The sequence below is a fragment of the Ruegeria sp. C8 genome (assembly GCF_056537565.1).
On record NZ_JBQFRV010000002.1, the window covers coordinates 224175 to 280225 of the forward strand.

General features: G+C 59.2%; 54 protein-coding genes, 1 tRNA gene and 1 riboswitch (2 of these 56 cut by a window edge). Of the genes, 33 read left to right on the plus strand and 22 right to left on the minus strand.

What is annotated here, in order from left to right; translation table 11 throughout:
• Positions 1–208, minus strand: the start of a protein-coding gene (locus tag ACR0KL_RS04750; RefSeq protein WP_170677583.1) for a glutathione S-transferase N-terminal domain-containing protein. Its footprint begins 482 nt before the window's first position; 208 of the gene's 690 nt are visible here — the first part of the coding sequence; the start codon lies at positions 206–208; the stop codon falls past the left edge of the window.
• Between the two features lie 23 nt (positions 209–231).
• Positions 232–1167 carry a DUF726 domain-containing protein gene (locus ACR0KL_RS04755; protein WP_480776680.1) on the minus strand — a complete coding sequence of 312 codons (936 nt, stop codon included), beginning with the start codon at positions 1165–1167 and terminating at the stop codon, positions 232–234.
• 133 nt (positions 1168–1300) lie between these two features.
• Positions 1301–1377, plus strand: a riboswitch (SAM riboswitch).
• 65 nt (positions 1378–1442) lie between these two features.
• On the opposite strand from ACR0KL_RS04755, the gene metZ reads away from it, so the two are divergent.
• Both metZ and folE2 read left to right on the plus strand, forming a co-directional pair.
• Positions 1443–2636 (plus strand): O-succinylhomoserine sulfhydrylase, encoded by a 1194-nt coding sequence (metZ, locus tag ACR0KL_RS04760; protein WP_170677587.1) that lies wholly within the window; start codon positions 1443–1445, stop codon positions 2634–2636.
• Between the two features lie 218 nt (positions 2637–2854).
• Complete coding sequence (gene folE2, locus ACR0KL_RS04765) at positions 2855–3958, plus strand: GTP cyclohydrolase FolE2 (protein WP_170677589.1); 1104 nt, start codon at positions 2855–2857, stop codon at positions 3956–3958.
• A gap of 35 nt (positions 3959–3993) precedes the next feature.
• On the opposite strand, the gene ACR0KL_RS04770 is transcribed toward folE2, so the two are convergent.
• Positions 3994–5064, minus strand: a complete 1071-nt coding sequence (locus tag ACR0KL_RS04770; protein WP_170677592.1) for a hypothetical protein — start codon at positions 5062–5064, stop codon at positions 3994–3996.
• On the opposite strand from ACR0KL_RS04770, the gene ACR0KL_RS04775 reads away from it, so the two are divergent.
• Both ACR0KL_RS04775 and ACR0KL_RS04780 read left to right on the plus strand, forming a co-directional pair.
• Entirely contained in the window at positions 5063–6511 is a 1449-nt protein-coding gene (locus tag ACR0KL_RS04775; protein ID WP_170376382.1) for a TrkH family potassium uptake protein, read from the plus strand. The two genes, ACR0KL_RS04770 and ACR0KL_RS04775, sit on opposite strands and share 2 nt — an antisense overlap.
• Positions 6511–8085, plus strand: a complete 1575-nt coding sequence (locus ACR0KL_RS04780; RefSeq protein ID WP_480776681.1) for a 5-guanidino-2-oxopentanoate decarboxylase — start codon at positions 6511–6513, stop codon at positions 8083–8085. The genes ACR0KL_RS04775 and ACR0KL_RS04780 overlap by 1 nt, the downstream gene beginning before the upstream one ends.
• Positions 8086–8145: 60 nt before the next feature.
• Here the strand turns inward: ACR0KL_RS04780 and ACR0KL_RS04785 are convergent, their stop codons facing one another.
• Positions 8146–9885 carry a serine protease gene (locus ACR0KL_RS04785; RefSeq protein ID WP_480776682.1) on the minus strand — a complete coding sequence of 580 codons (1740 nt, stop codon included), beginning with the start codon at positions 9883–9885 and terminating at the stop codon, positions 8146–8148.
• A gap of 205 nt (positions 9886–10090) precedes the next feature.
• Here ACR0KL_RS04785 and ACR0KL_RS04790 point away from each other — a divergent pair, with 205 nt between their 5' ends.
• Entirely contained in the window at positions 10091–11020 is a 930-nt protein-coding gene (locus ACR0KL_RS04790) for a glycine--tRNA ligase subunit alpha (RefSeq protein WP_170376388.1), read from the plus strand.
• Between the two features lie 8 nt (positions 11021–11028).
• On the opposite strand, the gene ACR0KL_RS04795 is transcribed toward ACR0KL_RS04790, so the two are convergent.
• A complete protein-coding gene (locus tag ACR0KL_RS04795; RefSeq protein ID WP_170677598.1) occupies positions 11029–11661 on the minus strand; it encodes a MarC family protein in 633 nt (210 codons plus the stop codon).
• 79 nt (positions 11662–11740) lie between these two features.
• Here ACR0KL_RS04795 and ACR0KL_RS04800 point away from each other — a divergent pair, with 79 nt between their 5' ends.
• From ACR0KL_RS04800 to glmM, 8 genes are all read left to right on the plus strand, one after another.
• On the plus strand, positions 11741–12262 hold the full coding sequence (locus tag ACR0KL_RS04800) for a DUF6446 family protein (RefSeq protein WP_170677600.1): 522 nt from the start codon (positions 11741–11743) through the stop codon (positions 12260–12262).
• Between the two features lie 10 nt (positions 12263–12272).
• A complete protein-coding gene (gene gltS, locus ACR0KL_RS04805) occupies positions 12273–13484 on the plus strand; it encodes a sodium/glutamate symporter (protein WP_480776683.1) in 1212 nt (403 codons plus the stop codon).
• A 9-nt stretch (positions 13485–13493) separates the two neighbouring features.
• Positions 13494–15713, plus strand: coding sequence for a glycine--tRNA ligase subunit beta (gene glyS / locus ACR0KL_RS04810; RefSeq protein ID WP_480776684.1), 2220 nt, complete (start codon positions 13494–13496; stop codon positions 15711–15713).
• Between the two features lie 68 nt (positions 15714–15781).
• Positions 15782–18343: a pyruvate, phosphate dikinase gene (locus ACR0KL_RS04815; RefSeq protein WP_170677606.1), complete on the plus strand. Its 2562-nt coding sequence runs from the start codon at positions 15782–15784 to the stop codon at positions 18341–18343.
• A 186-nt stretch (positions 18344–18529) separates the two neighbouring features.
• Entirely contained in the window at positions 18530–19171 is a 642-nt protein-coding gene (locus ACR0KL_RS04820; RefSeq protein ID WP_170677608.1) for a cell wall hydrolase, read from the plus strand.
• Positions 19172–19335: 164 nt separating this feature from the next.
• Positions 19336–20256, plus strand: coding sequence for a dihydroneopterin aldolase (locus ACR0KL_RS04825; protein WP_170470064.1), 921 nt, complete (start codon positions 19336–19338; stop codon positions 20254–20256).
• Complete coding sequence (gene folP, locus ACR0KL_RS04830; RefSeq protein ID WP_170677610.1) at positions 20253–21251, plus strand: dihydropteroate synthase; 999 nt, start codon at positions 20253–20255, stop codon at positions 21249–21251. Before ACR0KL_RS04825 ends, folP begins: the two co-directional genes overlap by 4 nt.
• A gap of 34 nt (positions 21252–21285) precedes the next feature.
• Positions 21286–22629, plus strand: a complete 1344-nt coding sequence (gene glmM, locus ACR0KL_RS04835) for a phosphoglucosamine mutase (RefSeq protein ID WP_170677612.1) — start codon at positions 21286–21288, stop codon at positions 22627–22629.
• Here the strand turns inward: glmM and ACR0KL_RS04840 are convergent.
• Positions 22626–23528: a DMT family transporter gene (locus tag ACR0KL_RS04840; RefSeq protein ID WP_480776685.1), complete on the minus strand. Its 903-nt coding sequence runs from the start codon at positions 23526–23528 to the stop codon at positions 22626–22628. The genes glmM and ACR0KL_RS04840 overlap by 4 nt on opposite strands.
• A 123-nt stretch (positions 23529–23651) precedes the next feature.
• A complete protein-coding gene (gene ilvC, locus ACR0KL_RS04845) occupies positions 23652–24674 on the minus strand; it encodes a ketol-acid reductoisomerase (RefSeq protein WP_170677616.1) in 1023 nt (340 codons plus the stop codon).
• 131 nt (positions 24675–24805) lie between these two features.
• On the opposite strand from ilvC, the gene ACR0KL_RS04850 reads away from it, so the two are divergent.
• Together ACR0KL_RS04850 and ACR0KL_RS04855 are read left to right on the plus strand one after the other, a co-directional pair.
• Complete coding sequence (locus ACR0KL_RS04850) at positions 24806–25261, plus strand: Lrp/AsnC family transcriptional regulator (RefSeq protein ID WP_170677618.1); 456 nt, start codon at positions 24806–24808, stop codon at positions 25259–25261.
• Positions 25258–25716: an Lrp/AsnC family transcriptional regulator gene (locus ACR0KL_RS04855; protein ID WP_170677619.1), complete on the plus strand. Its 459-nt coding sequence runs from the start codon at positions 25258–25260 to the stop codon at positions 25714–25716. The genes ACR0KL_RS04850 and ACR0KL_RS04855 overlap by 4 nt, the downstream gene beginning before the upstream one ends.
• Positions 25717–25722: 6 nt before the next feature.
• Here the strand turns inward: ACR0KL_RS04855 and ACR0KL_RS04860 are convergent, their stop codons facing one another.
• Entirely contained in the window at positions 25723–26424 is a 702-nt protein-coding gene (locus ACR0KL_RS04860) for a GntR family transcriptional regulator (RefSeq protein ID WP_170642218.1), read from the minus strand.
• A 231-nt stretch (positions 26425–26655) separates the two neighbouring features.
• Between ACR0KL_RS04860 and ACR0KL_RS04865 the strand changes: the two genes are divergently transcribed.
• Positions 26656–27783, plus strand: a complete 1128-nt coding sequence (locus tag ACR0KL_RS04865) for an aminotransferase class V-fold PLP-dependent enzyme (protein ID WP_170677621.1) — start codon at positions 26656–26658, stop codon at positions 27781–27783.
• Positions 27784–27794: 11 nt separating this feature from the next.
• On the opposite strand, the gene ACR0KL_RS04870 is transcribed toward ACR0KL_RS04865, so the two are convergent.
• The 3 genes from ACR0KL_RS04870 to ACR0KL_RS04880 all read right to left on the minus strand — a co-directional run bounded on the left by ACR0KL_RS04870 (position 27795) and on the right by ACR0KL_RS04880 (position 30044).
• Complete coding sequence (locus tag ACR0KL_RS04870) at positions 27795–28991, minus strand: UbiH/UbiF family hydroxylase (protein WP_480776686.1); 1197 nt, start codon at positions 28989–28991, stop codon at positions 27795–27797.
• 73 nt (positions 28992–29064) lie between these two features.
• Positions 29065–29313 (minus strand): hypothetical protein, encoded by a 249-nt coding sequence (locus ACR0KL_RS04875; RefSeq protein ID WP_170470040.1) that lies wholly within the window; start codon positions 29311–29313, stop codon positions 29065–29067.
• Positions 29314–29399: 86 nt separating this feature from the next.
• Positions 29400–30044, minus strand: a complete 645-nt coding sequence (locus tag ACR0KL_RS04880; RefSeq protein ID WP_170677625.1) for a pyrimidine 5'-nucleotidase — start codon at positions 30042–30044, stop codon at positions 29400–29402.
• Between the two features lie 100 nt (positions 30045–30144).
• Between ACR0KL_RS04880 and ACR0KL_RS04885 the strand changes: the two genes are divergently transcribed.
• On the plus strand, positions 30145–30792 hold the full coding sequence (locus tag ACR0KL_RS04885; protein WP_170470033.1) for a GntR family transcriptional regulator: 648 nt from the start codon (positions 30145–30147) through the stop codon (positions 30790–30792).
• Between the two features lie 95 nt (positions 30793–30887).
• On the opposite strand, the gene ACR0KL_RS04890 is transcribed toward ACR0KL_RS04885, so the two are convergent.
• Positions 30888–32771 (minus strand): glycosyltransferase, encoded by a 1884-nt coding sequence (locus ACR0KL_RS04890; protein WP_170677627.1) that lies wholly within the window; start codon positions 32769–32771, stop codon positions 30888–30890.
• A gap of 95 nt (positions 32772–32866) precedes the next feature.
• Positions 32867–34033 (minus strand): glutamine-hydrolyzing carbamoyl-phosphate synthase small subunit, encoded by a 1167-nt coding sequence (gene carA / locus ACR0KL_RS04895; protein WP_170677629.1) that lies wholly within the window; start codon positions 34031–34033, stop codon positions 32867–32869.
• Between the two features lie 182 nt (positions 34034–34215).
• Here carA and ACR0KL_RS04900 point away from each other — a divergent pair, with 182 nt between their 5' ends.
• Positions 34216–34701 (plus strand): GatB/YqeY domain-containing protein, encoded by a 486-nt coding sequence (locus tag ACR0KL_RS04900; protein WP_170457931.1) that lies wholly within the window; start codon positions 34216–34218, stop codon positions 34699–34701.
• A gap of 12 nt (positions 34702–34713) precedes the next feature.
• Here the strand turns inward: ACR0KL_RS04900 and ACR0KL_RS04905 are convergent, their stop codons facing one another.
• The 3 genes from ACR0KL_RS04905 to ctaD all read right to left on the minus strand — a co-directional run bounded on the left by ACR0KL_RS04905 (position 34714) and on the right by ctaD (position 37653).
• Positions 34714–35205 (minus strand): DUF2244 domain-containing protein, encoded by a 492-nt coding sequence (locus ACR0KL_RS04905; protein ID WP_170470021.1) that lies wholly within the window; start codon positions 35203–35205, stop codon positions 34714–34716.
• 44 nt (positions 35206–35249) lie between these two features.
• A complete protein-coding gene (locus tag ACR0KL_RS04910; RefSeq protein ID WP_170677631.1) occupies positions 35250–35849 on the minus strand; it encodes a DsbA family protein in 600 nt (199 codons plus the stop codon).
• Between the two features lie 145 nt (positions 35850–35994).
• Positions 35995–37653, minus strand: coding sequence for a cytochrome c oxidase subunit I (gene ctaD, locus ACR0KL_RS04915; RefSeq protein ID WP_170470015.1), 1659 nt, complete (start codon positions 37651–37653; stop codon positions 35995–35997).
• A 307-nt stretch (positions 37654–37960) separates the two neighbouring features.
• Here ctaD and ACR0KL_RS04920 point away from each other — a divergent pair, with 307 nt between their 5' ends.
• A complete protein-coding gene (locus ACR0KL_RS04920) occupies positions 37961–38377 on the plus strand; it encodes an HIT family protein (protein ID WP_170677633.1) in 417 nt (138 codons plus the stop codon).
• A 680-nt stretch (positions 38378–39057) separates the two neighbouring features.
• Here the strand turns inward: ACR0KL_RS04920 and ACR0KL_RS04925 are convergent.
• Positions 39058–39144: transfer RNA gene (locus ACR0KL_RS04925), tRNA-Leu, on the minus strand.
• A gap of 130 nt (positions 39145–39274) precedes the next feature.
• On the opposite strand from ACR0KL_RS04925, the gene ACR0KL_RS04930 reads away from it, so the two are divergent.
• Together ACR0KL_RS04930 and lipB are read left to right on the plus strand one after the other, a co-directional pair.
• Positions 39275–39934, plus strand: a complete 660-nt coding sequence (locus ACR0KL_RS04930) for a DsbA family oxidoreductase (RefSeq protein WP_170677635.1) — start codon at positions 39275–39277, stop codon at positions 39932–39934.
• A 39-nt stretch (positions 39935–39973) separates the two neighbouring features.
• Positions 39974–40630, plus strand: a complete 657-nt coding sequence (lipB, locus tag ACR0KL_RS04935; protein WP_170677637.1) for a lipoyl(octanoyl) transferase LipB — start codon at positions 39974–39976, stop codon at positions 40628–40630.
• Here lipB and ACR0KL_RS04940 read toward each other — a convergent pair.
• Positions 40627–40935: a DUF6476 family protein gene (locus ACR0KL_RS04940; RefSeq protein ID WP_170487624.1), complete on the minus strand. Its 309-nt coding sequence runs from the start codon at positions 40933–40935 to the stop codon at positions 40627–40629. The two genes, lipB and ACR0KL_RS04940, sit on opposite strands and share 4 nt — an antisense overlap.
• On the opposite strand from ACR0KL_RS04940, the gene ACR0KL_RS04945 reads away from it, so the two are divergent.
• The 5 genes from ACR0KL_RS04945 (at position 40934) to ACR0KL_RS04965 (ending at position 45384) form a co-directional block, all read left to right on the plus strand.
• Positions 40934–41968 carry an RluA family pseudouridine synthase gene (locus tag ACR0KL_RS04945; RefSeq protein WP_170469990.1) on the plus strand — a complete coding sequence of 345 codons (1035 nt, stop codon included), beginning with the start codon at positions 40934–40936 and terminating at the stop codon, positions 41966–41968. The two genes, ACR0KL_RS04940 and ACR0KL_RS04945, sit on opposite strands and share 2 nt — an antisense overlap.
• Positions 41969–42113: 145 nt before the next feature.
• Complete coding sequence (gene rpoH, locus ACR0KL_RS04950) at positions 42114–43010, plus strand: RNA polymerase sigma factor RpoH (protein ID WP_170376464.1); 897 nt, start codon at positions 42114–42116, stop codon at positions 43008–43010.
• 170 nt (positions 43011–43180) lie between these two features.
• A complete protein-coding gene (locus ACR0KL_RS04955) occupies positions 43181–44155 on the plus strand; it encodes a Gfo/Idh/MocA family protein (protein ID WP_480776687.1) in 975 nt (324 codons plus the stop codon).
• 59 nt (positions 44156–44214) lie between these two features.
• Positions 44215–44484 carry a DksA/TraR family C4-type zinc finger protein gene (locus tag ACR0KL_RS04960; RefSeq protein ID WP_170376470.1) on the plus strand — a complete coding sequence of 90 codons (270 nt, stop codon included), beginning with the start codon at positions 44215–44217 and terminating at the stop codon, positions 44482–44484.
• Between the two features lie 12 nt (positions 44485–44496).
• A complete protein-coding gene (locus ACR0KL_RS04965; RefSeq protein WP_480776688.1) occupies positions 44497–45384 on the plus strand; it encodes a DMT family transporter in 888 nt (295 codons plus the stop codon).
• Here ACR0KL_RS04965 and ACR0KL_RS04970 read toward each other — a convergent pair whose 3' ends face one another.
• From ACR0KL_RS04970 to ACR0KL_RS04980, 3 genes are all read right to left on the minus strand, one after another.
• Positions 45385–47205 carry a M3 family oligoendopeptidase gene (locus ACR0KL_RS04970; protein ID WP_480776689.1) on the minus strand — a complete coding sequence of 607 codons (1821 nt, stop codon included), beginning with the start codon at positions 47203–47205 and terminating at the stop codon, positions 45385–45387.
• A gap of 92 nt (positions 47206–47297) precedes the next feature.
• Positions 47298–48245, minus strand: coding sequence for an alpha/beta hydrolase (locus ACR0KL_RS04975; protein WP_170677645.1), 948 nt, complete (start codon positions 48243–48245; stop codon positions 47298–47300).
• The gene (locus ACR0KL_RS04980) at positions 48245–48535 is read right to left on the minus strand and encodes an SCP2 sterol-binding domain-containing protein (RefSeq protein ID WP_170677647.1); all 291 of its coding nucleotides are present in this window, start codon (positions 48533–48535) and stop codon (positions 48245–48247) included. The genes ACR0KL_RS04975 and ACR0KL_RS04980 overlap by 1 nt, the downstream gene beginning before the upstream one ends.
• Positions 48536–48565: 30 nt before the next feature.
• Between ACR0KL_RS04980 and ACR0KL_RS04985 the strand changes: the two genes are divergently transcribed.
• The 6 genes from ACR0KL_RS04985 (at position 48566) to ACR0KL_RS05010 (ending at position 54463) form a co-directional block, all read left to right on the plus strand.
• Positions 48566–49174 (plus strand): tetratricopeptide repeat protein, encoded by a 609-nt coding sequence (locus tag ACR0KL_RS04985; RefSeq protein ID WP_170376486.1) that lies wholly within the window; start codon positions 48566–48568, stop codon positions 49172–49174.
• 23 nt (positions 49175–49197) lie between these two features.
• The gene (locus ACR0KL_RS04990) at positions 49198–52008 is read left to right on the plus strand and encodes a helicase-related protein (RefSeq protein ID WP_170677649.1); all 2811 of its coding nucleotides are present in this window, start codon (positions 49198–49200) and stop codon (positions 52006–52008) included.
• Between the two features lie 6 nt (positions 52009–52014).
• Positions 52015–52389 (plus strand): RNA-binding S4 domain-containing protein, encoded by a 375-nt coding sequence (locus tag ACR0KL_RS04995; RefSeq protein WP_170469962.1) that lies wholly within the window; start codon positions 52015–52017, stop codon positions 52387–52389.
• 53 nt (positions 52390–52442) lie between these two features.
• Positions 52443–52781 carry a ferredoxin FdxA gene (gene fdxA / locus ACR0KL_RS05000; RefSeq protein WP_170469959.1) on the plus strand — a complete coding sequence of 113 codons (339 nt, stop codon included), beginning with the start codon at positions 52443–52445 and terminating at the stop codon, positions 52779–52781.
• A 286-nt stretch (positions 52782–53067) separates the two neighbouring features.
• On the plus strand, positions 53068–53583 hold the full coding sequence (locus tag ACR0KL_RS05005) for a CarD family transcriptional regulator (RefSeq protein ID WP_170376497.1): 516 nt from the start codon (positions 53068–53070) through the stop codon (positions 53581–53583).
• A gap of 118 nt (positions 53584–53701) precedes the next feature.
• Positions 53702–54463 carry a potassium channel family protein gene (locus ACR0KL_RS05010; protein WP_170469956.1) on the plus strand — a complete coding sequence of 254 codons (762 nt, stop codon included), beginning with the start codon at positions 53702–53704 and terminating at the stop codon, positions 54461–54463.
• On the opposite strand, the gene cobS is transcribed toward ACR0KL_RS05010, so the two are convergent.
• Positions 54460–55224, minus strand: a complete 765-nt coding sequence (gene cobS, locus ACR0KL_RS05015; RefSeq protein WP_170677651.1) for an adenosylcobinamide-GDP ribazoletransferase — start codon at positions 55222–55224, stop codon at positions 54460–54462. The genes ACR0KL_RS05010 and cobS overlap by 4 nt on opposite strands.
• 78 nt (positions 55225–55302) lie before the next feature.
• Here cobS and cobT point away from each other — a divergent pair, with 78 nt between their 5' ends.
• Positions 55303–56051, plus strand: partial view of a nicotinate-nucleotide--dimethylbenzimidazole phosphoribosyltransferase gene (gene cobT / locus ACR0KL_RS05020; RefSeq protein WP_480776690.1) — the 5' portion only. The gene runs 262 nt beyond the window's last position; only the first 749 of its 1011 coding nucleotides appear in the window; its start codon is at positions 55303–55305; its stop codon lies off the right edge, out of view.

Sequence of the window (56051 nt, forward strand, 5' to 3'; positions counted from 1 at the left end):
CGAAAACGGAAATCGGAGCGCCATCAGGCCCGTCCGGATCGAAGATCGCAGGCATGCGGTTATTGGGTGAGATCTTCAGAAACTCCGGATCGAATTGGTCGCCCTTACCGATGTTGATCAGATGCGTGTTGTAGGGCAGCTCCATCTCTTCCAGAGCGATGGAGGCTTTCCAACCGTTCGGGGTGGGCCAGAAATACAGGTCGATCATGATGTCTCCTCAAGCTGAGGGGATCATGAAGCTTTCTGAGCAAACGGCAAGAGGCCCTGTGGGCGGGGTAGGGCAAAAAACCGTGACCAGCGCCTGTGCGGTTTTTCGGGGATACCGCGTTTGAGCCTTTGCAGGCAGAGGCGCTCGGGATCGCGCAGCAAGGCGTTATAGACGCGCAGCACGCCGGGACGCGTGTAACTGGACCAATGGCAGATACGCCGGTCGGGCGCGGCGAGCGGGAAGATCAGCGCCGACAGGTGATCCACCGTGTCCGGGCAATCGATCTGCAATGTGACCGAGTTTGGTGCCGTCAGGCCCGCGCCAATGCTGAGATCACCACGACGGGGTGGCTGGATGAAGGTTTCATAAAGAAAGTCGAATAGATCGTTCTCGCGGCTGATGATGTTGATGAATTCAGCCGCGCGCCCGGCAGGTGTGGTCAGGGCCGCGACGGTGCGGGATTGATAGGCAGCCCCAGTAAGGGAAATGATCCGGCTGAGCGCGCCGGGTGGAATATGATGCAGAGCCTCCAGCGCCACCTCAATACCCATGGAATGGCCGATGAAATGGATCGGACGCTTTGGGTTCAAATGATGCACATCACGAATGACGTCAGCCAGTACCTTGCCCGCTTCAACGGCACGACGTTGCGCTGACCAGAGCGGGCCCCGCGCGTCCCAACCAACGGCAATGGCAAGACCTTCGTCCTCAAACCCGCTACCAAAGCCCAGATGTTGCGGCCAGCTGGGGCTGTACCAGGGCATCGCCTTGGGATGCAGCGACAGAATATGCCGGTGTGGGCAGGCACCGGCATCATCGGGCCGATACTTGTATCCGTGGGTCATAATAATGACCGGTCCTTCGGATTGCTGGGCCTCTTGCACAGCCTCGATCAAGGGTCGGCAACTACCATGCAACTCAGCACGTCCGTTGACAGCATTGATCCTGATTACTGGCATATGCTCTGCCTCACACAAGATGTTGTGGTGCCGCTTTGTCATGACGCTATGACGTTTCCATGAATGAACGATTACAGAACCGTGACGTTGCAGGTGTCGGGCTTGACGAATTCGCGACTGCGGCGTAAGGGCAACAACACCACGTGGCGATTTGTTACCGGATTGCGGGCCACGCTAAACAACACGCTAAAAGGTCAGGATGAAAGGCCCCTTTCGCTTGACCGCGTCTGGGGTTTTTTTGATGCGCCTCGGGGATCGAGGCCGAAAGGAATGACATGAGCGAGAACTGGACCAAACGCACCCAAGCCGTCCATGGCGGCATCCGTCGCAGTCAGTACAACGAAGTGAGCGAAGCGATCTTCCTGACCCAGGGCTTCGTATACGACACAGCCGAGCAGGCCGAGGCCCGGTTCTTGGAATGTGGCCCGGATGAGTTCATCTATGCCCGCTACGGCAACCCGACGGTGTCGATGTTTGAACAGCGTATCGCGGCGCTGGAAGGGGCCGAGGATGCGTTTGCCACGGCGTCCGGCATGGCAGCTGTCAATGGTGCGTTGACCTCAATGCTGAAGGCGGGGGACCATGTGGTCTCGGCCAAGGCGCTGTTCGGGTCGTGTCTGTTCATTCTGGAAAACATCCTGACCCGCTATGGTGTCGAGGTGACGTTTGTCGATGGCACCGATCTTGACCAATGGAAGGCCGCGATCCGCCCCGACACAAAAGCCGTGTTTTTTGAGTCCATGTCGAACCCGACGCTCGAGGTGATCGACATTGCCGCCGTTGCCGAACTGGCCCATTCGGTTGGTGCACTGGTTCTGGTCGACAACGTGTTCTCGACCCCGGTGTTCTCGCGTGCGGTTGAGCAGGGCGCGGATGTGGTGATCTATTCGGCGACCAAACACATCGACGGGCAGGGTCGGGCGTTGGGTGGTGTGATCCTTGGCACCAAGGAGTTTATCCGCGGGACTGTCGAGCCCTACATGAAGCATACCGGCGGAGCACTTAGCCCATTCAGCGCGTGGATCATGCTGAAGGGTCTCGAGACGATGGCGTTACGGGTCAACGCGCAGGCTGCAACGGCGCAGGCCGTGGCCGAGGCGCTGGAAGGTCACTCGGCGCTGGAGCGGACGCTTTATCCGGGTCTGAAAACCCATGCCCAGAATGCTCTGGTACAGACGCAACTGGGGGGCAAGGGCGGAACCGTACTGTCTTTGGACATCAAGGGCGGCAAGGACGCAGCATTTGCGTTTCTCAATGCGCTAACGATACCGGTGATCTCGAACAATCTGGGGGATGCGAAATCCATCGCGACCCATCCGGCAACAACAACCCATCAGCGTCTGAGCGATGAACAGAAAGATGAGCTGGGCATCACACCCGGTCTGATCCGCCTGTCGATTGGTCTTGAGGATGCAGACGATCTGTTGGCCGATATCCAACACGCGTTGGACGTCTCGCAGGGGCAGTAGAAAACGCCTCAAACTGGTGACTCTACAGGCAGAGAGGTGGTGCAACCTGCCTCTCTGATCCACCGAGGTTGGCGTAAACTGTGTCGCTGCCGCGCGCAGAATGCCGGATTTACGCTGGGTTTTTTCGATCCATCCTGTTAATTGGCCCGTATCGGGTTAAACTGGATACTGAACTTCAGCCGTTTGAATTTCGACGGCCAACCGAGGAACCTCAGCCTATGAATGTTCACCCCCGTGACATCGACGACGCACCAAACCGGGAACAGGCCGCAGAAGCGCTGAAATTGCTGCGGCAATGGGCCAAGACCGCGCCTGCGGCCGAGATCAGCCAGCTGGACCCGTCCTTGGCGCGGCTCGTGCCCGGCATGTCGGCGGTGAACTATCCGTCCATGTCACGTGAATATCCCGAAGGTTTTGTCGCGGATGAGGCGTACCGGGCCACATTGCCCGACCTGCAAAACGGCCCGTCCAGCCTGATCCGGGGCGCCAAGCAGCAGATCCAGCACGTGGGTATCTCGAACTTTCGCCTGCCGATCCGTTTTCACCGCAAGGATGGGGATGACCTGACGCTTGAGACTTCGGTCACCGGCACGGTGAGCCTTGAGGCCGAGAAGAAGGGCATCAACATGTCCCGTATCATGCGGTCCTTCTACAAACACGCCGAGCGGACCTTCAGCTTTGAGGTGATGGAAGCTGCTCTGAGCGACTATCTGACCGACCTCGACAGTTTCGACGCGCGTCTGCAGATGCGCTTTTCCTACCCGGCCAAGGTGAAAAGCCTGCGGTCCGGGCTTGAGGGTTACCAGTATTACGACATCGCACTGGAGCTGATCGAACAGAACGGTGTGCGCCAGAAGATCATGCATCTGGACTATGTCTATTCCTCGACTTGCCCCTGCTCGCTGGAATTGAGCGAGCATGCCCGGTCGCAGCGCGGACAGTTGGCGACGCCGCACTCGCAGCGCTCGGTCGCGCGGATTTCGGTGCTGGTGGATTGCGACGCCGACTGCCTGTGGTTCGAAGACCTGATCGAGCTGTGCCGCCGTGCAGTCCCGACGGAAACGCAGGTCATGGTCAAGCGTGAGGACGAACAGGCCTTTGCCGAGTTGAACGCGGCCAATCCGATCTTTGTTGAAGACGCAGCGCGCCTGTTCTGTGCCGAATTGCTGGCCGATCATCACGTGGGCGATTTCCGCGTGATCGCCAGCCATCAGGAGAGCCTGCACAGCCATGATGCAGTCTCGATCCTGACGGAAGGGCCCACATTTGCGACCTCCAGCCTTGATCCGCGTCTGTTCACGACCTTAATCCACGTAGGCTAACCCTCCGGAGATGCGGAAAATTTAGCCGCGCCCTCTCAAAAACAGCGCTTTTTCGCCGCAATGCAGCAAAACCTGCTGCGTCTGCGTGGTAAATGGGCTATTAAGGCAGGGAATGCAGCTGCCGCTTGCCCGTTATAAAACGGGTGTGCCGCCCCCGGAAGGAAGCCGAGACGTGCGACGCCTTGGACTGCAAGACCCCGCCAACCGCCCGAGTGATCGGCGCGGACTGGGCATCCCTCTCTCAGTGTTCCGGCTGCATCGCATTTACAGGAGAGACATGTCATGAACCCAATTTCCCAACCGTTGGAGCTGCAGGCGGCTGCAATGCGCGTGGCTGGATACGCCGTGGTCAGCCAGATGAAGATTATGCAGATCATGGCCCGGTCGGCCATGGAACTGCCGATGGCGCCCTTGCACGCTCTGCGCAATACAGCATCGGAGCCGGCGCCGGCCAAACCTGCAGCAAAACGTGCGGCTTCACCTAAACCTGTTGCCAAACCTGCCGCAAAACCTGCTCCGGCTAAGCGGGCCTCGACTGCCAAGAAGGTGCAATCCAAACCCGCCGCATCGAAGCCTAAGGCGGAGCCGGTTGCAAAATTCACCGCCAAACCGCGCCCGGCGGCAAAACCCGCAGCCGCCAAAGCTTCCACTGCACCTGCGACTCCTAAACCGGCGGCTAAGGCTGCGCCGGCGGCAGCAAAGCCCAAACCGGCTGCTAAGACGACCCCGGCAACAGCAAAGACAAAACCAGCGGCCAAGGCAGCGCCTGCACCGGTGACATCCAAACCCTCGGCCAAGGCTGCCCCTGCGCCCGCAACACCTAAACCTGAGGCTAAGGCAACTCCGGCAAAGACCGTGGCTAAAAAGGCGGCACCGGCCAAAACTCCGGCGGCCCCCAAGACTGCGCCAAAACCCGCGGCCGAGGCACCAAGTGCGGCACCGGCCAAAGCGGCTGCAGCGACGACAGAGCCCCCTAAACCGGCCCCTCGCAAGACGCGCGCGCCGTCTAAACCGCCCGCAATGCCCAAGGTCGTTGCGAAATCCGACGAGTAATCGGGGTCATCTGCTTGACACGGTCGGGCTGGCGCGCCAACGCTGCGCGTCATGATGGATCTTCGCCCGGTCGGATATGTGATTGGCATGCTGGTCGCCATTCTGGGGGCGACCATGCTGCTTCCTATGCTTGCCGACATGATCGAGGGGCGGGGCGAGTGGCATGTCTTTCTTGAAAGCGCGATCATCACCGTTCTGACTGGCGTTGTCCTTGCGCTGAGCTGCGCCAATGGCGTAGGAGAAGGTCTGACCATCCGTCAGACCTTTTTGCTGACGTCGGGCGTTTGGGTCGCGCTGCCTGTTTTCGGGGCAATCCCGTTTTTGTTCGGTGAGACCGAGCTACGCTTCGTCGACGCATATTTCGAGGCGATGTCTGGCCTGACAACCACTGGATCGACGGTGATCTCGGGGCTGGATGACCTGCCGCAGGGCCTGCTACTGTGGCGAGGTATCCTGCAATGGCTGGGCGGCATCGGGATCATCGTTGTGGCTATGGTTTTTCTGCCTGAGCTGCGAGTCGGTGGTATGCAAATCTTCCGCTCGGAAGGGTTTGAAACCATGGGGAAAATCCTTCCCCGCGCGCAGGAGATCGCGGGCCAGATCTCGCTGATCTATGTGTTCCTGACACTGGCCTGCGGCCTTGTCTATGCGGCCGTCGGAATGGGATTCTTTGATGCGACGGTCCATGCCATGACCACCATCGCAACGGGCGGATTTTCGAACTACGACAGCTCGTTTGCAACCTTCAGTGGCCCGGCAGAATACGCGGCCTCGGTCTTTATGATCCTCGCGGCATTGCCTTTCGTACGCTACGTGCAACTGGCCAATGGCAACACCTCGTCGCTATGGCAGGACAGTCAGATCCGGGCCTTTTTGGCAACCATTCTGGTTCTGGTCGTGGTGATGTCGGTGTTCCTGACCTCGGTCTTTCCGCACCATTGGGAGAGGGCCCTGCGCGAGTCGCTGTTCAACATCACCTCGATCATCTCGGGCACCGGTTATGCCAGTGTCGACTACATGCTGTGGGGCAGCTTCCCGATCATGCTGTTCTTCCTGATCGGCCTGATCGGAGGCTGCGCCGGATCGACCGCCTGTTCGATCAAGGTGTTCCGCTATCAGCTTCTGTTTGCGTCAATCAAAACGCAGATCCGGCGCATTCGGTCGCCGCATGGTGTGTTTGTTCCGCTTTACGACGGCAGACCTGTCAGCCGAGACGTTCTGACCTCAGTCATGAGCTTTTTCATGTTCTTCGTCCTGTCGATGGGGATTTTGTCCTGGGCATTGGCGCTGACCGGGCTGGACTTCATCACATCCGTTTCGGGCGCCGCGACGGCATTGGCCAATGTCGGGCCGGGGCTGGGGAACCAAATCGGCCCGGCGGGCAATTTCGCTGGCCTGAACGATACCGCGAAATGGCTCTTGACCGCAGGCATGCTCGTCGGCCGACTTGAGTTGTTGGCCGTCTACGCAATCTTTACCGTCCAATTCTGGAGAGACTGATGAAAAGACCCCTTGGTGCGCAGCTGTCCCACATGCTGAGGGATCGCGGCGTGGATGTGATTTTTGGCATCCCCGGCGTCCACAATCAGGAAATGTATCGCGGCATAGAAGAGGCCGGGATCACCCATGTGCTGGCCCGGCATGAGCAGGGCGCCGGTTTCATGGCCGATGGTTATGCGCGGGCGACGGGTAAGCCGGGCGTTGCCTATGTCATCACCGGTCCGGGGCTGTGCAACATCATGACACCGATGGGGCAGGCCTATAGCGACTCGGTCCCGATGCTGGTGCTGTCATCCTGTCTCGATGAGACGCAGGCGCAGCGCGGTCAGCTGCATCAGATGAAGGACCAACAAGGCGCAGCGGGCACGGTTGCGGACTGGTCGGCACAAGCGAACACTGCGCAGGCCGCTTATGGTCTGGTTGAGCGGGCATTCGAGGAATTCGAACTCTCTCGTCCGCGGCCAAAGCACATACAGGTGCCGATTGCACAGCTTGAGGGCGATGCCGATCCCGCGCCATTCCCGAACCAACCGGCCTTGCGCCCCAAGGTGTTTGTCCCGGACGTCGCGCCGGTTGTGTCCTTGCTAAACATCTCCAAACGGCCCTTGTTCATTCTGGGTGGTGGTTGCAAGTCGAACGAATGGCGGCAAATCCTGACTCAGCTGGGGGCAGCCTGTTTCACGACTTATGCCGGGCGCGGCATGGTCGGTGTGAACTATCCGCTGGATTTCGGGGCGATGCTGCCTCGACCCGGCAGCGCCGAGGTGATCGCCTCGACCGATCTGGTGATCGCTGTTGGGGCCGAGCTGGGCGAGGTTGACCTCTGGCGGGAAGAGCTTGGCCATTCGGCGCATCTGGTCCGCGTCGATCTGGACCCCGAGGTCCTGTCCGACCGCCATCGCGCCGCCGTCAAAATTCAGGCCGACAGTGCCAGCTTTGCCCGCGCCCTGTGGGCCGTTACTGAAAGCGCGAAACCTGCGACGGGTTGGACGGCTGAGGAAGTCGCCGAGGCGCGCGCCCGTTGGCGGGCCGAGGTCGATGCTGAGCGCCCGGGCATTGTGCCCGTCGTTGATGCGCTGCGCGCCGCGATGCCTGCCGACACGATGATTTATTCCGACATGACACAATTCGCCTATGCCGCGAAAGAGGTCTGGGACATGGCATATCCCCATCATTGGCACCATCCGACCGGCTTTGGCACCCTGGGCTATGCGTTGCCCGCTGGCATTGGCGGGGCGGTGGCGCGACGGGGTCGGCCGACGGCTGTGATCGCCGGGGACTATGGGTTCCACTACACGATGCAAGAGCTGGGTGTGGCGGTGGAACTGGGCCTGTCTTTGCCGATTGTCCTCTGGGACAACGGCAAGCTGAAAGAGATTGAGGACAGCATGGTCCGCAGCCAGATCGCGCCCAACGCGGTTGTGGCGCGAAATCCTGATTTCTGCAAACTGGCCGAAGCGTTCGGGGCGCTGTCCAGTGCGCCCAATACTGTGGATGAGATGCAGGAGGCAGTCAAAGCCGCATTTCAGGCCTCGGGGCCGACATTGATCTATGTGACGCCAGACATTGTGTAGTCAGAAAACAAGAAAGCCGCCGCGCAGATGCGCAGCGGCTTTTTTAGTTTGGGGACCTTGTTAGTCCCAGCAATGCACCAGAACGGTCATCCCATTGGCGCGGCGGCTCAGCTCGTTGGGTGAGATCTCAGCCGTCTCTTGCGCCGCTTGGCCCGAGATGCCCGCTTGTGTCAGGACGTCATTCAGCCCTTGGGTCGAAACCGCCAGACTGACCGAGCCGGGCAGGGTGCGGCCCTCAGACTGGGTGGGCAGCAGCATGCCGACAACGCTGCCACTGTCGTCAAAGACCGGACCACCGGCATCGCCCGGCTGTGCAGCCAGAGCAAGACGTTTTACACCGGCTTCGCCGTTCAGGCCACGCACATCCGCGATCTGACCGAAGGTCAGCGTGGGTGCCCCCAAAGCCCCTTCGTACGAGAAACCGGAGACCGCGACCTCAGACTGAATGCGCGGCTGGTCAGAGCGGAACTCGGCTACGTTGATCGGGGCCAAAGACTTGCGCGGGCGCAGGACAGAGACGCCCAGATCGGCATCCGTCCAGGCCACCTGAAGCTCCTGATCGCCTTCCAGCGTGACACGGCTGCAGCTGTCGGTGGCCTCGGATACGGTCAGGACAGTGCCGGACGCATCCGCAAAGAAGCCTGAACGGGACAGGCGCGGTTTGCGAACCTGAAGACCCGAGACCAGATCGACGCGCTGCTCTGCATCCGCGCCAGCGCTGGAATCCAGAACTGCGTCGGTGGTGGCAAAGTTGGCCTTCATCGCAGCCAGAACACGGGCGCGTCGGGCCTCATCACCCTCGGGCCAGACCAGCGTGAAGCCTTTGATCTTGCCATCCTTCAGCGCCGCTTCGGTGTAAGAGACGATGCCCTTGCCACGCCCCTCAAGCGTAAAGCGATCACCGCGCAGCTCTCGTGGGCCGACCAGCGGCACGATTTCCAGCGATTGCATCACCTCATAAAGCGCGCGCAGGGTGGATTTGCCGCCCTCCTGACTGATCAGCAACGCCTGTGCGTTCAGGTCAGAGGTGCTTTTGAAATGCGCGAACGGGGCCTCATTGCGGTCAAAGGCGATGGCCTCCAGCGGCAGATCGACCGAGATCCCGGCCTGATCGTCGGTGTATCGCGCCATTCCGACGCTGATTAGCGGAGCGTTATAGTCTTCAATCAATGCGGCGCGTTGGACGGTGGTCAGAACGCCGGTTGCCTCATATCCGTTGAAACTCTGCCAGTCGGCCATCGAACGACGTGTGCCTTGGCCGAAGGCTCCGTCTATGGTCGAGTTATAGAACCCCGCGGCCTGAAGGGCTGTCTGCAGGTCCTTACGTTCCTGAGACGTCAGCAAACGCTCAGATTGCAACGCTTGGGCACGGGTTTCATCCGACGACTGCGTGGTTGCATCGGACAGCGTGTCGACGGAGGGCTGTTCGGGTTCAACAGGCGGGGCGACGGTGCCCCGGTTCAGCACATTCGCGCCAACCGGCCAGTACTGCTGGCCCAAGGAACTTGAGAAAGTGATGAAACTGTCGCGAGGAATTTGTCCTTCGGCGCGGTAAACCCGCAGCACCTGTTCTGCGTCGCTGCGCAGGTAGGGGCCGATCACAATGGCGTACCAACCGCTGCCCAGGCGAAAACCGTTCACGTCAGGGAGTGCGCGGGCGTAGTCCTGCGCACGATCTTGTGCCTCACGCAGGGATGGCTGCGCCTCGACCTGAACCCAGACACCTTGATCTTGCTGGGCGGTTGCGACGCGCAGGCCGACCAAAAGAAACAATAAAATTGCCGTAAATACTCGTGTCATTTTCTGCCCGTTTATGCAGTTTTGATGCTTTTGCTCAGAATACCCGATTTCGGGTGGCGAAAGCCATGGCGAGAATGCGGGGAATTTGCGGTGTGGCAGCGCAGATACAGCAGGGACCTATTGGCCCGTTGACGCCCCTCGGCCCCTTGCATAGGAAGGGCCAAACCCATCGGAACCGGGCGCAGGCGCGCCCAAAGGGAATGTCATGACCGATCAGTCCAGCGCACCTCGTTCTTTTCAGGAGATCATCCTGCGGCTTCAGACCTATTGGGCCTCGAAAGGCTGTGCGATTTTGCAGCCTTATGACATGGAGGTCGGGGCAGGGACGTTCCACCCGGCGACAACCCTGCGCGCGCTGGGGTCCAAGGCATGGGCCGCGGCCTATGTTCAACCTTCGCGCCGTCCGACGGACGGGCGCTATGGTGAGAACCCGAACCGCCTGCAGCACTACTATCAGTATCAGGTTCTGATCAAACCCAGCCCGCCGGACCTGCAAGAGCTGTATCTGGGCAGCCTCGAGGCCATCGGCATCGACATGGAGCTGCACGACATCCGTTTTGTCGAGGACGACTGGGAAAGCCCGACCCTCGGCGCCTGGGGCCTAGGTTGGGAGGTCTGGTGCGACGGTATGGAAGTCAGCCAGTTCACCTATTTCCAGCAGGTCGGTGGTCATGATTGCACGCCAGTTTCTGGCGAGCTGACCTATGGTCTGGAGCGTCTGGCGATGTATGTGCTGGGCATCGACCACGTGATGGACATGCCGTTCAACGACCCTCAGTCCCCCAGCCCGCTGACATACGGTGACATCTTCAAGCAGACCGAAGAGGAATACGCCCGATGGAACTTTGATGTGGCCAACACCGAGGTTCTGCTGCGTCATTTCGAAGAGGCCGAGGCCGAATGCGCCACCATTCTGGCGCAACAGCATGATGATCCGAAAACAGGCAAGCGCATCGTGATGGCGCATCCGGCCTATGATCAGTGCATCAAGGCCAGCCACATTTTCAACTTGCTGGACGCGCGCGGGGTGATCTCGGTGACTGAACGCCAGGCCTATATCGGCCGTGTCCGAGCGCTGGCCAAGCAATGTGCGGATGCGTTCGTTCTGACCGAGGCCGCCGGGTACGAGGCCTGATGCAGCGCTCAGGCCAATCCGGGCAGCAATGCCTTGAGGCCGTCAGAAATCATGCCGATGGCGATGGCCGAGAGGATCATGCCCATGAAGCGGCTCATGATGACGCGTGCGTTGCTCGAAAGACGTTTGGACAGCCACGGGGCATTCCAGAAGGTGACCAGAAGCAAGGCGACGACTGTCAGGAATACACTTGCAAAAACAACAGCTTCAAGCGGATTTTTGACGTGATGCGCGTACAGGATCAGGGTTGTGATCGTGCCTGGACCGACCAGAATGGGAAAGGCCAGCGGGTAGAACGCGACCGTGTCAGGCGCAGGATAGGCCTCTTTTTCTCCGTCCGTTCCGTGATGCGAGGTGCTTTCGTTGCCGTTCAGCATGTTCAGGCCGATCATAAGCACGACCAACCCTCCGGCGACGCGCAGATGGTCTACGCTGATGCCGAACAGGCTCAGCGTCTGACTGCCAATGGCCGCGAACGCACCGCCCAGGATCAAACAGTAGAGCGCGGTTTTGACTGCGACTTTACGTTGATCCGTAGGGGGCAGGTCCTGCGTAACACTCAGGAACACAGGCAGGTTGGTGATCGGGTTCATGATCGCAAACAGCGCACCAAAGAACCCAACGGCGAGGGTCGATTCCATGAAAACACCCTTGTGGTTTAAAGTTTTACTGCGAAACCTGTCCCATTTTTCAGGAACTTGAAAGAGGCAGCCTAAGACAATGACGGGAAAATTGCTTGCGATCATTCTGGGGCTTTCGGCTGTGATGGCCGGGGCGGGCATGTATTACCTGCAAGTCTACGGCTTTTATTATGAGGTCGAACCGAAGCCCGGACAGGACGTCGCCCTGTTGCCTGTGGATGGCGAAACTCCCCAGCCGATTGCCTATTCTTCTTTTCAGGCGATTGATGCCGATAGCTCTCCGATCCGGTATCGAGCCTGTTTCAACACGGATCTCTCCGAAGAACAATTGTTAGGTTTCATGCCGGTCGAGAATGCAGAGCCCCTGACCGCTCCGGGTTGGTTTGATTGCTATGATGCGGCCGCCGTGGCTGAAGCGTTGAAGACGGGGCAGGCGCAGGCCTACATGAGCGCGAAGAATATCCACTACGGAGTCGACCGCATTGTCGCGATCACCGAAGATGGGCAAGGCTTTGTCTGGCATTCCCTGAACAATTGCGGTGAAAAAGCCTATGATGGCACCGTGGTCGGCGAGGAATGCCCACCCAGACCGCAGCAGTAAGGAGACCGCCATGCAGCACGTCGTCGAAATCCCCGAGTTTCTGACGGCGACCTTAGGTTTTGCCGTTTACCTGCTTGGCGCACGGATCAATGATCAAGTCGCCGCACTTCGCAATTTCAACATCCCCGAACCCGTGACCGGAGGGTTGCTGGCTTCGTTTGCCGTTCTGGCGCTGTATCTGATATTCGATCTTGAACTCTCTTTCGAGCTGGGTACGCGGGATTTCCTACTGGTCGTATTTTTTGCCGGGATCGGATTGAATGCACGTCTGTCGGACCTGATTTCGGGCGGCAAGCCGCTGTTTTTGCTTCTGATCCTGACCCTTGTGACGATCGTTATGCAAAACGTGATCGGTGCGGCTGGCGCTTCCATGTTTGGTTATCCGGCGCAGGCGGGTGTTCTGTTCGGCTCGGCGGCGCTGATCGGCGGGCACGGGACCGCAATCGCATGGGCGCCCGAAGTTGCGCGGGCAACAGGGTTGGACAGCGCGACCGAGCTGGGCGTTGCCGTTGCAACGCTAGGTTTGGTTCTGGCCGCCCTGGTTGGTGGACCGATTGCGCGGTTGCTGGTTGAGGGGCGCAATCTCAGCCCCGACCGTCCAGATGAAGGGCCAAGTGTCGGGCTGCCGGACGAAACAGAAGGCAGGGCGCCGGGTATCGACCACCTGTCGATCATGCGTGTTTTATTGCATCTGAACCTCGCGATCATAGCGGGCTATTCTCTGAACGAAGCGATCTCGGCAGCCGGTCTCAAGCTGCCGCTGTTCGTGCCATGTCTGATCATGGGAATCGTCATCGCCAATCTACGTGCCCTAGTGGCTCCGTCGGCCCCACCGGTATCGCGCACGCCATCGCTGGCGTTGATCTCGGAATTCGCCTTGGGCGCGTTTCTGGCCATGTCCCTGATGAGCCTTCAGCTCTGGACCATCGCCGAGCTTGGCATGGCCATTGTCGTCATCATGTCCGCCCAGACCCTGTTCACGGTGGTTTTCGTGCTGTGGGTGCTGTTCCCGGTCATGGGCTCCAACTACCGCGCCGCGGTTCTGGCTGCGGGGTTCGGAGGCTTCGCGTTGGGCGCAACCCCCACCGCTATCGCGAATATGACCGCAGTAACCAAGCGATATGGCCCATCGCCTATTGCCTTTATCGTGCTGCCCCTTGTATCCGCATTCTTTGTGGATATCGCCAATGCCATCGTCATCCAGACGATCGTAAATTTCTAAGGACCGAAAATGCCCGACCTGCTGATCGAACTGTTTTCCGAGGAGATCCCCGCGCGTATGCAGACCCGCGCCGGTGAGGACCTGAAAAAGCGGATCACCGATGGTTTGGTCGAGGCCGGTTTGACCTATGCCTCTGCCGCCGCCCTGACCACGCCGCGCCGCCTGACCTTGGCGGTCGAAGGCCTGCTGGCGGAAAGCCCCACGATCCGTGAGGAACGCAAAGGCCCAAAGGTCGGCGCGCCTGACAAAGCGATCGAAGGTTTTCTGCGCGGTGCAGGTCTGACCCGCGACCAGCTAGAGGAACGCGAAACCCCCAAAGGTGCGGTCTATTTCGCCCAGATCGAAAAGCCCGGACGCCCGGCGGCCGAGATCGTGGCCGAGGTGCTTGAGGCCACGATCCGCAACTTTCCATGGCCCAAGTCGATGCGTTGGGGCTCTGGCCCGATGCGCTGGGTGCGGCCTCTGCACTCGATCCTTTGCATCCTGACCGATGAGACGGGCGCGCAAGTCGTTCCGCTTGAGGTTGAAGGCATCACCTCTGGCGACACGACCGAGGGCCACCGGTTCATGGCTCCGAACCGTTTTGCCGTCACCTCGTTCGAGGATTACGCCGCCAAACTGAAACGCGCCTTCGTGGTCCTGTCGCCCGAGGAACGCGCCGAGCATATCTGGAACGACGCCCAGAACATGGCTTTTGCCGCCGGTCTGGAAGTGGTCGACGACAAAGGCCTGCTGGCCGAGGTCGCTGGTCTGGTCGAATGGCCCGTGGTGCTGATGGGGCAGATCGACGACGAATTCCTCGACCTGCCGCCCGAGGTGCTGCAAACTTCGATGAAAGAGCATCAGAAGTTCTTTTCCGTGAAGAACCCCAAGACAGGCCGGATCGAGCGTTTCATCACCGTCGCCAACCGCGAAACCGCCGACAACGGCGCGACGATTCTGGCCGGGAACCAAAAGGTCCTCTCGGCTCGTCTGGCCGATGCCAAGTTCTTCTGGGAGAACGATCTGCGCGTTGCCAAATCGGACATCGCCCAATGGACCCGCGCGCTGGAGAATGTGACCTTCCACAACAAGCTAGGCACACAGGCGGAACGCATCGAACGCATCGCCGCGCTGGCCCGTGAACTGGCGCCCGTGACCGGAGCGGATGCCGATCAGGCAGAGAAAGCCGCGCGTCTGGCCAAGGCCGATCTGAGCTCTGAAATGGTGTATGAATTCCCCGAACTTCAGGGGCTTATGGGTCGCTACTACATCGAAGCCGCAGGCGAAGACGCCGCTGTGGCCGCTGTGGCACAGGACCACTACTCGCCGCTTGGCCCGTCAGATGACGTGCCGACCACGTCGCTTTCGGTGACCGTGGCGCTGGCCGACAAGCTGGACACGCTAACCGGGTTCTGGGCGATTAATGAGAAGCCGACCGGTTCGAAAGACCCGTTTGCTCTGCGTCGTGCCGCATTGGGTGTAACTCGATTGATACTCGAAAACGATCTGCGGCTGTCTTTGGATCGGTTCTTTGACAGCCAACTGATACGAGCAGAAAGCGCAATCAATGAGGCACTGCCGGAAGCCAATGTTCTTGATCTGTTGGAAGAAATCGCAGAACGAGGTGTCTTTGGTGCTGCATTCCAGACAGTTAGAGATCGAGTAGATGATTTGCCTGCGGCAGGTTTTCTTGAACTTGAGAAAAAGGTCCCAGACGCATCTGACGATCTTCTGTCGTTTTTCCACGACCGCCTTAAAGTCTTCCTCCGTGATGAGGGCATCCGTCACGACGTCATCGACGCCTGTATTGCGATGGACGGCAATGATGACCTCAACCTACTGGTCAAACGCGCCCGCGCACTGAACGCGGTGATCGCGACCGAGGATGGGGAAAACCTCGTGCAGGGGTTCAAGCGGGCCAACAACATCCTGACGCAGGCCGAAGAGAAGGACGGGGTCGAATACTCCTACGGTGCGGATGTGAAATTCGCCGAGACGGACAGCGAAAAGACTCTGTTCTCGGCGCTTGACGCGGCGCAGGAGCAGATTGATCCGGCGCTCAGGGCCGAGGATTTCCCAATCGCCATGGCGGCCATGGCCGCGCTGCGTGGGCCGGTGGATGCGTTCTTTGAGGATGTGCAGGTCAATACCGACAATGACATCCTCCGCCGCAACCGTCTGAACTTGCTCAGCCAGATCCGCACGGTCTGTTCCAGCGTTGCCGATCTGACCAAGATCGAAGGCTAAAGGCCCGGGCGCGCGGATTTGCGCGCCCAGATCACCCTTGCGCGACGGGCGCATGGGCCTATGCTGCGGTGAAACCAAAAGGTGCCGCAGTGCAGAATAATCCGCATACCACACTCATCACGTCCACCGCGCCCGTTGCCCCGCACACCCATGGGGGGCGGGCAAAGTGCCTGCAACGTCTGGTCCGGTTGGAGATGCCGGTGCCGCGCACGGTCGCGTTGTCTTTTGACGCGGTGCAGCGCATCGCCGAAGGACAAATCCCCGATCTGGCGGCGATCCTTGAGCAATTCGAGCCGACGGCCTTGTTGTGTGTGCGCCCCAGTTCCGAGGACCCTGATTGGGGCGGCCCCGGTGCGGTTCTGAATATCGGCATGAACGAAGCGCGGTTTGCCGAGCTGTCGAACTCGATGGGTGATGAGCCTGCCGCAGCCATGTATCTGCGCTTTGTGCAAAGCTATGCGATACATGTGGCGCGTCTGGATGCGGATGTGTTTGACGAGATCGACGAGGATGGTGTCGCGGGGTTGAAGCGCACTCTGCACGCCTATGAGGATGAGACCGATGAGGTTTTCCCCGAGGATCGTGGTGAGCAGTTGATTGGCGTTCTGCGCTCGATGGCGCGAGCGTGGGATGGCACCTCGGCGCGCCTGTTGCGTCAGGCCAAAGGGGCACCGGCCGATGCCGGGCTAGGGCTGGTCATCCAAGAGATGATCCCAGGCGTCGGGCAGGGCGAATGCGGCTCGGGTGTGTTGCAGCTGGTGGATCCGACCACCGGTATGCCTCAGATCACCGGCCGTTATTTGAGCCAGAGCCAGGGGCGGGATGCGTTGGGCGAAGACGTCTCGGCGCTTTATCTTGAGAAAGACCCGCGGGGACCGTCTCTGGAAGAAGTGGCGCCCAACGCATTTGCTGATTTGAAAGCCCAGGCCGCTTTGATGCGCGAGAAGCTGCGCGAGGAAATGCAGGTCGAATTCGTGATCCAGAACGGCAGTGTGCATATTCTGGACGGCGTGCGTGTTCAGCGGACTTCGCGCGCGGCGATGCGGATTGCGGTGCGGCTGGCTGAAGACGGTATCATCCCGCCACAAGAGGCGGTGATGCGCGTGGACCCTCATGCCCTGAACGAGCTGCTGCACCGGCAGGTTCACCCCGAGGCCGAGCGGGATGTGCTGACCACCGCGATTGGCGCAAGTCCGGGGGCGTCGACCGGCAAGATCGTGTTTACGGCCGCCGAGGCGCAAGCCAGCGCCGCACGGGGTGAGGCCTGTGTTCTGGTGCGCCGCGAAACCTCGCCCGAGGATGTGCGGGGCATGCATGCCGCCGTTGCCGTTCTGACCGAAAAGGGCGGTATGACCAGCCATGCCGCCGTGATTGGGCGGGGTTTGGGGCTGCCCTGTATCGTCGGCGCGTCTGAAATGCGGTTCCAGACCAAGAAAAAAATGCTGACGACTCCGGATGGGCGGGTGTTCAAGACCGGTGATATTCTGACGATTGACGGAAGCTCGGGGCAGGTTCTGGCGGGGCAACCCGAGATGCTCGAGGCCGCACTGGACGACTGTTTCCAGACTCTCATGGGCTGGGCGGATGCCGAGCGGGACATCGAAATCCGCGCCAATGCCGATACCCCTGCAGATGCGCAGACCGCGCGGAACTTTCAGGCGCAGGGCATCGGCCTGTGCCGGACCGAGCACATGTTCTTTGATCCCGGCCGCTTGATCGTGATGCGCGAGATGATCTTTGCGCAGACCTCCTCGGGCCGGGCTGCCGTGTTGGAGCGTTTGCTGCCCATGCAGCGCGACGATTTCGTGCAGCTTTTCCGTATCATGGAAGGGCAGCCGGTCTGCATTCGTCTGTTTGACCCGCCGCTGCACGAATTCCTGCCCACCACCCGCGGTGGCCAGCGCGAACTGGCCGAAGCGCTGGATCTGCCTGTCTCGGATGTGGAGCGTCGTGTCTCCGCAATGACCGAATACAACCCGATGCTGGGTCTGCGCGGGGTTCGCCTGGGCGTTACGGTGCCCGAAATCTACGACATGCAGGCCCGCGCGATCTTTGAAGCTACGCTGGAGGCCCGCAAGAACGGCGCGCCGGTCGTGCCTGAGGTGATGATCCCGCTGGTTTCGGCCAAGCGAGAGGTCGAGCTGGTCAAATCCCGCATCGACTCGGTGGCGGCCGCAGTAGCAGCGGAGCAGGGGCAAGAGTTCGAATACCGCCTCGGCGTGATGGTCGAAACACCGCGCGCCTGCCTGCGTGCTGAAGAGATTGCGCCCAACACCGCCTTCTTAAGCTTCGGAACCAACGACCTGACCCAGATGACCTATGGTCTTTCACGCGACGACGCGGGGCGTTTCATGTCGGCCTATGTCCGGCAGGGGGTCTTCACCGAGGACCCGTTCCATGTTTTGGACGCGGACGGGGTTGGCGAATTGCTCAAGCTCGGGTCTGAGAGGGGGCGCGCGGCCCAACCCGATGTGACCCTTTCAGTCTGCGGAGAACACGGCGGAAACCCCGAATCAATCGCCATTTGCCGCGATCTTGGCTTTGACTATGTGTCCTGCTCTCCGTTCCGGGTACCGGTCGCTCGGCTGGCTGCCGCTCAACTGGCGATTTCGTCCAGACTTGGGGGTTGACAGCAGCATGAAACCCAATGATTAGTGGTCAATAAGCGAACTTGTGGCGGAATTGTTTTTCTCCACGAGCGAAATTCCACTTGTATTTGCCTCTGATCTGGACCTTTGCGCAAGACTGCGCTAAATGCCTCGTCGCGCCCGCCGGGGGAGGGTTTGGCGCGTGAAGTGCCTGTGCGAGGTTATCTGATGCTACGTTACATAATGGCTGTTGCCACATTGGCGGCAACCGTGCTGCCGAGTGCGTCCTACGCTGAGAGGGAAGCTACGGATGCCAACAAGAAAGAACTGGTTGCCCGCAGTGAATTGCCGGCTCAGAGCTTTCGGGATTATCTGAAATTGTTCCAGCCGCGCAAAGTGGTGGAACCGATCAAAGTGTCCTATTCCAAGGATTGGCTGGACCAACAGCCCAAAGCGTCCGGAGATGAAGGCTGGAAATGCCTGTCAGAGGCGCTGTATTTTGAAGCCCGCGGCGAAAGCGTGCGCGGTCAGTTTGCAGTGGCCGAGGTTATACTGAACCGGGTCAAGAGCAGCCGCTTTCCTGACAGCCTTTGCGGTGTGATCCGTCAGGGGACCGGTAAAAAGTACCAGTGCCAGTTCACCTATACATGTGATGGCCGCAAGGAAGTGATCCACGAGAAGAAAGCCTTTGAGCGTGTCTCGAAAGTCGCCCGCGCGGCGATGGATGGCGTTGCCAAAGAGCTGACCGAAGGGGCGACCCACTATCATACCACTGCGGTCCGCCCGTCTTGGGCGCGGGTTTATAAACAGACGGCGAAGATTGGTGTTCACATCTTCTACCGTCACAATTACCGCACTGCGAGCAACTGAGGCAGGTCTGGCGCTGCGTCTTGAATTCAAGGCGCAGCGTATACCATTGCACGCAAAAAAAAGCGTCGAAATCAGCGGTTGGAATGGCGTTTGTATGAATGCTATAGGCCCTCGAAACGCCTAGACTGGGCGAAAGTTTCAACGAGCCCAAGAAGGCCTGACCCATGAGTTCTGAAATCCGCCTCGCTTTCGCGCACCCCTCTGAACGGTCCGAGGCGACCTCGCCCAGAGGGCCTTTGGATCGCATCTCGCTCCGTGATCATACTGTCGAGGTTGAGATCGGTGCCTTTCAGGCCGAACGCGGCACAACCCAGCGTATCTGCTTTAATATCGTGGTTGAGGTGCGTCCGCTGACCTCGGATATTGACGATGATGTGGATCGTATCCTGTCCTATGACCGAGTGACCGAAGCAATTGCCTATGAACTGGCGGCCGAGCGTCTGAATCTATTGGAAACGCTGGCCGAACGTGTGGCCGAACGTATCCTGCTGGAGCCGCAAGCGGTTCGAGTGTTTGTCCGGATCGAAAAGCTGGATCGTGGCCCCGGTGCGCTCGGGGTCGAGATAGTGCGCGGCAAGGATGCCGTGCATCACGACGTCGTCGAAGAGGAACGCCCTCATCCACGTCTTGTTTATCTATCGAATGAGGCGATGGCCTCGGATAACCTGACCGGCTGGATCGATCAGTTGGAAAACCGTCAGCGTCCCTTGATCCTGTGTGTCGGGGCCTCGGACCTTCCGGTGCCGCAGACCGGTCACGCCATGACGCAGCGCCGTATCGACCTTTTGTCGATCGAACAGAACGCGTGGGTTCTGGCCGCGCGCGATCATCGCTGCGTGGTTGTTTCGACCCGGACCGAACTGGATTGGGCGATGAAGAACGGCCAGATTTGCGTCTGGGCCCCGTCAAAGATCGTTTTGGATGCTGTCGATGGCCCCTCGGCCGCGCCATCCGACGCGGTTGCGCTGGCGGCATGGTTTGCCGCCACCTTTGAGGCCAGCGAGATGATGGTGATCGGAGGCGCATTGCCGAAAGAGCCGAAAACGCCGCTGCGTGCAGTGGCCATTGATCAGGCACAATTGTGAGCCGCTACTACCGACCGCTAGTTCAGCACGGTACGGCTCGTCCGGATGAAGCGGTGCCTCTGGCCGGGCAGTCGCTCTGGTTCACTCATGCCGAAGAGCTTTCACGCGATGGAGCGTCTCAGGTCGTAGCCGCAGCGGATATCCCCGCGGATGTGCTACAGCGTCTCAGCCGCCCGCGCGCGGCCATGTCCGGTTTGGATATGACGCGTCCACATATCATGGGCATCCTGAACACAACGCCTGACAGCTTCTCGGACGGTGGCATCCACAGCTCGGTCGAGGCGGCGCGGGCAGGGGCCATTGAGATGGTTTCGCACGGCGCCACGATTCTGGATATCGGCGGAGAATCCACTCGTCCCGGAGCAGATTTTGTGCCCGCAGACGAAGAGATCACCCGGACCCGCCCGGTGATCGAAGCGATCCGGGCTGAGACCAACGCCCTGATCTCAATCGACACACGCAAGACCGCTGTAGCCGAAGCGGCCTGTGAGGCCGGGGCGGGGCTAGTCAATGACGTATCGGGCTTCACGTACGACCCGGAGCTTGCGCCGTTCTGCGCAGGGCTGGGCGCGCCGGTCTGCGTCATGCATATGCAGGGCGATCCCGCGACAATGCAGGACAACCCGGTCTATGAAAACGTCGTGCTGGATGTCTACGATTTTCTGGCCGGTCAGATCGAACGGCTTGAGGCGTTGGGCCTGAACCGGGATCTGATCATCGTCGATCCGGGCATCGGTTTCGGCAAGACCGAGGATCACAATCTGGCCCTGCTGCGTAACTTGAGCCTGTTCCACGGTTTGGGTTGCCCGCTTCTACTGGGCGTCTCGCGCAAGGGCTTTATCGGCTCCATCGGGCAGGAGCCGCGAAAAACCGCGCGCGCGCCGGGGTCAATCGCGGTTGCTCTGGACGGATTGTCCCAGGGCGTGCAGATCATTCGGGTCCATGACGTGGCTGAGACAGCTCAGGCCTTGCGCCTATGGGCTGCCGTCCGTTAATCCGGTCACAAGCAGATTTTACGGAGAGTCGACTATGCGCAAGCTGTTCGGAACTGACGGTGTGCGAGGCACAGCCAATACGCATCCGATGACAGCAGAAATGGCCTTGCGCATAGGTGCGGCGGTCGGGCGCTATTTCCGGCGCGACACGACCGGAGTTCACCGCGTGGTCATCGGCAAGGATACGCGCCTGTCCGGCTATATGCTGGAAAACGCGCTGACGGCGGGTTTGACTTCGACCGGTATGAACGTATTACTGTTGGGTCCGGTTCCGACCCCTGCGGTGGGTCTGATGACCCAATCCATGCGTGCGGATCTGGGGGTTATGATCTCGGCCAGCCACAATCCGGCGGAAGATAACGGCATCAAGTTCTTCGGGCCTGACGGATATAAACTCTCAGATCAGGCCGAGCTTGAGATCGAGCGTTTGATCGAAGAAGGCGTCAACTCCGCTAAGGCGCAGAATATCGGGCGTGCCCGTCGGGTTGATGACGCGCGGTTCCGTTATGGGGAGCGGGTCAAATCCTCGCTTCCGCGCGATGTGCGTCTGGATGGTTTGAAAGTGGTGATCGACTGCGCCAATGGGGCAGCCCATCGCACGGCGCCCGAGGTCCTATGGGAGCTTGGTGCCGAAGTCATCCCGATGGGCGTGTCGCCGGACGGCAAGAACATCAATCTCGAATGTGGTTCAACCAAGCCGCGCGTGGCTGCGGAAACCGTTGTGTCGCATGGCGCGGATGTGGGTATCTGCCTCGATGGCGATGCAGATCGGGTCGTCGTGATTGACGAAAACGGTAAGGTCGCCGATGGCGATCAGCTGATGGCTTTGTTGGCCGGGGCGTGGGCGCGGGCCGAACAGCTACGTGGCGGTGCTTTGGTGGCGACAGTCATGTCCAACCTCGGGTTGGAGCGGCATCTGCAAGGGCAAGGCCTGCGGCTGGAGAGGACGGCAGTTGGCGATCGCTATGTCGTGGAACGGATGCGGCAGGGCGGCTTCAACCTTGGCGGCGAGCAATCCGGCCATATCGTCATGAGCGACTATGCCACAACCGGTGATGGTCTGATGGCGGGGCTGCATTTCCTGTCCGAGATGGTTCTGAGCGGACGCAAAGCCTCGGAGCTTGCGCAGCAGTTTGAAACGGTGCCTCAGTTGTTGAAGAACGTGCGCTATCAACAGGGTCAATTGCCGCTTGAGGTCGCCAGTGTGCAAGCCGCGATTGCCGATGCCGAGGCGCGCCTGAACGGGCAGGGTCGTCTGCTGATCCGCAAGTCAGGGACCGAGCCTCTGATCCGTGTCATGGCTGAATGCGAGGATGCCACCCTGCTGACGCAGGTGGTTGATGGCATTGTCGCCGAGGTTGAAGCAGCGGCGTCCTAGCGCCCGATTAGAGCTTTGCGCAGGCTGAACCACTGGCTGATGGCCATGCCCGTCAGGATCAGGGTCAGCGCGATGTAGAATCGCAGGGGCAGGGCCTCGGACAGGATCCACGCTCCGAAAACCATCGACCAGACGGGGACCTGATAGTTCACGAGGGTCAAAAACACCGACCCTGCGCTGCGCGTGATGGACACGCGCAAGAGGTTCGCCAAGGCCGTTGGCACTAGGCCCAAGACGATCAGCGCCAGAGTAGGGCGGGTGCCTTGCCAGTCGGGCACCCCCTCGGTCATCAGCATGATCGGCAGCAGCAGCGCCGCGCCCACCAGCAATGTCAGGGCTGCCAGCGCAACCGGATCAACCGGAGGGCACCGCCGCGTCAGGATGGATGAAACCGCATAGCACAGTGCCGCCGTGATGCAGGCCATTTGCGCAAGTGGTTCGGTTCCTTGGCCTAGTTGCAAAAGCCCCGGACCGATCAGGACCAACGCGCCAGAAAACCCAAGACAAACCCCAAGAAATCGACGCAGATTGAGCGGTTCGTCCGAGAAGAAATGCGCCAGTGGCAGCACCATCAAGGGGATGGCCGCCATAGACAGGCCCGCAAAGGCCGATGGTACGAATTGCTGCCCCCAACTCAGCAGCATGAATGGTATCGCGGTGGACAGCGCGCCGATCAGGATGATTGAGCCGCCGAGTGTCGGGGTGAGCGTTGGAAACCGGCGTCCGGTGATCCGCATCAGCAAGAGCAGTGTCAAAGCGCCAAGCGTGGTGCGGGATGTTGCAACCGTGATAGGGCCATACCCCTCAAGTGCCATGGCCACGACCATGAATGTACCGCCCCAGATAAGGCCAAGCGAGAAGACGCCGATCCAATCCTGTTTTGTGGGCTGGGACACCATGTTGGCACCTGTGGAATAAGGTAAAAATCGCCTTTGATCAGTCGTTTATGGGCTGAGATTTAAGCGGGTGCAAATGAAAAAGGGCGGCCAAGCGGGCCGCCCTTTCGCCGACGGTTGCCGGGCTTAGTTCTTTTCTTTGTCGACCATTTTGCCGGCCGAGATCCAGGGCATCATGGCGCGCAGTTTCGCACCGGTTTCCTCGATCATGTGCTCGTCATTGGCACGGCGCGACGCTTTGATGGTCGGCTGGCCAACGGCGTTTTCCAGCATGAAGTCACGAACGAATTTACCCTGCTGGATGTCGTTCAGAACTTCCTTCATACGCGCTTTGGTCTCGTCGTATTTCAGGATACGCGGACCGGTGACGTACTGGCCGTACTCAGCCGTGTTCGAGATCGAGTAATCCATGTTAGCGATGCCGCCTTCATAGATCAGGTCAACGATCAGCTTCACTTCGTGCAGACACTCGAAGTAAGCCATCTCGGGCGCGTAGCCCGCTTCGACCAGAGTTTCAAAGCCGCAGCGGATCAGCTCTACCAGGCCACCGCACAGAACGGCTTGTTCGCCGAACAGGTCGGTTTCACACTCTTCACGGAAGTTGGTCTCGATGATGCCCGAGCGGCCGCCACCGATGGCCGAGCAGTAGGACAGGCCGATTTCCAGTGCTTTGCCGGTTGCGTCGTTGTTGACGGCAACAAGGCAAGGCACGCCGCCGCCTTTGGTGTATTCGCCACGCACGGTGTGGCCGGGGCCTTTGGGGGCCATCATGATGACGTCGACGCCTTTTTTCGGCTCGATCAGGCCGAAATGGACGTTCAGGCCGTGCGCGAATGCAATGGCCGAGCCCGGCTTGATGTTGTCATGAACGTATTTCTTGTAGGTCTCAGCCTGCAATTCGTCGGGCATGGTGAACATGATGACGTCGCACCATGCGGCCGCTTCGGCGATACCCATGACCTGCAGGCCTTCACCTTCGGCTTTCTTGGCCGAGGGCGAGCCTTCGCGCAGGGCGACGACCAGGTTCTTCGCACCCGAGTCGCGCAGGTTCAGCGCGTGCGCGTGGCCTTGCGAGCCATAGCCCAGGATGGCCACTTTTTTGTCTTTGATCAGGTTGATGTCGCAATCGCGATCGTAGTAGACGCGCATTTCGCTGGTCCTTTCTGTTTCGATTGCTGTGCTTTTAGCCTGAGCCTTTGGTATTGGCGATAGGGTTGAGATTGAGTATTTGTAAAAAAGATGAAGAATAATTCTCTGAATTGTGGAAACGTGAAAAAATCATGCTTGATGATGTTGATCGGCGGATACTGCGCCATTTTCAGGCGGAGCCAAGCCTGACAACGGCCGAACTTGCCGAACGGTGCCGTATCAGTTCGGGTGTCTGCTGGCGACGGATGGAAAAAATGCAGGCGGCAGGGGTGATCGAAGGCCAAGAGGCCGTGATCGACTGGGCCGCCTTGGGCTACGCCGTCGAGGTCTCGTTGAGGATCACGCTGGACAAGACGCAGGCTCGGGCATTTGATGAATTCACCGCGGCCGCGCGCGAGGTTGCCGAGGTGATCGAAATTCAGACCTTCCTTGGCCGCGTGGATGTGCGCCTTTCGGTACTAGCGCGGGATATGGCCCACTATCAGCAGGTCTATCGGGACCGCATTCTGACCCTGCCGCATATTGCCGATATCGAAGCATTAATGCACATCGCGCGCCTCAAACGGGATGAGGTGCTGCCAGTATGATCGAGCTGGATGAGATCGACCGCAAGATCCTGCGCGCGCTGGTTCAGGACGCAACCCAAAGCGCCGGCGCGCTTGGGCGTCGTCTGGATCTGTCGCAACCCGCCACATGGCGGCGAATTCGCCGGCTGGAAGAGGAAGGCGTGATCAAGGGCCGTCGACTACGCCTGAATGCCGAGGCTATAGGATTCGGCGTCACCGTCTTCCTAGGCGTTAAACTGGCGCGCAAAGGGCAGGTGAGCCTTGAGGATTTCGAGCGCGCCGTCAGCGCCATCCCCGAGGTACAGACCGTAGAGCATGTTCTGGGGTTATACGATTACCGTCTGCGCGTGGTGGCGCGAGATCTGTCGGATTTCGAACGGGTCCTGCGGCGGCGGATCATGACCCTTCCGGGTGCCGGTGATGTCGAGGCAAATGTCTTGCTCAGCGAAGAACGTTTGCCCGGACCGATCGGCTGAACGGGATCAGTACTTGGTGCGGATGCAGAAGCCCGGATGATGCGTCATCCTCGCGAAGGTCAGGGGCTTTTCATCCTTCCAGGTTGTGCGCTCCAATTGAATCATCGACGTGCCTGCGGTGGTGCCCATGAACTCGGCCAATCGGCTGTCGGCTGACACGGCGCAAAAGGCGACCTCGGCATCGGTGAACGGTGCTGCATTCAACAGCCATTCGTGCGGGCCATTGTCACTCAGGTCGGCCTCCTCGACTTCGGGCGCAGTATCTAGGTTGATCCAGCGCTCTTCCAGCTGAAATGGCCTGTTGTCGGCGTAGTGCATGCAAATGACGTGCAGGATGCGTGCATCTGGCGCTACGCTGAGTTGCGATGCCAGCCAGCCGGGGCTAGTGACAACGTTGCGCTCGACCAGAGCATAGCGATACGCCGCGTTCTGGTTCTCAACCACCTGACGAGTCAGCGAAAACTCCAGTTTGGCATGTTTGCTGGGCTCTTTCTTGACGCGTGTTCCGCTTTTGCGTTTGCGTTCGACGACTCCCTGATCAGCCAGTTCGCGCAGGGCGCGGTTAACGGTCGCGCGGGCGCAATTGAATTCTTCCGCCAGCTGGGTCTCGGTCGGCAGCAATGATCCCTGAGGCCAAATTCGGCTTTCGATCCTGCGCTTTACCTCATCTCGAACACTCTGAAAGCTGATCCGCTTATTTGCAGTCACGGGTTCTAATTTCCCTTCGTTTTAAAAGTGTATGCATCTGGGCAGAAGCACGCAGAAGTGTAAAGGGTATGTGATACTAGTTGGCGTCAATACTAAAATATTGGTGCGTATGAGGGTTAATTTTTACTGAAAAACAAAGATGACTTTGCGTCACCTTTTCGTCGGAAATGCGCTTTACCCGAAATGATAATGTGTTGAAGGTGCCGTCAACACTGATTGAAAGGACATCAAATGCCCGCCTTGCTGGATTCCATCGACCCAAATGGCCTCGAAGAATTTTCGGTTGTGTTCACGGACCGATCCCTGAATCACATGTCAACGAGCTTTCAGCAGGTGATGCGCGATATCTCGGGCATGCTGAAACAGGTCTACAATGCGGATGGCGTCGCCATCATCCCCGGTGGTGGCACCTATGGGATGGAGGCCGTGGCCCGTCAATTTGCCCGTGATGCCAATGTCTTGGTGGTGCGCAACGGGTGGTTTTCCTACCGTTGGAGCCAGATCATCGAAAACGGCGCGCTGACCGGATCGGTCACGGTGATGAAGGCGCGTGAGACCGGCAATGACAGCCCTTCGCCGTTTGCGCCCGCACCGATCGACGATGTGGTTGCGGCGATCCGCGAGCAGCGCCCGGATGTTGTGTTTGCCCCGCATGTGGAAACTTCGGCCGGGGTGATTCTTCCGGATGACTATGTCTCGGCCATGGCTGCAGCTGCGCATGAGATCGGCGCGCTGATGGTTCTGGATTGCATCGCGTCTGGCTGCGTGTGGGTCGACATGAAGGCGACCGGTGTGGACGTGCTGATTTCAGCCCCACAGAAAGGCTGGAGCGCGTCACCTTGTGCTGGTTTGGTCATGCTGTCTGAACAAGCCGAGGCGCGGTTGCAGGACACTCAGTCCGACAGCTTTGCCATCGACCTCAAGAAGTGGCGGCAGATCATGCAGGCCTATGAGGACGGCGGTCACGCCTATCACGCAACCATGCCAACCGACGCGCTGCGCGCGTTTCGTGATACCATGGCCGAGACGCAGGACTACGGCTTTGAAAAACTGCGCGAGGCGCAATGGGCCTTGGGCAATGGCGTGCGCGCGATGCTGAAGGACAAGGGCATCGTTTCAGTCGCGGCCGAGGGCTTTGGCGCTCCGGGCGTCGTGGTCAGCTATACCGCCGATCCCGAGATCCAGAACGGCAAGAAATTCGCCGCTTTGGGGATGCAGATCGCGGCTGGCGTGCCTCTGCAATGTGATGAGCCTGCCGGTTTCAGCACGTTCCGGTTGGGTCTGTTCGGTCTAGACAAGCTCTATGACGTCGATGGCACGATTGCGCGTTTGAAGCGCGTGTTGGATCAGGTTCTGTAAGCCACTGGGCCTCAGCGCATACCGAGGCCCATCTGCATCAACGTCTTGCGTACCGGCGCCATGGAATAAAGCGCGTTGAGGCCCATGGCGCGTGCATCCCTCAGGGGCCGCGCCTCAAGCATAGAGGTGCGGTTCAGAAGGTCGATGCCTTTGACCCGCAGTTCGATCTCGGTATGGCGGGCTTTGTGGTAGGCCTCAAGCATCTGTGCGTCGCCCAGACCTTCTGGCCGGGCCTGTGCGAGGTCCAGCAGAGTACGCAGATCGCCCAATGACATGTTCAGACCCTGCGCGCCGATGGGCGGCACGACGTGGGCGGCTTCGGCCATCAGGGCAATACGTTCACCCGACAACCGTTCGGTGGATTGGCTGATGATCGGCCAGATCGTGCGGCGTGAGGCCAGCTTCAAAGGTCCGAACAACCCGCAGGAGCGTTCCGTCATCGCGGCCTCAAAGGCCTCGGCGTCGAGGTTCAGCAACTCGACCGCGCGCGGACCGCGCTCCATCCAGACAATGGCCGAGGACGGCTGACCCTGCCAATCGGGCAAGGGCACCAAGGTGAATGGCCCGCCAGAACGGTGGATCTCGGTCGAGACATTCTCATGCGCGATTGGGTGTGTCACCGCAAAGGCAAGGGCCTTTTGACCGTAACGCGTGGTGTGAACGGAAATCCCCGCGGCTTCGCGCATCGGTGAGTTGCGCCCGTCTGCGGCGATCACCAGTTTGCATCGGATACGGGTGCCGTCGCTCAGACCCACACGGGCCTCGGCGGTGCGGGTGAACAGGCTGACCGTCGCGGTGCCGGGGCGGAAATCGACATTGGGCAGTTCCGACAGGCGTGCGACCATCTCGCGCCGCAGCAGCCAGTTGGGCAGGTTCCAGCCAAAGGGTTGCTCGGAGATATCCGAGGCGTTGAAATCCCGCACAACGCGCGGTTCGGGAATGTCTCCGCCCGCGTCCACGATCCGCATGACTTGCAGCGGTGCGGCGTGGCTGTCCAGCCTGTCCCACACTCCGCATTGTTCCAGCAAAATGCGGGAGGGTTGCAGAAACGCTGTGGTCCGCAGGTCAGAGCCATCCACGTCGCGTTCGGTGATCGGCGGTGTCGGGTCCACGCACACCACGTTGAACCCAGCGGCGCCAAATGCGGCGGCAGCGGTCAGGCCGGCGATGCCGCCGCCGGAAATCAGGATGTTACAGCTGTCAGTCATGGCGCATTCTCCGTTCCCGGCAAAACCTAGTTCGGTTCCCGGCGGTGCGCCAAGCGACATCCTGTCCCGCGTGTTAGCCGCGTGAAATCAGGATGAGGACCAAAAACATCACCGGAACCATCATCAATGCAGGGATGTATAGGCCCGGCAGACCAAACAGCAATGCCGAACAGCCCCACATGCTGACAATCGCAGCGGCGGTATAGCCCAGATCCTCGGGGCGGCCATCGGCCACGTCGCGGGCCATCCAGCCAAAGAGGGGAATTGCAAAGAGAAGGCGCTGCCAAATCGGCAGGCGCTGCGGCATCATTGTCGCGGTCATCGGGGTCTCCGTTCTGTTCGTCGCAGACCGGCATATAGGGATGATTTTGCAGCTGCAGAATATACAGATCGTCGCAGTGTGACAGCCTATCGCAGGCGGGCGAGGAAGGCGGTCAGATCGTCGGTATGATGGTGGATATGATCGGCATCATGCGGGTCGGGTGCGACGTGAACCGTGCGCATTCCCATCTCATGCGGGGCGGCCAGATTGCGGGGATCGTCTTCGAACATCGCGGCCGTTTCGGCTGTGATTCCGTCCTGCGCAAAGATTGCCTCGAACGCGGCCTTTTCGGGTTTGGGACGATATCCGGCATGCTCGACCCCGTAGATGGCATCAAACAGACCGCTCAGCCCGCGCGCTTCAAGGACACGTTCGGCATAAGGCGCGCTGCCATTGGTGTAGACGATGCGGCGACCGGGCAGGGCGCGGATATGGTCAGCCAGTTCGGCGTCTGGGTCCATGTGGCTCATATCGACTTGGTGAACCGCATGCAGGTAAGGGTCGGGGTCCAGATCATGCTCGGCCATCAAACCAGCCAAAGTGGTTCCGTATTCACGCCAGTAGTGCCCGCGCAAACGGTCAGCCTCCACCCGGTCGACGCCGATGGCTTGCACGACGTAATCCGTCATCAACACCTCGATCTGATCGAACAGGCGCATCTGTGGCGGGTAGAGGGTGTTGTCCAGATCGAACACCCATTGCGTGACGTGGCTGAAGGACGGTTTAACCATGCCTTGGGTGTAGGGCGCTGCGGGCGGGTTTTCAATGCCGCACTTGATTGCAGACGGTCAGGACGGATAGACAGGTTCGAACGAGGAGACCAATCGCCCCATGCCCCAATCCAGACACCCCAGCAAAGACGCGTATACGCTGATACTCGACGCTATTGATGTCGGTATCTACAAGCCCGGAGATCGTCTGGTCGAAAGCGAATTGGCCGAGCGGTTCGGTGTGTCCCGCACCCCCATTCGCGAGGCGCTGCAACGTCTTGAAACGCAGTCTCTGTTGGAACGGGACGGGCGGTCGCTGATCGTGGCCTCCCTGAACCACAACCAAATGGCCGAACTTTACATTGTCCGGCGCGAGTTGGAGGGGTTGGCCGCAAGCCTCGCTGCTAAACATGCGACCGAGGAAGAAATTCGCGTGTTGCAGGAGATGGTCGCCGAGGATGATGCGCTGGTCGATGATCCGGCGGCGTTGTCGCGGGCGAATCGACGGTTTCATGAGCAGATCCATTTGGCGTCGCACAACCGCTATCTGGTGCAACAACTGGACCTTGTGCATCGGACCATGGCGTTGATGGCGACCACGTCTCTGGCGGCGCAAGGGCGCAGTGAAATCGCGCAGAGCGAACATAAGGGTATCGTCGAAGCCATCGCTGCGCGCGACGAAGAGGGCGCGGCGAAAGCGCTGAAAGAGCATATCTCGGTCGCGTTCATGACCCGGCTGAAGCAAGATGCGATCCGGCGCGACGGCTAAAGCGTTTTGCGTTTTTCTCAGGTAGAGTTATCGAAATGCGCGTTCGACCGTAGGGAGAGGCAGCGTATTTCGATCCAAATCAAACGCAAAGCGATCTAGGCGTCCTGCGGCGGCAGGTCCTCAGAGGCCTGCCCGTGCTGGGTTTTGTCCCAGAAGAACGGTTTTGCGGCCAGTTCCCACAGCGCTTTGTAAGCCGCCACGACCCCGAGCGGGAAATAAAGGATCATCGTAGGGACCCAGGGTAGCAGGAACCGTCGCTCTTTCGCCCAGACGGCGATGACGCCGATGATGAAGTTCAACGCTTCTGCGGCCAAAAACAGCCAGATCAGGGTTTTGAAGGTCTGCATCGGGATCACCTGGAGGAACGGGTTGTTCAGCCCCAGCGTGGTGAGCCAGAACATCCACAAGACGGGGGCCAGCAAAAACTGCCCGACCGTACCCATGAAAAACGCCTGAATGCCGATGAATTTCAGCGGCCCCAGATCCCGCAGCAGGCGCAGCGGCGCGCGCATATGGACAAGGTAGGTGACCATGAACCCTTTGAGCCAGCGCGAGCGTTGCTTGACCCACGGCCAGGCGCGAAAGTTGGCCTCTTCAAAGGTGGCGGTGTTCACGATCTCGGTCCGGTAGCCGGCGCGGCAGAGGCGAACGCCCAGATCGGCATCCTCGGTTACGTTGTGGGCGTCCCATCCGCCAAGCTCCAGCAGCTTGTCGCGGCGAAAGAAAAAGGTCGTGCCGCCCAGAGGGATCACGAACCCTAGTTTGGCGATCCCCGGGAGAATGACGCGGAACCAGCTGTTGTATTCGATGGTAAAGCAGCGAGAGCGCCAGTTGGTGCGCGGGTTGTAGTAATCCAGCGCGCCTTGAAGGCAGACAACTTCGGGCGCGGCTTGCGTGAAGTGATCAACGACCCGCTCAATTTGGTCGGGTTGGGGGGCATCTTCGGCATCCCAGACGCCCAGAATTTCGCCCCGACAGAAATCCAAAGCGTAGTTCATGGCGCGAGGTTTGGTGGTCAGTCCGTTTAGTTCGGGCACTTCGACAGTGCGGATCCAACTGGGCAGGTCAACCTTTGACAATGTATCTCGCGTGACATCGTCCTTTTCCTCCAGCACCAAAATCACGTCTAACAGCGCCTTGGGGTAGGTCAAGCGTTGAAGGCGACGGATCAGCGCTCCTGCGATCTCACGCTCTTTGTACAAAGGAACCATGATCGACACGCAGGGTTGTCGCAGAGCGGTCACCGGTGAAGAGGGGGCGGGCTGCGGGCGCAGCCTTTGGTGGGCAAAAGCCAAGAGGCCTGAGAACCGCATGATCATGAACAACAGCAGCGACACCACAGCCGCCGTCGCCAGAATGGCCATTCCCGTCAACGGAAACGAAACGAAAGCCAGCAACGCCAGCACCACTATGCTCGCGCTGCGGGTCCGGCTCCAAGCGGTCCAGGTACGGCAGCTTTGATCCTTGGTCACGCGGGCCTCGGCATTTTGAGCCAACTGGTCGGAGAAGATCTGGGCTATCGAGCAGTCGATCTGATCGGCAGCGGCGACAACCGGAACGATGGTCAAGTCGCAGCCCGCCATTTCGGCGGACACAGTGGCAAAGCGATCCGGGCGCGCGGTGGCGACAAACAGAAATGGACCGATCCGCAACCACGGGATCACATTGTGCCGCAACCAGAACTCCATCGGTTTGAGAGTGCTTAGCTCGGCCGACGGCGGGGTTTGGGCCAGGTCGGCGATCTGCAGATTGGTTTGCGCGGACAAAGCGGCCAGAACATCCTTGCGGCTGGCCCAGCCTTCGCTCACCAGAATTTCTCCGAGCGGAGCGTTCTGGCGGACCTGAAGGTCCAACGCGTGATCCAACTGGTCCTGCGTGATCACTCCGGCATCAACCAGACATGCCCCTACGGGTTTGCGAAGCTCAGGCGACGGGATCGGATCTGTTGCTGAGATTTGTTGTGCGTTCAAATCAACCATAAAAGAAAAAACCCCGACGCCTTTTGTTGGCGTCAGGGTTGAACGACTAAGGTTAACGCGCGGTTAACTCTGATAAACACACGGAATTTTGGTGTTTATGCCTGTGCTTTTGCGTCCGCCATTGCGCTGGAAAAACGCTCGAACAGATAGAAACTGTCCTGCGGTCCGGGGGAGGCCTCGGGGTGGTATTGAACCGAATACACCGGGCGGTCGGTCATACGGATGCCGCAGTTGGAGCCGTCAAACAACGAACGGTGCGTTTCAACCACGCCGTCGGGCAGCGACTGCGCGTCGACCGCAAATCCGTGGTTCATCGAGGTGATCTCGACCTTGCCGGTTTCCAGATCCTTGACCGGGTGGTTCGCGCCGTGGTGGCCGTGGTTCATCTTGACGGTCTGCCCGCCAAGCGCCAAGGCCAGCATCTGGTGACCGAGGCAAATACCGAACACCGGCAGCTTGGTGGTGTCGAGGATCTCCTTGATCATCGGTACGGCATATTCGCCTGTGGCCGCCGGATCGCCGGGGCCGTTGGACAGGAACACGCCATCAGGCTCATGGGCCAGAACCTCGGCCGCTGTCGCGGTTGCTGGCAGAACGGTCACGTCACATCCGGCCGACGCCAGGCAGCGCAGGATGTTGCGCTTTGCGCCAAAATCAAGGGCGACAACCTTGTGGGCAGGGGCCTCTTGCCGCTGGTAGCCGTCTGGCCAGGCCCAACGCATCTCATCCCAGCGGTAGCTTTGGGCGCAGGTGACGTCTTTCGCGAGATCCATCCCTTCAAGCCCGGCAAAGCCGCGTGCGGCTGACACCAGCGCTTCGATATCGAAGTTACCTTCGGGGTCGTGGGCCAATGCGACATGCGGCGCACCCTGCTGGCGGATTGCGCGGGTAAGGCGGCGGGTGTCGATGCCACCGATCGCGATACGGCCACGACGCTCCAGCCAGCCCTTCAGCTCTTCAGCCGAGCGCCAGTTTGACGGCTCTGTCGGGTCCCATTTGACGACCATGCCCGCAGCCACCGGATCGCCGGTTTCGTCGTCTTCAGGGTTCACGCCGACATTGCCGATATGCGGGAAAGTGAAGGTGACAATCTGCCCGGCATAGGAGGGGTCGGTCATGATCTCTTGATAACCGGTCATGGCAGTGTTGAAGCACAGCTCGGCCACGGTCTGTCCGGTGGCGCCGAAGCCCATTCCGTAGAACAAAGTTCCGTCGGCCAAAGCCAGACATGCGGTGGGCTTGGACGGGGCGTTCTGGGCCATGGCGCAACTCTCCTGCAGGTAAATCGGCGCATACCTAAGGGGGTTATACGTTCGGGTCAAGTCTGATCATTTTTTGGGCTATTATTGTTTTTCAATGGGTTAGCGGTATTCGCCCCCTGTTGTATCACGCTTTTTGTTTGGATATGTTCGGGGTTCCTTTGTCATGGGGATGGACAAACCATATGGACATGCGATCACGGGTGAATGCCGCCCTGAAGCAAGCGATGAAAGACAAGGCAGCTGAAAGGTTGTCGACTCTGCGGTTGATCAATGCCGCGATCAAGGATCGCGATATCGCCGCGCGCGGCTCGCAAAACGAAGAGGCCAAGGGCTGCGGCGACGCCGAGGTTCTTGAAATCCTTGGTAAAATGACCAAGCAGCGCAAGGAAAGCGCCCGCGCCTATGAAGAGGGTGGACGTCTGGATCTCGCGGAACGGGAATTGCTGGAAGTCTCGGTGATCGAGGAATTCCTGCCCAAGCAGCTGGATGAAGACGAGGTCTCGAAAGCGATTCAGACCGCGATTACCGCGACCGGAGCGGGCTCGATCCGCGATATGGGCAAGGTGATGGGCGAGTTGAAGACGCGCTACACCGGTCAGATGGATTTCGGCAAGGTCGGTCCGATGGTCAAAGACCATTTATGCGCCGCCTCAAACGGCGACTGCTGAGATTGACCCCCTTTACTGCGCGGCCGGTCCGCGCAGCTTTGCTATTAGGTCGTCATAGAGGGTGATCCGTTCATCCTCGGACAGAAACGCGCCAATCTCGACCTCGCGACCGGCTCCGATCAGCGTCACGTAGTGCGGCACCGGCCCACCGGTTTCGTGCATCTCGGGGCGGGCCCAATACCTGTTGCAAGACCATTCCTGCTGCTGTTTTCCCGGTGACTGATGGATCAGACGCGCCTGTGAGCCGCTGAGGGTCAGAACCTCGACCGCGCTGCGCGCTCGGTAGTTCGTCTGGATCGCGAGCCACAGGCCCAGAACTGTCAGCAACAGGAAGGGCAGCAACCCCCACAGGACAACCGAGCCCAGCATGGCCAGAATGGGAATAAGGCCGAACGTGAAGACCGACAGGATCACGATCATCGCGCCGCGCGGGGGCAATGAGTTATGCGGCCAGAGGCGCAATTCCTGTTCGGTGTCCGAGGTATGATTCCATTGATAGGGCATAGGGGAAAACTAGCGCAAAGCTATGTGCTGTCTAAGGTTAAAGATCACACGACGTGGCCAACCCGGACCCAGGACAGCGCATCGTCCAATCTGTCATCGCCCCAGAAGACTTCACCCCTTACGACAAGGCTAGGTGCGCCGAAGACTCCGAGGCGTTTTGCGTGTTCGGTTTCAACCTCCAACGCCGCAACGGCATCAGGGCCGCGCGCGCGGGAAAGGACAAGGCGGGGATCTTGCTGGCACCGCAATAGGGCCTCGGACAGAGCGGTCTCACTGCCTGCCTCGATGCCGTCTTCAAACCAGATTCGGTAGAGGTTCTGAGTGAAATCCTTGCCCCAACCCTCACTCATCCCGAGTAGGGCGATCTGATTGGCCAGAGGCAGGTCCGAAATGGGGTAGGGCGCGGGCAGCTTGGCATGGATATGATACTTGGCGGCCCGACGTTCGATATCACGCCACATATAGGCAGATTTCACCGGCTTGCCGGCAAAAGGTACGTTCTGCTGTTCGGACATCACGCTGCGCACGTTGAACGGGCGCCAACGCACTGAGGTGTCGTTTTCGGCGCACCAATCATCAAGGCGGATGATCGTCAGAAAGCTGTATGTGCTGCCGATCGAATACCAAAAGTCAATTTCGGGCATCTGGATCCTCCCCGGATTGCCGGATGAGTTTCCCTTACCAGAATAGCCTATTTTGCCCGATCTGGCGATGTGTTGTTCCAAAAGGTGAGTGCGAAAAGAAAAACCCCGCCGGGATGGCGGGGTTTGTTTGTTTCTCAGTTCGGGCTTAGTGCGCGTGGCCTTTGTCCCAGTCTTCCTGCTTTGGCAACTGCTCGAACGTGTGCTCGGGCGGCGGGGTGGGCAGGGTCCATTCCAGCGTATCCGCGTATTCGTTCCATGGGTTCGGACGTGTTTCCTTTGCGCCGCGGAAGAGGGCGTAGAACACGATTCCGAAGAACAGCAGGAACGAAGCGAAGGACACGAATGCACCGATTGATGACACGAAGTTCCACTGAGCGAATGCCTCAGGGTAGTCGATATAGCGGCGCGGCATGCCTTGGCGGCCCAGGAAGTGCTGCGGGAAGAAGGTCAGGTTGGCGCCGATGAAGAACATCCAGAAGTGAACCTTGCCCCAGAACTCCGAATACTGACGACCGGTCATCTTCGAGAAGTAGAAGTAGACGCCAGCGAAGATCGCGAAAACGGCACCCAAGCTCATTACATAGTGGAAGTGCGCCACAACGTAGTAGGTGTCGTGATAGGCACGGTCGATACCAGCCTGCGACAAAACCACACCGGTCACACCGCCAACGGTGAACAGGAACAGGAAGCCGAAGGCGAACAGCATCGGTGTCTTAAACTCGATCGAGCCGCCCCACATGGTCGCGATCCACGAGAAGACCTTAACACCTGTTGGAACCGCGATGACCATCGTGGCCAGCATGAAGTAAGCCTGCTGACGCAGCGACATGCCAACGGTGTACATGTGGTGCGCCCACACGACGAAGCCCAGCACACCAATCGCGATGATCGCCCAGACCATCGGCAGATAACCGAAGATCGGCTTGCGGGCGAAGGTCGCAATGACGTGGCTGATAATGCCGAAACCAGGCAAGATCACGATGTACACTTCCGGGTGGCCGAAGAACCACAGGATGTGCTGATACAGGATTGGGTCACCGCCACCGGCCGGATCAAAGAACGTAAAGCCGAAGTTGCGGTCCATCAGCAGCATGGTGATCGCGCCGGCCAGGACGGGCAGCGACAGCAGAATCAGCCACGAAGTGACAAAGATCGACCAGCTGAACAGCGGCACCTTGAACAAGGTCATGCCCGGGGCACGCATGTTCAGGAAGGTGGTGATCATATTGATCGCGCCCAGAATGGATGACGCGCCCGAGACGTGAACGGCGAAGATCGCAAGGTCCATGGACATGCCGCCCTCGGTCGTGGACAGCGGTGGGTAGAGAACCCAACCCACGCCTGACCCCAGTTGGTCGTTACCACCGGGGCTGAGCAGCGAGGCCACACCCAGAGAGGTACCAGCGACGTACAGCCAGAAGGACAGGTTGTTCATCCGCGGGAACGCCATATCCGGCGCACCGATCTGCAACGGCATGAAATAGTTGCCAAATCCGCCGAACAAGGCAGGGATGACAACAAAGAACATCATCAGAACACCGTGATAGGTGATCATCACGTTCCACAGATGGCCGTTTGGTGTACATGGATCGGCCATGAAGCCTTCCAGGCACATATACTGAACACCGGGGTGCATCAGCTCAAGCCGCATGTAAACTGTCATCGCCACCGAGATGAACCCGGCGATAGCCGAGAAGATCAGGTAGAGAATCCCGATGTCCTTGTGGTTGGTCGACATGAACCAGCGCTGAAAGAACGAGCGCTCGTCTTCATGATCGTGGCCATGAATGGCTGCGTCTGCCATTTTAGGTGCCTCCTGTTGCAACTACGCCGCGCAACCAGACCTCTCCGGTGCGCGGGATTACTGCTGGTTTTAGATTGCGTTGAGGTTGCCTTCAATGGCCGAGTTTGATCTGGATCAAGAATAATTGTCGCGGGCAAAGCGTTGCGCCGCGAATTCAGATCATCGATGGGTCGAATCTGGCTATTTCATTCCTTCTTTCAAGAGGTCGCGCAGGTTCGTTGGCCTGAATCGGCCGAGTTCCGCCTTGACCGGCGCACGTTCGAACCGCAGAACTCCCTTGAACCTGTTGCAAATTCAGAGGCCCGACATGTCAGCATATGATCCGGACAATATTTTCGCCAAAATCCTGCGCGGCGAGATCCCCTCGACCCGCGTATACGAAGATGATGAGACGCTGGCATTCATGGACATCATGCCCCGCGCCGATGGTCATCTGCTGGTCATCCCGAAAACCCCATGCCGCAACGTATTGGACGCCACGCCCGAGCAGTTGAATGCCGTTATGGCAACCGTTCAGAAACTGGCACGTGCTGCCAAGCAGGCGTTCGACGCCGGTGGGGTGACGATTCAGCAATTCAACGAAGCCGCAGGCGGGCAGGAGGTCTTCCACCTGCATTTTCACATTCTGCCTCGACATGAAGGTGAACCCCTGCGCGCGCCTGGCACGATGGGGGATTTCGAAGCAATCGCCAAACACGCCGAGCAAATCAAGGCCGCGCTTTAGGCTTTGGCGACGCGTGAATTCGGACATTGGCCCGTCCGAACCGCTTGAAGCATAGTCCGGAAACGAAATTGCCGTTCCGATTTGGGGTCGGAACGGCAGACTCGTACCCATACACTTCACGGGTCACCGGAGCAGATCCGGGTTACCGGTTAACATACCACTCACTCAAGACTGGTAGGACAATGCTACTCTGTAACCGGGCGAATGTATGCCGGTTTAGTGAAATTTGGTTAAGCTTTTACTTAAATGGCCACAATTGCTGTCGAATATTGCAGGGTTGAAACGACCGGTGGCTGCAGCTTGGAAACAGAGGGGCACGTGCTCAGGGATTGTACGTGGATTTGGGCACCTCAGCGATTCGAACCAGAAATTTGATGCGCTAGGCTCAGGACTAATAGCCAATAGGAAAAGACTGCGACGAACGCGGTTGCGGACAATAATGCCTTGGGGCTCTAGTCCTACCCTATTGCCACGCGCCGCCAGTCCTTCAACCCTCCAAACAAGATCGCGTATCTAGGTGCCTGGGACAACCTGTATTGCGCACAAGTGGTTGTCTTCTTTAAAAGGTACAAAGCTTGGGCGCGGCAATGCTGTTCCGTCAAAGACGGACGAAAAGCGGCTCGTCAGTTGCTTAGAATAGTCGCGGCATTGTGGGGAAACAGCCAAGCTATTGTTTTTGTTGGTGCGGTCGAGAAGACTCGAACTTCCACGGGTGTTACCCCACAGCGACCTCAACGCTGCGCGTCTACCAATTCCGCCACGACCGCACTGCCAATGACTTGGTAGCGCGGCGTATAGACCCTTGGAACCCGGATGTGAAGGGGCAAAAGCGCGTTGGTTTAAATTCAGCGCCGGCATTCATATCTGTATCAGCCAACCGCCCTGAAGGAGCCCACGATGACCACCCCGGATACCCGCCCCGTTGTTCAGATTGATGTTGTCTCTGATGTTGTATGTCCTTGGTGTATCGTCGGCTTCAAACAGCTTGATCAGGCGTTGCAGCAGCAAAACGTACTCGCGCGGCTCAGGTGGCATCCGTTCGAGCTGAACCCGCAGATGCCAGCCGAAGGGCAGAACCTGCGCGAACACATTATGGAGAAATACGGCAGCACCGCCGAACAAAGCGCACAGGCGCGCGAGAGGCTGACCTCGATTGGGGCAGAGCTTGGTTTTGCTTTCAATTTCACCGACGACAGCCGCATGGTGAATACGTTCCAGGCGCATCAGTTGTTGGACTGGGCCGAGGGGCAGGGGCGGCAGCATCCCCTGAAGCTTGCGCTTTTCGAAGCATATTTCACGGATCAAAAGGATGTTTCTGACATCGATGTACTGGCAGACGCGGCTGAGGTGGCCGGGTTGGACCCGCAAGCCGCGCGGGCAGCTTTGGCATCCGGGGATCATCAGGCCTCGGTGCGGGAGAAGCAGCAATTCTGGACCAGCCGCGGCATTTCCGGCGTGCCTTCGATGGTGTTCGCCGGGAAATACCTGACCACAGGGGCGCAAGGGGTCGAGACATACGCCAATGTCCTCAAGCAATGTCTGGAAGAGGCCGCGTGACCTCTTTCCCCCAACCGACCGGCACGGTATGAGGCAAGCATGGAATGGAAGATCTCAGACGGGCCGACCGACTACCAAGAGGCCGTCGCCTTTATGGAGGCACGCGTGGCGGCTATTGCAGCAGGCGAGGCCGAGGAATGCGTTTGGCTGCTGGAACACCCGCCTCTGTACACGGCGGGGACGTCTGCGCGACCCGAGGATCTGACCGACCCTGACCGGTTTCCTGTCTATGAAAGCAAGCGTGGCGGGGAATACACCTATCACGGCCCCGGTCAGCGCGTCGCCTATGTCATGCTCGATCTGAACAAACGGGGCCGCGATGTGCGCCTGTTTGTAAAGCAACTCGAGACTTGGGTGATCGCCGCGCTGGATGAGTTCAACGTCAAAGGCGAGATTCGCGACGGGCGCGTCGGCGTTTGGGTGCAGCGAGACGACAAACCGCTGACGATCACCGGACAACCTGCGGAAGACAAGATCGCCGCTATTGGTCTGCGCCTGCGCAAATGGGTCAGCTTTCACGGCATCTCGATCAATGTTGAGCCTGAGCTGGACCATTTCTCGGGCATTGTGCCCTGCGGCATTCGGGAGCACGGCGTGACATCGCTGGTTGACTTGGGGTTGCCGGTTACCATGGCAGATGTGGATACTGCCCTGCAAAAGACCTTTGCGGAAGTCTTCGAACAAGCCGACGCCTAGGGTTCCAGCACTATTTCTTGTCGCAGTTTCGCAGTGGTTTTGTCGAAGATCAGGATGCGGTTGTCGTCAGTAACGACGGCATACCAGTTGTTGCCGATCGTGACCGCTTGTGCTTTGGCGCCGTCCGGCAGTTCGATCTGATCGGGCAGGGTCGGGGTTCGGTCCGATAGCCGGATGACAATCAGTGCGAATGTCACTAGAACCCCGCCAATCATCACCGCGGTCAGTAGCATGACCATGCGCCGAAGCAGCCTCAGCTGCGGCGTTTCCTGCGGTTCTTCTTGGGGTTCGGAAGGGACGGTCATGGGCACCCGACAGGTTGAGTTTCAGATCGCGGCCGCTCCGCCGCCTCGCCTTGATAAGGCGCTTTCGCGGGATGTTCCAGCCGAGGAAAACCTGTCACGCACCCGTTTGGCCCGTTTGATCGAGGAAGGCTCGGTTCTGGTCGAGGGCGCTGAGGTGCGCGATCCGAAGGCCAAGGTAGCGGAAGGAGCCATGGTGGTCATCACCGTTGCTGAGGCCGAAGACAGCCATATCGGCCCCGAGGATATTCCGCTGGACGTGGTCTTCGAGGATGACGACCTGATTGTGGTGAACAAACCCGCCGGGATGGTCGTGCATCCTGCGCCGGGCTCGCCGAGTGGAACACTCGTGAATGCCCTGCTTCATCACTGCGGGGCAGATTTGTCCGGGGTTGGCGGGGTTAAACGACCCGGCATTGTCCACCGGATCGACAAGGAAACCAGTGGGCTACTTGTGGTCGCCAAGTCGGATGCAGCTCATCACGGGCTGGCCGCTCAGTTTGAGGCGCATAGTGTTGAACGTTACTACCGAGCGGTTTGCTACGGGGTGCCGGATGCCAATGACCCGCGCTTGCGGGGTGTCAAAGGCGTCAGTTTCGAGCCGGGCAACATCATGCGCCTGACCACTCAGCTTGCCCGACACAAGACCGATCGTCAGAAACAGGCGGTTTTGTTTCACGGAGGGCGGCACGCGGTGACGCGTGCACGTGTGGTTGAAACATTTGGTGCCCCGGCGGGGCTGGCACTGATCGAATGCTGGCTGGAAACAGGGCGCACCCATCAGATTCGTGTGCACATGGCCCATGCAGGTCATGGTCTGGTCGGCGATCCGGTCTATGGCGGCAAACGTAAATTGGCAGCCAAAGCGTTCAGTGCGGCAACTTCTGAGGCCGTACGCGCCTTTCCGCGTCAGGCGTTGCATGCCGCCGTTTTGGGCTTTGAAAACCCGGTAACCGGCGAAAACCTTCGATTTGAAGCGGATCTGCCGCAGGACATGCAGGACCTGATTGAAACGCTGCGCACCCCTCTGTCATAATACGCAAACTCCTGTGAGTAAGAGTTTCTTAGCTTTCCTTTACCCAAGCTTAATTTCAAACTGTTAACGATACCTCTTGAAAGGGATGGGTTCCTTACCCATATCGTATGTTAAAGAGCTAAACATTTGTCGGAGGGACATCAAAATGGCAAATTACGCAAATCTCCCCGCGCCGACGCCTGAGGGCGGCCTGAACCGCTATATGCAGGAAATTCGCAAGTTTCCTTTGCTGGAGCCGGAAGAAGAATACATGCTGGCCAAGCGCTGGGTCGAAGAGCAGGACACCGAGTCCGCTCATAAAATGGTCACGTCGCATCTGCGTCTGGCGGCCAAGATTGCCATGGGCTATCGCGGCTACGGTCTGCCACAGGCCGAGGTTATTTCCGAGGCCAATGTGGGCCTGATGCAGGCAGTCAAACGGTTTGACCCGGAAAAGGGCTTCCGTCTTGCGACCTATGCAATGTGGTGGATTCGCGCCTCGATCCAGGAATACATCCTGCGGTCCTGGTCGCTGGTGAAGCTGGGCACGACCTCGGCACAGAAAAAGCTGTTCTTCAACCTGCGCAAGGCCAAGGCCCGTATCGGTGCGTTGGAAGAGGGCGACCTACGCCCTGAAAACGTAACTCAGATCGCCAATGATCTTGGCGTGACCGAGGAAGAGGTCATCAGCATGAACCGGCGTATGTCCGGTGGCGATGCCTCGCTAAACGCGACCGTCGGGTCCGAAGGCGAAGGCACCATGCAGTGGCAGGACTGGCTTGAGGATGAAGACGCCGATCAGGCGGGCGACTACGAAGCCCGTGATGAGCTGGACGCCCGGCGTGAGCTGCTGGCAGCCTCCCTTGAGGTACTGAATGATCGCGAAAAGGACATCCTCACCCAGCGCCGCCTAATGGATCAGCCGGTGACTTTGGAAGAGCTCAGCACGCAATACAATGTGAGCCGCGAGCGTATCCGTCAGATTGAGGTCCGCGCTTTTGAGAAACTTCAAAAGAAAATGCGCGATCTGGCTCGTGAGAAGGGCATGTTAGCGACTCGCTAGATCCAAGGATCACACAGCCCGCAGTTATCTGCGGGCTGTTTTTTTCAATAGTGATGAAAATCAATGCCCTACACCTGAATTTTCATCCTCTTTTCATCGTGTGTTGACACTTGTCCCGGCTCCGTCTTGAGTCTGCGTCACATCTAAATGGCCTGATCAGGGAGAGAGCGATGCAGAAACCGGTTCAATTTGGTGTTCTGGGGGCTGCCAAATTTGCGCGGCAATATATGGCGCCTGCAATTCACGCCGCAGACGGGGCGCGGTTGGCCGGGCTAGCGACCTCGGACGCGGCCAAGGCCCAGCCTTTTCAGGCCTTTTGCCCGGATCTGACCGTCTATGACGGCTACGACGCGCTGCTGGATGATCCCGAGATCGAGGCCGTCTATATCCCTCTGCCAAATCACATGCACGTCGAATGGAGCCTGAGGGCGCTGGACGCGGGCAAACATGTGCTGTGTGAAAAGCCGATGACAATGCAGGCGGCAGAGTTCGATGCGTTGATCGAAAAGCGCGATCAGACAGGTTTGCTGGCGGCTGAGGCCTATATGATCGTGCATCACCCTCAGTGGCAGTTCGTGCAGAAACTGATCGCCGATGGTGCCATTGGCAAGCTGGTCCATGTGACCGGCGCGTTCAGTTTCGATAATCGTGAGGAAACCACTAACATTCGCAATCGTGCAGAGACTGGCGGGGGTGGGCTGCGGGATATTGGGGTTTATGTGATCGGCGGAGCGCGGTTCGCTTCAGGGCAGGAGCCGACTGCAGTTCAATCCGCGATCCGGTGGCAGGACGACATCGACACGTTCACCGAAATTCGCGCTCAATTCCCGGGCTTTACCTATTCGGCCTATGTATCGATTCGGATGCACCCGCATCAAGAGATGGTGTTTCACGGCGAGGGCGGTGTCATCCGCCTGACCGCTCCGTTCAACGCGCGGGTGTTCGGCGAGGCGCGGGTCGAGGTGCATCGACCGGGGCTTGAGGTTCAGGTGACCCGGTTCCCAGGCGACGATCACTACAAACTGCAGGTCGAGGCCTTCTGCCGCTCGGTTCGCGACGGGGCGGCCTATCCTTGTCCGCTGGAATTCTCGCGCGGGACGCAAGAGATGATTGATCGCGTGTTCGCGGATGCCGTTCCTCTCTGACTTGCCAGTCATCGCCCGGCGCGCGTATCCTGTGCTGCATCCAAAAAAGGAGAGGTGTGATGGCCGGAGGTTGGGCCCGCGATGGTGCGGTCAGCGAACAGATTGAGGCGTCGATTTCCGACGAACTGGCCCGCATGCAGGCACAAAAGCGGCCGGTCGGTGAAAGCCTGACCCACTGCGCGGAATGCGAGGAACCCATTCCCGAAAAACGTCGCCAGGCGCTGCCCGGCGTCAAGCTGTGTCTGGACTGTCAGAAGGATAGGGATGGGACTTATCAGCAGCGGGCAGGCATCAACCGGCGTGGATCAAAAGACAGCCAGTTGAAGTAGGCCATGCGCAAGATGCCTAACTCTACAGCAAATCAACCATTGTTGCAGAACGGGTTGCTTCTTGGGTTTCTAGCCGCGTTTCTTTGGGGCACGCATAGTGTAATCGTGCGCTATCTGACGAGCGATTTGGGTGGGCTGCAGATCGCGGTGACCCGCTTGTTCATCGCGGCACTGGCGATTTATTGCATTTTGCGGGTCATGCGTGTGCCCGTTTCGATCGAACACAAAGACTGGAACTTTCGGCTGGCCGTACTGTCGACAGTTGTGAATTATATCCTGTTTCACATAGGGCTAGAACACACAGGGGCCGCCAATGCCATGGTCCTAGAAAACACCGCCCCGTTTTTTGTGCTGCTTTTCCTTTATTTCTTTGCAGATGCACCAGTTACGCGCGTGGATGTACTCGCCACGATACTGGCGATCTTTGGGGTGTTCCTGACCGTGTTCCGCGATTTCCAGGGCGGGGGAGAGCCTTTGTTCGGTGATCTTTTGGAAATTGGCGCAGGGCTTAGTTGGGCCGTGTTTCTGGTTTCAAGTAGCCAGGCCATGCGCAATTCGACCTCAACGGCCGAGCGATTGAACTTTCTTTTCGGAGTTTTTGTCTGCGCGGGCGTACTGTTGCTGCCATTGGCTGCGTTTTCCCTGCAAACCCCGACGGCGAAAGATGTGATCTTTCTGATCCTACTGGGCGTCCTTCCCACGGCGATGGCCTATTACCTCTGGTACGAGGCCGCCGCGCGCGTATCGACTTTGACGGCAACGTTGATGTTTGCCGCTTCCGTCGTATTCACGTTTATCAATTCGGCGCTCTTCCTGGGGGCCGCGATCACACCGATTGCGGCCCTAGGAGCTATTTTGATTGTGGCTGCAGTCTTCCTGACGACAAAGAAACAGGAGTGATCAGCCCTCCATCGCTTCCAGTTCGTCAATGAAGCCCGAGATCATCGACAGGCCTTTATCCCAGAACTTGGGGTCGCTGGCATCTAGGCCAAACGGGGCGAGCAGGTCTTTGTGGTGTTTCGATCCACCGGCGCGCAGCATCTCGAAATACTTGTCCTCGAACCCCTCAGCGCCGCTTTCGTAGACCGAATAAAGCGCGTTCACGAGGCCGTCTCCGAACGCATAGGCGTAGACGTAGAAGGGGGAATGCACGAAATGGGGGATATAGGCCCAGAACGTTTCATACCCTTCCATGAATTCGAATGACGGCCCGAGGCTTTCCGCCTGAACGCTCATCCACAGGGCGTTGATGTCGTCCGGGGTCAGTTCGCCCTCGCGGCGGGCGGCGTGCAGCTTGCATTCGAAATCGTAGAAGGCGATCTGGCGGACGACCGTGTTGATCATGTCCTCGACCTTGCCAGCCAGAAGAACCTTGCGCTGTTCCTTGGTTTCGGCCTTGTCCAGCATTTTGCGGAAAGTCAGCATTTCACCAAACACGCTAGCGGTCTCGGCCAGTGTCAGCGGGGTCGAGGACAGCATCTCGCCCTGATCCGCCGCTAGGACCTGATGGACACCGTGGCCAAGTTCGTGTGCTAGGGTCATCACGTCGCGCGGTTTACCCAGATAGTTGAGCATCACGTAGGGATGCACGTCGGTTACGGTTGGATGGGCGAAGGCGCCGGGCGCTTTACCGGGCTTCACCGCCGCGTCGATCCAACCTTTCGAGAAGAAGGGCGAGGCAATCTCACCCATGCGCGGGTCGAACGCGTTATAGGCATCCATCACCGTCTTTTCGGCCTCGTCCCAGCCGACGATGCGGGTGTCTTCCATCGGCAGCGGCGCGTTGCGGTCCCAGACCTGCATCACGTCCAGACCCAGCCATTTACGTTTGAGTTCGTAGTACCGGTGGCTCAGCTTGGGGTAGGCGGCGACCACGGCCTCACGCAGGGCTTCGACGACTTCGGGTTCGACGTCGTTCGACAGATGGCGACCGGTCTGAGCAGTTGGCATATTGCGCCAGCGGTCGACGATTTCTTTTTCCTTGGCCTGCGTGTTGTGAACACAGGCGAAGGTTTTGATGTTCTCCTGAAACACTGAGGCCAGCTCGCGCGAGGCCGCCTCACGTTTGCTACGGTCCTGTTCCGTCAGCAGGTTCAGGGTGCCTTCGATGTTCAGCTCTTCGCCGTCGACGGTGAAGGTTAGTGCCGCGATGGTTTCGTCGAACAAACGCTCCCACGCGTCACCGACAACGCCGAGGTCGTGGAGGAATTTCTCCAGCTCGTCAGACAGTTGGTAGGGTTTCATCGCGCGGATGCGGCGGAAGACAGGCTCATAACGTGCAAGATCAGCATTGGCCGCGAAATGGGCCTGCAGAACGTCGTCTTCGATGCGGTTGATCTCGAGCGTGAAGAACACCAGAGGGGTGGTGAAGACGGTGATTTTTTCCTGCATGTCCGACAGGAACTTAGCGCGATCGGCATCGGTGGTCAGTTGGTAGTAGCGCAGACCGGCGAAGGACATGATCCGACCGGCGATGGCGTTGATCTTTTCGTTGCGATGCACACAGGTCAGCAGGCCTGCAGCGTCCAGATCGGCCAGTTTACCTTCGTAGTCCGAGGCGAATGAGGCGCATTCGCCTTCAAGCCAGTCCAGATCCCGCGCCAGCTCGGCCGCTTCTTCCGAGGCATAGAGGTCTGTCAGGTCCCATTCGGGCAGGTTGCCAAGGTTATCGGAACCGCCGACTGCATTTGCATCACGGACGGGAAAGGGCAGGTCGCGCATGGAACACCTCTGATTAGCTTTGTTGCCAAACATCTAGGGCTGGCGCGCCCGGATCACAAGCCGCCAGTCGCGATCAGTGCCGAGCGGACGCCTTAGGGGCGATTTGCCAGGAAATGCGCGGTCAACTCGTCCAGAACCGGGTTGCGAACTTCGGGGGCTTCCATCAGCACCTCGTGCTCACCATCCGGGATCTCGACCAGACGGCCGTTGGGCCAGTTTGCCATCCGTGCCCGGATCGCCTTGCGGTCAACGATCTGTTCGTGGCTGCCCAGATAGGTTAGGCACGCGGTGTCCGGGGCGGGTTGCTCCATCAGCCATTCACATTCGCTGAGCGCCTCACGCAACCACTGGTTGGACGGGGCGCCCAGCGCCAGCTCAGGGTGCGCCTTAAGTTGATCCTGCATCATCTTGAACATGTCCGGGTCACGCGTCAGGGAGTTACCCTCGAACGGTTCCGCCAGAACATAGCTGGTCAACGACGTGGTCGGCGGGGTGCGTTCTCCCAATCCCAGTGCCGTGCCCCAATAGGCTGTAAGACGGCTGAGGGGCTTCATGAGCGGGACAAAGAAAATGCCCCACATCGGCCCGGTAAATGCACAGGCTGCAAAGCAATCGTTCTGGATGACCGCGCGCAAGCCGATGGCGCCCCCCATCGAATGCCCGATCACGTACCACGGGCGCGGCAGGTCCAGTGTCTCAGCCAGTTCCAGCACCACGGCGACGTCATGTTGATAGTCGGCGAACTTATCGACATGCCCGATACGGGGTTCGTCCAGCATGCGGTCGGCCAAGCCCTGTCCGCGCCAGTCGACGGCGAGGGCGGCAAATCCGCGATTCAGGAATTCCCCTGCGGTACTCGCGTATTTCTCGATATATTCGGTGCGGCCCGGAAACAGGAATACCGTGCCGTTTTTTGCATCCTCGGGCAGCCAGTGCCCGACACGGATGCGTTTGCCGTCGGCGGTGTGGAGCCAATGGGCTGTACCACCGGCGGGGTCGCCGGCCACGTCATCATAGAAGGGGGCCGGCGAGTAATCCATCAGGCCAGAACCGATGCAAGCTGCATGGCGATTCCCATGTCACCGTCAACGCTGAGCTTGCCGGACATGAACGCGCCGGTCGGGTTCAGATCGCCGCTGAGGATCTGTTCGAACGTGTCCGCATCCGCGCTGAGTGTCACATCGGCGTCGTCATCACTGATGCGGGCACCGTCTCCGTCCAGAACAATTGCGCCCAGATCGGCGATTGCAAACTTGGCGGACGCATCAAAGCCACCGCCGGCCAGCTTTTCGTTCAGCGCGGCCGCAGCCTTTTCAAGAATCTCGCTCATGCTTTTCCTCATATTGTTTATGCGCCGTGAATGGACATCCTCGGTCGCAACGCTACACTGACCATTGTTATGGGTATTGCAATCACCAATCTCAAAGGTACCGTTGCGGCACTTGCCGTTCTAGTCATGTTTTCCACCAGTGGTGGAGCGCAACAAGCGGATTCCCGCGACGAAGAAGCGCTGTTGAGGCAACTGGCGCAGGCAACGCCAGAGCAAGCCATCGGTTTGGATCGTCAGCTTCAGGCGCTATGGTCGCAATCGGGTTCAGCCTCGGCGGATCTGTTGCTTGAGCGGGGGCGCGAAGCGCTGGATGATGGCGATATCGAGGCCGCGATCGAACACCTCACCGCGTTGACCGACCACGCGCCCGAGTTTGCCGAAGGATGGCACGCGCGGGCCTCGGCCTTTTTCGGGATCGACCGGTTCGGCATGGCTGCGGCTGATCTGGAACACGCGCTGACTCTCAACCCGAACAACTATCAGGCTATTTACGGTCTGGGGTTGATCTTCGAGGTGGTCGGCAAACCCGATCAGGCGCTTGAGGCTTATTCCCGCGCGTTGGCTATACATCCCCATCATGAAGAAGTAACCAATGCCGTGAATCGGCTGAAGCCTCAGGTTGAAGGCAAGGCGCTGTAAGTCGGAAGGCGCAGGGGGCAAAGGTGAGCGGGTCATCCCGAGTAGTGGCCGTACTTGGCCCAACGAACACAGGTAAAACTCATTACGCGATCGAACGCATGCTGGGGTACCGGACCGGTGTCATCGGCCTGCCTCTGCGTCTGCTCGCGCGTGAGGTCTATGACAAGATCGTCGCCATTCGCGGCCCCTCGGTCGTGGCGCTGGTGACGGGCGAGGAACGGATCGTACCGCCGCGCACGCAGTACTGGGTCTGCACGGTCGAGGCGATGCCCGAAGGCATGGGCGCCGATTTCGTCGCGATTGATGAAATTCAGCTCTGCGTAGATCCCGAGCGTGGCCACGTCTTCACTGACCGGTTGCTGCGGTCGCGGGGAACGAATGAGACGCTGTTCATGGGGTCCGACACCATGCGCGGCCCGATTGCGGCACTTGTGCCCGAGGCGCAGTTTGTCCGGCGCGATAGGATGTCTCAGCTGGTGTATTCGGGATCGAAAAAGATCAGCCGAATGCCCCCGCGAAGCGCCATTGTCGGGTTCTCGGTCGAAAACGTCTATGCCATCGCAGAACTGCTGCGCCGCCAAAAGGGTGGGGCGGCTGTGGTGATGGGCGCGCTCAGCCCACGCACGCGGAACGCGCAGGTCGACCTCTATCAGAATGGCGAGGTCGACTATCTGGTCGCCACCGATGCCATCGGAATGGGCCTGAACCTGGATGTGAACCACGTGGCGTTTTCGTCCCTGACCAAATTCGACGGTCGCCGGATGCGCCCCTTGGCCCCGAATGAGCTTGCCCAAATTGCTGGCAGGGCAGGCCGGGGTATGTCGGATGGCACGTTCGGCGTGACCGGCGAGGCCCCGCCATTGGACGAAGGCGTTGCGCAGGCCATCATGGACAGCCGCTTTACGCCGATGAAAAAGCTGAACTGGCGGAATGCCGCCCTTCGCTTCGGCTCGGTGGATGCGCTGATCGACTCTCTAGAAGTCAGTCCGAATGATAAACATCTGACCAAGGCCCGCCCTGCAGACGACCTGAACGTGTTGAAATCGCTGTCGCAAGTGACCGAGGTCGCAGCCCGCGCCAGCGATGGCCCGTCGATCCGTTTGCTATGGGATGTGTGCCGAATTCCCGATTTTCGGGGCATTAGCCATTCGGAACATGCCAATCTGCTCGAGGTGATCTACGGCCATCTACACGAACGCGGCGCGATCCCGGATGACTTCATGGCGCGGCAAATCCGCCGGATTGATCGCACGGATGGAGATATTGATGCGCTGTCCAAAAGGTTGGCTTATATTCGCACTTGGACATATGTTGCGCAACGAAACGGCTGGGTCCGTGACGAATCGCATTGGCGTGAGGAAACGCGCACTGTAGAAGACAGGTTGTCGGACGCTCTGCATGATCGTCTGACGCAAAGATTTGTGGACCGGCGCACCTCGGTGTTGTTGCGCCGGCTCAAACAGAAGGAGGCCCTTTTGGCCGAAGTAAATGACAAGGGTGAAGTGACCGTCGAAGGCGAATTCGTCGGTCGTCTGGAAGGGTTCCGGTTTACACCGGACAAAAGCGCGCAAGGGGCTGAGGCGAAAGCACTCAAGTCGGCCTCATTGCAAGCACTCGCGCCGCAATTCCATCTGCGTGCCGATCGCTTCTACAATGCACCCGATACCGAAATTGATTTCACTGATCAGGGCGGCCTGATGTGGGGCGAATACGCTGTCGGCAAACTGGTTGCCGGGGCGGAGCCTCTCAAGCCGATGGTAGAGGTTTTCGTGGATGAGGCCGCAGGGCCGGACGTCGAACAGAAGGTGCAGCGCCGTCTGCAGCACTTCATCGACCGCAAAGTGGCCGCGCTGTTCGAGCCGCTGCTGAACCTGTCGCGGGACGAGGAACTGTCCGGTCTGGCGAAAGGCTTTGCCTTCCGCATGGTCGAGGCGCTGGGCGTGCTGCCCCGCGCGCAGGTCGCGCAAGAGGTCAAGGATCTGGATCAGGACGCCCGCGGCGCGCTGCGCAAGCACGGCATCCGTTTTGGTCAGTTCACCATCTTCATGCCGCTGCTGCTAAAACCTGCGCCAACGCGCCTCCGCCTGGTTCTCTGGGCACTGTCCAGCGGTCTGCAGGAATTCCCCGAGGCACCGCCTCCGGGTCTGGTCACTGTGCCGGTCGCAAAGGATGCGCCGCAGGGCTATGACACCATGTGTGGCTACCGCGATGCGGGTGAACGTTCGATCCGGATCGACATGCTTGAGCGCCTGGCCGATATGCTGCGCTCTGAGGACAGCCGGGGAGGCTTTGAAGCCAAGCCTGACATGCTCTCGATCACAGGCATGACGCTGGATCAGTTCGCGGACCTGATGCAGGGTCTGGGCTACAAGGCCGAACGCGGTGAGCGTGAAAAGGTCAAAGCCGTTCCGGCTGAGGCACCTGCGACTGAAGTGGCAGAACACCCCGCGGCCGAAGAAACCCCGACCGTCGAGGCCTCGACAGATGAGGTCGCCGCACCCGCCGAGGCGCCAGCCGAGGCCACCGAAAGCACCGAGGCGGCAGCCGAGGCTCCGGCCGCGGAACCCGCAAATGACGAACCCGAGGTCGAGGTGTTCTACACCTTCACATGGGGCCGTCAGCGCCAACAAAATCGCGGCCCGCGCCGTGAACAGGGGCAGGGCAAAGGCAAGCCGCGTGGGAAACCTCAGGACGGTCGCAAGCCGCAAGGCAAGAAGGGCGGCAAGCCACAGGGCGCGAAGTCCTTCTCGTCCCGGCCTCCGAAGAAGGAAAAGGCGATCGACCCCGACAACCCGTTTGCAGCAGCGCTGATGGGTTTGAAGGGCGGCAACTGATCCGTCATGGATCGGGCCAAGCTGCGGATCGACAAATGGCTCTGGCAGGCGCGGTTCTTCAAGACCCGTAGCCTGTCGGCCAAACAGGTCAGCGGCGGCCATGTCAGGCTGAACGGCAACCGCGTTCTGAAACCCGCCCAAGCGGTGGTTCCCGGCGACGTTCTGACCTTTCCACAGGGCAAAATCATCCGGGTCGTGCGCATTGAAAAACTCGGCGACCGCCGCGGCCCAGCCCCCGAGGCGCAAACATTGTACTTCGATATGACGGAAAAGAAGGACATACCGCCCAAAAACCCGTCATATGAGGGAAAAGGTCGTCCAACCAAGAAAGATCGGCGCGCGCTTGATCTTTCTCGCACGCCAAACGGCCCCACATCTTGAAGCCAAACCCGGACTGAACTAGCTAGACGCCAAACCTGAATGGGATTCTAAACATGACCTACGTCGTTACCGAAAACTGCATCGGCTGCAAATACACCGACTGTGTGGAAGTGTGCCCGGTGGACTGTTTCTACGAAGGTGAGAATACGCTGGTCATCCACCCCGACGAATGCATCGACTGCGGCGTCTGTGAACCAGAATGCCCGGCTGATGCAATCCGTCCCGACACCGAACCAGGCATGGAAACCTGGGTCGAGTTCAACCGCAAATACTCTGAAATGTGGCCGGTCATCGTGACCAAAAAAGACCCGTTGCCAGAGGCGGAAGAGCGCGATGGCGAGGAAGGCAAGATGGAGAAGTATTTCTCCGAAGCTCCGGGTGAAGGCGGGTAAGTGATTCGCACCCCATTTGGATGGCTAAGAAATGCGGTCTTCGAAGCCTAATCCCTTGATTGCAGGCCGTTTATAAAATAATTCCCCTAGGGAAACTTTTGAGTGTCTCATTTTTGTGATATACTCTCCCCCTACATGATGACTGAGATTGGGATGTACTCCGTAAGTATGCTCGCTTTGGAGTTCTGAATTTGCGACAAACAGACCGCCTGCCGGGGCCACAATAGGCACCGAGCGTGGGTTTTTTGTTGTTCGCATCCCGGTCCAAAACCAAGGAATGAATTGAATGTCGAAGTCGAAAAAGCTTGAGTTCCGCCCGAACGACTATGTTGTCTACCCCGCCCATGGTGTGGGTCAGATCATCTCGATCGAAGAGCAGGACGTCGCTGGATTTTCGCTCGAACTGTTCGTCATCTCTTTTGAGAAAGACAAGATGACCCTGCGTGTGCCGACAAACAAAGTGACCGAATCCGGTCTGCGTTCGCTCAGCTCGCCGGATGTGATCAGCCAGGCGATGAAGACGCTGAAGGGCAAGGCCAAGGTCAAGCGGGCCATGTGGTCGCGCCGGGCGCAGGAATACGAACAGAAGATCAACTCGGGCGATCTGATCTCGATCGCCGAAGTGGTTCGCGACCTGCACCGCACCGATGACCAGCGCGAGCAAAGCTATTCCGAGCGTCAGCTTTATGAAGCCGCGCTCGAGCGTCTGACCCGTGAAGTCGCCGCCGTGTCCGGGGACGGAGAGATTTCTGCGGCGAAGCAGGTCGATGATGTCCTGACTTCGCGCGCCGCCGCAGCCTAAGTCCACGACGATTTAAACAGCAAGGCCGCTCTGGCATCGGGGCGGCCTTTTTCGTTGCTTGGTGGATTGGCGAAAACCGGTTAGTTTTTCTGTAGATGCAAGCAGATACCGGTTCGGCATGAAGAAGACGGTCAAGTTCCTATATATCGGAAAGGCCCCGATTTCGGTTTGGTTCCGCTATGGTTTGATCCTGTTCGATGTGGTCACCATCATCTTCTTTGTCGCCACCGCGCATTTTCCGCATGGCCCATGGGTTACTGGTATCAGTTGGGTGGTTGGCTTTATTATCCTTCTGGATTTTTCCGCCAGAATGTGGATCGCCAAGGATCGCTGGAAGCTGTTGCGTAAAATTTATACGCTGGCAGATATCGTGGTGATTGTGTCGTTGATCCTCGACCCGTTTCTGACCGGCAATCTCGCATTCCTGCGTATCCTGCGCGCCCTTCGGTTGATCCACTCGTACCATCTGCTGTGGGATTTACGGCGCGACAGTACCTTTTTCCGCACGCATGAAGATGCGGTCATCGCGGCCATCAATCTGCTGGTTTTCGTGTTTGCAACTTCGACAGCGGTTCTTGTCTTTTTCATCCCTGAAGATGCTAAGAACCCCTATATAGATGCGCTCTATTTCACCATGGCGACCCTGACGACCACGGGATTTGGTGACATCACCCTGTCGACGCCTTGGGGCAAGCTGTTCTCGGTGTTTATCATGGTGGTGGGTGTTGCCCTGTTCGTGCGCTTGGCGCAGGCGATTTTCATGCCGCAGAAAGTGCGCCACAAATGCCCCAGCTGCGGGCTGTTCCGGCATGATCCGGACGCGGTACATTGCAAGCATTGCGGCTGCACCCTGCGGATCGAGACGGGTGGGGTGTCTTAAAGCTGAGCCGCTATTGCTACCAGGAAAGTGATTTCGGCCAATTGCTGAGAAGCGCCGAGGATATCTCCGGTCTGGCCGCCTATCTTAGCTTTTGCCACGACGGCCAGAGCACCCACAACGAGCGCGGCGCATAGGGCGGGCAAAATGACCTGCCCACCGATCAGCAATACTCCCGTCAAGCCAGCCAGAGCGAGCGAAACGGCGACAGGACCCACTGGCGGAGCACCGACAGAATGGCTTAGACCGGATTTACGCGCATTGGGCAATGCAGCCATCAGCAAGGGCATGAACGCGCGTGACACCACACAAGCGGCAATGATCGCTAGAAACGCACCGGCAGACAAAAGGGCCGCGACTGCTGCAACTCGCATCAGCTGCGAACCAATCAGGGACAGCACGCCATATGTGCCGATGTGGCTATCCTTCATGATCTCCAACCGGCGTTCCGGCGTGAACCCGCCCCATAGGCCGTCAAACGTATCGGCCAGCCCGTCCTCATGCATTGCGCCCGTCGTCATGGTCAGGGTGGCCACGAGCAAAACGGCGCAGACGAATGGCGGAACCGACAGTGTCAGTGCAAGCCATCCGATGACGCAAGCCAATATACCAATCACCAAGCCGACCACCGGAAAGGCCCAAACCGCCTGCGCTTGCCGGGCAAAGACCCTCTCGGGCAAACGGGGCAGGGGCAGGCGCGTCAACAGGACCAGCGCCAGCGGGATATCCCATGCGGAAACCGGATTGGTGTCGTTTTTTTGCACTTCTGCGCCTTTCGAGGCCTTGTTGGATTCAGTGCTTCGGTTAAACACACAGGACCACTCTGATGCAATGAGGCTTTGATGCTGCCTGAACTGAATGATTTGAACACGTTCCGCGACGCGTTGACCAACGCCCAAGGGCCGGACATGGCGGCGGCGGATGGCGCGGCTGAACGCAACGGTCAGTTGACCAAACCGCCGGGCGCGCTGGGGCGGCTTGAGGATCTGGCGATCTGGTACGCGGCCTGGCGTGGGGATGCGCGACCGCAGGTTGCGGCCCCTCAGGTCATTGTCTTTGCGGGTAACCACGGGGTCACGGCGCAGGGCGTTTCGGCCTTTCCACCCGAAGTGACCGTTCAGATGGTTATGAATTTTGAACATGGCGGCGCGGCGATCAACCAGTTGGCCAAGGCGGCGGGCGCAAAGATGGACGTCCACGCGCTGGATCTTGATCGGCCGACGGCAGATTTCACCCAAGCCCCAGCCATGAGTGAGGCCGAGTTGCTGAGCGCACTGCAAACCGGTTGGAATGCCGTGGACCCGCAATCCGATCTGCTGGTGGTCGGCGAGATGGGGATCGGCAACACCACGCCCGCTGCTGCTATCGCCTGCGCCCTTTACGGAGGCGAGGCCGCTGATTGGACCGGTCGCGGTACAGGGGTCGACGATGCAGGCCTTGCAAACAAGACCCGCGTAGTGGCTGAAGGCGTTGCGCTGCATGGCAGTGAAGATGGGTTGGAGGTTATGCGCTGCCTCGGCGGGCGCGAGATCGCGGCCATGGCCGGAGCGATTGCGGCGGCCCGTATGTTGCGCATTCCCGTCATTCTGGA

Coding starts and splice junctions, on each gene's coding strand:
- ACR0KL_RS04930 (WP_170677635.1), top strand. CDS start 39,275: ATGACCACCCCGGATACCCGCCCCGTTGTTCAGATTGATGTTGTCTCT.
- ilvC (WP_170677616.1), bottom strand. CDS start 24,674: ATGCGCGTCTACTACGATCGCGATTGCGACATCAACCTGATCAAAGAC.
- lipB (WP_170677637.1), top strand. CDS start 39,974: ATGGAATGGAAGATCTCAGACGGGCCGACCGACTACCAAGAGGCCGTC.
- ACR0KL_RS05010 (WP_170469956.1), top strand. CDS start 53,702: ATGAAGAAGACGGTCAAGTTCCTATATATCGGAAAGGCCCCGATTTCG.
- ACR0KL_RS04910 (WP_170677631.1), bottom strand. CDS start 35,849: ATGCCCGAAATTGACTTTTGGTATTCGATCGGCAGCACATACAGCTTT.
- ACR0KL_RS04855 (WP_170677619.1), top strand. CDS start 25,258: ATGATCGAGCTGGATGAGATCGACCGCAAGATCCTGCGCGCGCTGGTT.
- ACR0KL_RS04975 (WP_170677645.1), bottom strand. CDS start 48,245: ATGGATTACTCGCCGGCCCCCTTCTATGATGACGTGGCCGGCGACCCC.
- glyS (WP_480776684.1), top strand. CDS start 13,494: ATGCCCGACCTGCTGATCGAACTGTTTTCCGAGGAGATCCCCGCGCGT.
- ACR0KL_RS04775 (WP_170376382.1), top strand. CDS start 5,063: ATGATGGATCTTCGCCCGGTCGGATATGTGATTGGCATGCTGGTCGCC.
- ACR0KL_RS04945 (WP_170469990.1), top strand. CDS start 40,934: ATGGGCACCCGACAGGTTGAGTTTCAGATCGCGGCCGCTCCGCCGCCT.
- ACR0KL_RS04755 (WP_480776680.1), bottom strand. CDS start 1,167: ATGCCAGTAATCAGGATCAATGCTGTCAACGGACGTGCTGAGTTGCAT.
- ACR0KL_RS04800 (WP_170677600.1), top strand. CDS start 11,741: ATGACGGGAAAATTGCTTGCGATCATTCTGGGGCTTTCGGCTGTGATG.
- metZ (WP_170677587.1), top strand. CDS start 1,443: ATGAGCGAGAACTGGACCAAACGCACCCAAGCCGTCCATGGCGGCATC.
- ACR0KL_RS04840 (WP_480776685.1), bottom strand. CDS start 23,528: ATGGTGTCCCAGCCCACAAAACAGGATTGGATCGGCGTCTTCTCGCTT.
- ACR0KL_RS04850 (WP_170677618.1), top strand. CDS start 24,806: ATGCTTGATGATGTTGATCGGCGGATACTGCGCCATTTTCAGGCGGAG.
- ACR0KL_RS04955 (WP_480776687.1), top strand. CDS start 43,181: ATGCAGAAACCGGTTCAATTTGGTGTTCTGGGGGCTGCCAAATTTGCG.
- glmM (WP_170677612.1), top strand. CDS start 21,286: ATGCGCAAGCTGTTCGGAACTGACGGTGTGCGAGGCACAGCCAATACG.
- ACR0KL_RS04820 (WP_170677608.1), top strand. CDS start 18,530: ATGCTACGTTACATAATGGCTGTTGCCACATTGGCGGCAACCGTGCTG.
- ACR0KL_RS04790 (WP_170376388.1), top strand. CDS start 10,091: ATGACCGATCAGTCCAGCGCACCTCGTTCTTTTCAGGAGATCATCCTG.
- rpoH (WP_170376464.1), top strand. CDS start 42,114: ATGGCAAATTACGCAAATCTCCCCGCGCCGACGCCTGAGGGCGGCCTG.
- ctaD (WP_170470015.1), bottom strand. CDS start 37,653: ATGGCAGACGCAGCCATTCATGGCCACGATCATGAAGACGAGCGCTCG.
- ACR0KL_RS04970 (WP_480776689.1), bottom strand. CDS start 47,205: ATGCGCGACCTGCCCTTTCCCGTCCGTGATGCAAATGCAGTCGGCGGT.
- ACR0KL_RS04900 (WP_170457931.1), top strand. CDS start 34,216: ATGGACATGCGATCACGGGTGAATGCCGCCCTGAAGCAAGCGATGAAA.
- gltS (WP_480776683.1), top strand. CDS start 12,273: ATGCAGCACGTCGTCGAAATCCCCGAGTTTCTGACGGCGACCTTAGGT.
- ACR0KL_RS04880 (WP_170677625.1), bottom strand. CDS start 30,044: ATGGTTAAACCGTCCTTCAGCCACGTCACGCAATGGGTGTTCGATCTG.
- ACR0KL_RS04940 (WP_170487624.1), bottom strand. CDS start 40,935: ATGACCGTCCCTTCCGAACCCCAAGAAGAACCGCAGGAAACGCCGCAG.
- carA (WP_170677629.1), bottom strand. CDS start 34,033: ATGGCCCAGAACGCCCCGTCCAAGCCCACCGCATGTCTGGCTTTGGCC.
- ACR0KL_RS04920 (WP_170677633.1), top strand. CDS start 37,961: ATGTCAGCATATGATCCGGACAATATTTTCGCCAAAATCCTGCGCGGC.
- ACR0KL_RS04795 (WP_170677598.1), bottom strand. CDS start 11,661: ATGGAATCGACCCTCGCCGTTGGGTTCTTTGGTGCGCTGTTTGCGATC.
- ACR0KL_RS04780 (WP_480776681.1), top strand. CDS start 6,511: ATGAAAAGACCCCTTGGTGCGCAGCTGTCCCACATGCTGAGGGATCGC.
- ACR0KL_RS04785 (WP_480776682.1), bottom strand. CDS start 9,885: ATGACACGAGTATTTACGGCAATTTTATTGTTTCTTTTGGTCGGCCTG.
- ACR0KL_RS04825 (WP_170470064.1), top strand. CDS start 19,336: ATGAGTTCTGAAATCCGCCTCGCTTTCGCGCACCCCTCTGAACGGTCC.
- ACR0KL_RS04905 (WP_170470021.1), bottom strand. CDS start 35,205: ATGCCCTATCAATGGAATCATACCTCGGACACCGAACAGGAATTGCGC.
- folE2 (WP_170677589.1), top strand. CDS start 2,855: ATGAATGTTCACCCCCGTGACATCGACGACGCACCAAACCGGGAACAG.
- ACR0KL_RS04960 (WP_170376470.1), top strand. CDS start 44,215: ATGGCCGGAGGTTGGGCCCGCGATGGTGCGGTCAGCGAACAGATTGAG.
- ACR0KL_RS04965 (WP_480776688.1), top strand. CDS start 44,497: ATGCCTAACTCTACAGCAAATCAACCATTGTTGCAGAACGGGTTGCTT.
- ACR0KL_RS05005 (WP_170376497.1), top strand. CDS start 53,068: ATGTCGAAGTCGAAAAAGCTTGAGTTCCGCCCGAACGACTATGTTGTC.
- ACR0KL_RS04980 (WP_170677647.1), bottom strand. CDS start 48,535: ATGAGCGAGATTCTTGAAAAGGCTGCGGCCGCGCTGAACGAAAAGCTG.
- fdxA (WP_170469959.1), top strand. CDS start 52,443: ATGACCTACGTCGTTACCGAAAACTGCATCGGCTGCAAATACACCGAC.
- ACR0KL_RS04985 (WP_170376486.1), top strand. CDS start 48,566: ATGGACATCCTCGGTCGCAACGCTACACTGACCATTGTTATGGGTATT.
- ACR0KL_RS04870 (WP_480776686.1), bottom strand. CDS start 28,991: ATGACTGACAGCTGTAACATCCTGATTTCCGGCGGCGGCATCGCCGGC.
- ACR0KL_RS04890 (WP_170677627.1), bottom strand. CDS start 32,771: ATGGTTGATTTGAACGCACAACAAATCTCAGCAACAGATCCGATCCCG.
- ACR0KL_RS04770 (WP_170677592.1), bottom strand. CDS start 5,064: ATGACGCGCAGCGTTGGCGCGCCAGCCCGACCGTGTCAAGCAGATGAC.
- ACR0KL_RS04875 (WP_170470040.1), bottom strand. CDS start 29,313: ATGACCGCGACAATGATGCCGCAGCGCCTGCCGATTTGGCAGCGCCTT.
- ACR0KL_RS04995 (WP_170469962.1), top strand. CDS start 52,015: ATGGATCGGGCCAAGCTGCGGATCGACAAATGGCTCTGGCAGGCGCGG.
- ACR0KL_RS04885 (WP_170470033.1), top strand. CDS start 30,145: ATGCCCCAATCCAGACACCCCAGCAAAGACGCGTATACGCTGATACTC.
- ACR0KL_RS04865 (WP_170677621.1), top strand. CDS start 26,656: ATGCCCGCCTTGCTGGATTCCATCGACCCAAATGGCCTCGAAGAATTT.